Consider the following 40,719-nt stretch of genomic DNA (forward strand, 5'->3'; position numbering starts at 1 on the left):
TTAAAAAATTAATTCAATTAATAAGAAGTCACTCATATATTATAGTATAAGAGAGGAGGAGAATGACTTGAAAAAAACATATGTGTTAGATACTAACGTTATATTATATTCATCAGGAGCATTATTATCTTTTGGTAATAATGATGTAGTAATACCAGAGGTGGTATTAGAGGAGCTGGATGATTTTAAAAAAAATAAAACTGACCTTGGATTAAATGCTAGACAGGCATCGAGAATTATAGATGGATTAAGAAAGTTAGGAAATTTGAATGAAGGAGTACCTCTTCCTGGTGGTGGTAAACTAAGAATAGAGACTAATTGCTTAAATGCAGAAGTTCCAAAGTTTTGGGATAGAAATAAAGCTGATAACAGGATACTCCAAGTATGTAAGGCGTTAAAAGATGCTGGGGAAGATGTTATATTAATTACAAAGGATACCTTTGAAAGAATAAAAGCAGATATTGTTAATGTAAAAAGTGAAGATTTTTATGAGAAGGTAGTTCCAGCTGGAGATGAGCAGTATACTGGTAGAATGGAAGTCTATGTTTCACAAGATAAGCTTTCAGAATTCTATTCTAAAAAGGTTATATCTAAAAATGACGTAGTATGTTATCAAGAAGAAAATGATGAGTATTATACTCCTACCCTTTATACAAATCAATTTTTAGTTATGCATTCCTTAGAAAATAAAAAACAAAGTGCATTAGGCAGATTTGATGGAGAAAATATAGTACATTTGCATTATAAGGATAGCAAACCCCTTGGATTAAGTGCTAGAAATGTAGGACAAAGATTCATGTTAGAGTGTCTATTTACGTCATCTAATATGGCTCCTTTAAGTATAGTAAAAGGTCCAGCAGGAACAGCCAAAACATTATTTTCTTTAGCAGTAGGATTACAGAAAATCATAGAAGAAGAAACTGGTGAATATAGAAAGATATTAGTATGTAGACCTAATGTAACTATGGATGAAGAAATAGGTTTTTTACCAGGTACTGAAGAACAAAAAATATCTCCATTTATGAGACCTATTTTTGATAATTTAGAAGTTCTAGTAGATTCAGATGAAAAAGAAAGATATAAAAATGAAAAAGAGTTACAAGATAAGGTAAATGAATTATTTGATAGAAGGATTATAACCACTGAAGCCATAGCATATTTAAGAGGTAGATCAATAATAAGACAGTGGGTAATAATTGATGAGGCTCAAAATCTCTCTCCAAAGCAAGTAAAGGCAATTACAACTAGGGTAGGTATTGGAACAAAACTTATACTTATTGGAGATCCGGACCAAATAGACCACCCATTTATGGATTCTAGGTCTAATGGGTTATGTTATGCATCTGAAAGAATGAAAGGTAGTAAATTGTGTTACCAAGTAACTTTGAAATATGATGAATGTGAAAGATCACCATTATCCTTTGAAGCTGCTCAACGTTTGTAGTATAAATCACAAATTTATTAGTATATAATAATTTTTATAGTATTTATATAATAGTAAAGAATCGATAAGTATTTAATAATATTTATTGGTTCTTTTTTTTGGCTCTGTAGTTAATTAAAGTGATAAATGTTACAAATGCTCCAATATTATATTTAAGAAAAGTTATTAATACATGGAGTGAGCATAGCTAAAATTGCACCTATTTAAAATGTTACATATTTAACTAGTTAAATATATAAATATATAACTAGTTAAATAGTTGTTTTATCCATGGGGGGTTCAGCAGTTTTTGTATTTTAATAGTGTAACAAAGTCTATAGTAAAGGTATAATACAAATATTTTTTATTAAATTAAGTAGTTGAAAAAATAATAAAAATTTTATATTAATAAAAGAATTAAAAAGAGTGATAAAAATATGATATACTAGGAGTATTGCAGAAGGAGTGAAAAGGATGAACAATAATTATTTATTGGGAAGAATCTTAGTGATACCAGCAATTTTAGTTGCATTTACATTTAAGGGATATGTTCAATCTAAAATTGCTATAAAACTTGGTGATGATACCCCAAAAGAGTATGGGAGAAATACTTTAAATCCTTTGAAGCACATCAGTGTATTTGGGTTTATATTTATGCTTATAATAGGTTTTGGATGGATAAAACCTGTAGAAATTAATAAATCAAATTTTAAAAATCTTTATAAAGATGATTTTAAAATAAGACTTGGAGGACTTCTAACTACTTTGACTATAGGATTTATAGCTACAATAGCTCTAGCTTTATATGTCAAGTTTATACCAGGAAATAGTGATATTAAGTATATAATATATTTAATTATCCAACAAACAGCTATCGTAAATTGTTCTTGGTTTATATTAAATTTATTACCTATACCAGGTTTTGATGGATTTAGCATAATAGTAGATATATTAGGAGATAAATCTAATAGATTTCAAACTATAATGTATAAAAACAACATGTTAATATTTATTATATTAGTTCTACCTATTATAGGTGGATTTTCAATTTTAGATTTTGTAGTTGGAGTACCAGGACAGTATATATATAATATTTTTGCAGCTATGGCTACATATTTATTTTTATAAAATTTATTAAGACAAAAATAAATATATGATATAATTTAACAAACTAATATCGAGGAGAGTAATATATGAGACTTAGAAAAAAGCATTGGGCAAGACCAGAATTAGAAGCTAGTGATATTGTAATATATGATAAATACGGTCATTGCGGAAAATGGAGAGAAGAATTTGAAAATAATAATCCTATTCATTTAGAGTTAGGTTGTGGTATGGGAGGACATATTAGTCAACGTGCAATTAAAGATAGAAATGTAAACTTTATAGGAATAGATTTAAAAGATGAAGTTGTAGTATATGCATTAAGGAAAGTTATGGCATCATTTGAAGGAATAGAAAGAGCAAAAGATATAAATGCAAGACTCATAGTTCTTAATATAATGCTTATAGACAACGTATTTGGTAAAGATGAGATAGATAGAATATATATAAACTTCTGTAATCCTTGGCCGAAAAAAAGTCATAACAAGAGAAGACTTACATATACGAAATTTTTACAGTCATATAAAAAGTTTTTAAAACCAAATGGAGAGATATGGTTTAAAACCGATGATGTAGATTTATTCAATGATTCTCAAGAATACTTTAAAGAAGCAGGATTTTCTATAGAATTTATAACCTATGATTTACATAATAGTGGATTTGAAGGTAATGTAGTTACAGAGTATGAAAGCAAATTTACAGCTATGGGAATGAAAACTATGTTCTTGGTGGCAAGATTAAAATAAAAACAAGAGACAAGATTTAGCTTTATATTGATGTTGAATCTTGTTTTTTTATTTTTATAATGTATTTAATCTATAGATATTTCAAATAGAAAATAAGAAAACTATAAGTATATTTAATAAATTTTGACTATAAATAGTGCCTTTGCTATATTTATGTAGGTATATAAAATAGTAAAACCATATGGGGGGGAATTAATATGAGAAAAAAGGCATTATTATTAGCTATGAGCTTAATGTTAACTACTACTATTTCCTTGGTTGGTTGTGGTAAAAAAGAAGAAGTAAAACCAGAAGCAAATTCTTCAAAAGGAGCTCAAGTTGAAGAAAAGGTTAGTTTTAAAGGTAAGTACATAGTAGATGTTTCATATGTAAAAGAAAGTTTAGAAAAAGAAAATCTACTTCTCATTGATGCAAGGGGTGAAGAAACTGCAAAAAAAGGAACTATTCAAGGAGCAATGGCTATGGCATGGCAGTCTATTGCTAAAGTTGAAGATAGCAAAGCTGGAGATGAGATGTGGGGTACTATTCTAGAACCAGAAGAGTTAAGTAAAAAGCTAAGTAACCTTGGTATTGATAAAGATAAAGAGATTATTATTTTTGCAGCGGCTAAAAATGGATGGGGCGATGACGGAAGAATTTTATGGGAGCTTGTAGCAGCAGGCTATGATAATGTTAAAATGGTTGATGGTGGATACGATGCTATGGTATCAGCAGGGTTACCAGTAGTAAAGGAGATTGCTACACCGGAGCTAGCAGATGTAAAAATTGAGGCTATTGATGATACTCATTTAATTAACACTGATGCTTTAAAAAAAGAATATGAAAATGTAAAGGTAGTAGATGTTCGTGCTGATGAAGAGTATGAAGGAAAGACCTTGTATGGTGAGGCAAAAGGTGGTCATTTACCAGGGGCAATACACATTAAATATACAGATTTATTTAATGAACAAGGAAATTTAAAGTCAAATGATGATTTAACAAAAATATTTGAAACATCAGGATTATCAAAAAGTGATAAGATAGTAACCTATTGCACAGCAGGTATTCGTTCTGCATATATGCAGTTAATTCTTGAAATGTGTGGATTTGAAAATTCTCTAAATTATGATGAATCATACTATAGATGGTGTGCGGTAGAGGAAGTTGAAAACTAATATCATAAAGTTAATATTATAAAATAAAGTATTCTTTGATATCAAAGAATACTTTATTACAATAGAAAAACATTATATCTAATACAAGAAATAATACAAATTACTGAATAGCTTGGATATTATATATGATACAAAAAAGATAATAAGTAAATATGATTTTCTATGGATAAATATACATAGTTAAAGTAAGGAGTATGTTATGGAAAAGAAATTAACACACAAAAAAAGAAATTTAGGAAAAATCTTAATATTAATTATAGTATCACTAGGTTTAGCATATTTTTTCATACCAACTTTCAATTCAAAAGTAAATGGCATCTTTATGTTATTCCGCTCTATGAGTATTGAGTCTGTGGCTGGATATATAAGATCCTTTGGAATATATGCAGTATTAGTTTCATTTTTACTAATGGTGTTTCAATCAGTGGCAGCACCCTTGCCGGCATTTCTAATAACCTTTGCCAATGCTGCTATTTTTGGATGGTGGAAGGGTGCTCTATTATCATGGATTAGTTCTATGACAGGAGCAGCTTTGTGTTTTTATATTGGAAGAATTCTTGGACGAGATGCTGTTGAAAAACTTACTAGTAAATATGCAATGGCAAGTGTGGATGGGTTCTTTGAAAAGTATGGTAAACATACAATTTTAGTATGTAGATTATTGCCTTTTGTATCCTTTGACTTTATATCCTATGCAGCAGGACTAACATCTATGGGATTTTTAGAATTTATAGTGGCTACAGGGATTGGACAATTACCAGCAACTGTTGTTTATTCCTATATAGGTGGTATGTTAACTGGTGGAGCTCAAATGATTGTTACGGCGTTATTAATACTTTTTGCAATAACTGTATTAGTATTTATGTTTAAACAGATATATAATGAGAGACAAAAGAAAAGTAAAAAATAAAATGCAGAGTTAAAATTCACTCTGCATTTTATAATAAAAGTTATTTTTCTAATAATTCATCATATGGCCAACCTTTTTGGCCTTTTTCTAATATAAACATTCTCTTTGCATCCACACCTTTAGTTGTTAAGTAATCAATAGTGTTTTTAGCACCACCGCCACCACCTGGGCAAATAACTATTATTGGCTTATCTGTTTTATTAATTTCATCTAAGGTAACATCTATTTTAGATCTTAAATCATCAGTATCTGCTGGATAAGCATAAGTTGGAACAGTACCAACAATATGATGTGCATCGTAATCTTCTTTTGGCTGTATATCTATTAAATAAATATCATCTTTATTTTCAATAGCAGTTTTTAATTGTTCAGCTGTATAATATTGATATTGTTTTTCTTCGCCTTCTTTTGAAGTATCCTTTGATTTACTACATCCCATAAGCATAGTTGAGATAATTAAGCAAAGAGCAAGTAGAAGAGTAAGTTTCTTTTTCATTTTATATCCCTCCGTAAGTAAATTAATATATTTATTATATTGGTTTCTATTACCAAAGTTATTATATATAAAGGATACATTAAAATCAAATAGGGAAATTAAATTGAAAGTAATAGGTGTATTAGAGATAGCTATACTTATTGACAATAATTATTATTAAAGCTATACTTTTTTTGTTGAAATAAAAGGATATGAAATAGGGGTCAATAGTACCTCTTATTTTTATGCATAGAAAGGTAGTGTTATAAGAGGATGGTTAAGGGGAAAATAAGCATAAAAACTCATCAACTTCTTAGTTTTAGTTCACTATTTATTGAGCTTTCACCAGGAGAAAATGTATTTTGGCCAGGGTGTGCTATTTTATCTATGGGAGAAGAAATAGTGATGAAAACCTATGAACTTTTAAAAACACAGATACCTGATTTAAAATTAAGTACTATGTGCTGTGGAAAACCATCACTTCATATAGATGGGGGAAAACCTTATGAGAAAAGAAAACAGTTTTTAAATAAGGCTTTTGAGAAAAATGGAGTAAAGAAAATTTATACTTTATGTCCTAATTGCCAAAATACTTTGGTTGAAAATAGCAATTGTGAAATAATATCAGCATGGACAGTTTTAGATGAGATAATCCCCAAAAATAAATATAATATATATAAAGGAAGAAAATTATCCTTACATGATCCTTGTCCAATAAGAGGTTATTTAGAGAATGCTGTTGCTGCAAGAAATATATTAAATAAACTAGGAGTAGATATATTAGAGTTCCCTAATAATAGGGATAGAACAATTTGTTGTGGGAAAAAAGATATGATTATGACTTTATATCCAGAAAAAGGTCAAAAGCTATTTGAAATTCGTGCAAAACAAGCACCATCCAAAGAAATAGTGACATACTGCAGTTCTTGTGTAGATACTTTTAGAAAAAATAGTTTTGAAGCATATCATATTTTAGAGTTATTATGGGAAACAAAGGCTAATGGGTCTTGGAAGAATAGGTATAATTCTGTAAGGAAGAGTAAGAGGTAAGATTGATAATGTTAGATACAAGGGGAAGAAAATATTTTGATAGAATATTTGATAAAATCGGAAGAAGTTTTCTTAAAATCGGTTTCATGCCAACACATATAACTTTTATTGCCGCTATGGTTGGAATCGTAGGAGCTGTTTCATTTTCCTTTGATAAGTTTATTTTATCAATAATTTTATTATGGATTTCTGGATTTTTAGATGCTGTAGATGGTTCTATGGCAAGACAAAGCGGTAAGGTTTCAGAGGTAGGTACATTATTAGATATATGGCTTGATAGATTAGTTGAAATTTCATATATAATATCCTTTGCTATAGTATGTAATGAGGCAACCTTTACCTTAATGATATTAGCTTGCACTATAATTTTATCTATGACGGTATTTTTGACTAGTGGAATGCTCTTAGAAAATACAGGTATTAAAAGTTTTCATTATCAAGCTGGATTAATGGAAAGAACTGAAGGGTTTATAATGTTTACCTTTATGATAATCTTTTATCCTCATATGAAAATATTAGCATTTATTTATGCCGTGTTAATTTTATATACAGCAGTACAAAGACTATATATGGCAATTAAAGTATTAGGAGGTAACAATGAAAAATAAGAAATTAAAATCAAAACTTTTGATAATTCTTTCCATAATACTTGTTTTTGGACTTGTAGCCTGTGGTAAGAAAAATGATAAAGCTGAAGTGGTAAACTTATATGGATGGGGTGGAGATGAAAGAGTTAACACTTGGATTGATAAGGAATTGGCAGTTTATGTAAAAGAGAACTACAATATTACTTTAAATCGTATTCCTATGAATATTGATGAAATTTTACTGAAACTTACTAATGAAAAAAGCTCTACAGAAAAAGGGACTATTGATATTATATGGATAAATGGTGAAAATTTTCATTATGCTAAGGAAAATGAGCTTTTGTATGGACCTTTTTTAGATAAATTAGAAAATGCACAAGGGTATATAGACTTAGAAGGTGATGCTGCAAATAAGGATTTTGGGTATCCTACAGAAGGATATGAAGCGCCTTGGGGAACAGCTCAATTTGTATTAAATTATGATAGCGATAAGATAAATATACCACCAACTAATGCAGAAAAGTTAAAAGAGTATGTAACAAAGAATCCTGGTAGATTTACATATCCTCAGGCTAGTGATTTTACTGGCTCAGCCTTTGTTAGAACAGTACTTTATGATATTATTGGATATGATAAATTAAAGGACTTACCAGCAGATTATGATGAAGTTAAAGAAGCTATGACACCTGCATTAGAATACCTTAAAGGGATTGAGCCTTATCTATGGAAAAAAGGGGAGGTTTACCCTACAGATTCCGCTCAACTAGATGGTTTATATCAAGATGGTGAAGTTGATATTGCCATGGATTACAATGCTAATAAAGCTTTAAGTAAAGTAATGGATAAAAGTTGGCCTGTGTCTACTAAATCCTTTGTATGGGATAAAGGAACTCCATTTAATACACATTATTTAGCCATTGCAGCTAATGCATCTAATGTAGATGGTGCACTAAAGGTAATTAATGCTGCCTTATCAGCTGAAATGCAAATATCTAAAGCAGACTTAAGGGGATGGGCTGATCTACCATCTGTTGAATATAATAAGTTAAATCAAGAACAACAGAAGGAGCTTGATATAAAGCTTACTCCAGATAAAGAGTATGAACATACAATTCTAAACTATGAAGAACTTTCAAAGCATCAACAAGCAGAATTAAGATCAGACTTAGTGGTAATTATAGAAAAGGTATGGGAGGACGTGATTCTTTTTGATAAATAATAAGCAGAGACAAAAGGTTATAGGTGGATTAATGATTATTCCATCTTTATCTGTGATAGTTGTAATTACTATGTTTGTTATTATCAATACCTTTATGGAAAGCTTAGGATATATTCCTGAGCTTTCCTTTAATAATTTTACATTTAAATATTATAAAGAGTTATTTTCAGATCCTGTTTTTTTAAATAGTTTATACTATAGTTTTAAAATATCCTTAGTATCTTCAGTAATTGCTACAGTTTTAGGTAGTTACCTAGGATATTACATATCAAAATCAAGGAATAAATTTATAAATGTTTTATATAGATTGCCAATTCTACTCTCCTATGTGGCAGCGGCAGTTCTTATATATACAACTTATAGTGATAAGGGCTTACTATTTCACATAATATCATTATTAGGATTTTCTAATATAAATATAAATTTAATTTTTAACTCCAAGGGAATAGCAGTAATACTTTTAAATATTTTTAAAGGTATGCCTTTCATAGCATTTAGTGTTGTTCCTATTTTTATGAAAGTAAATAAAAATTATAGGTTTATAGCACAGAACTTAGGATGTACAAGATTTCAGTATATAATAAAAATTCTTTTACCTTTAGCTAAGAGAGCTATATTTACTTCATTTTTAGTAATATTTAATTTTAATATGTTTACTTATGAAGGTTTTTACTATCTAGGACCATCAAACCCAATTTCTATAGGGGTTTATGCTTATAAAACCTACCTAAATGCAGATTTATCCAATAGAATATATGGAATGGCTATAAATATGATAATGATCATAATATCTTTAATATTATGTGTGCTTTATTATAAAATGATAAAGGATAATAGACAAGAGGAGGTAAGGGAGTGAGAAGGTGGATTAAAAGTGTATTCATATTTTCTATACTTATATTTTTAGTACTTCCTATAATATCTATGATAGTTTGGGCCTTTTTTAAAAGTTGGAAAGCAACGGATATTTTACCTAATACTTTTACACTAGATGGTTTTAAATACTTTTTTACATCAGGAGATTGGTTTATTGGAATAAAGTCTATTTTCTTTTCTATAGAAGTAGCATTAATATCTTTAGTTTTAAGTATCATGGCTGCAAGATTTTTTATAACTACCCATATAAAGTATAAAGTCACATTGGAAAGCATTTTTTATTTACCTATGTTATTACCAGTAATAAGTATATGTTTAGGAAGTCATAAATTATTTCTAAACTATTTTACTTCTTGTAGTATTGCTGTTTTAGTGTTACATATTTATTTTTCCTTACCCTATGCATTTAAATTAATATATTCATATTATACTGTTTGGGGTATAGGAGATGAGCTTACAGCTCGAGGATTGGGTGCATCTTTTTGGCAAGCGTTTAAATATGTGAATATACCACTGTATGCTCAAGGGTATACATCAAGTTTTTTTTATGGCATTTATTATATCTTACTCTCAGTATTTCATAAATATGTTTATTGGAGATAATAGCCATGTTAACTTTTCTATGATTATGACGCCGTATATAGGAAATTCTAACAGAAATATAGCTTCGGTATATACATTAATGTATATACTCCATGGAGTAATAGTAATGATAATGAGTTCATATATAACAAAGAAGTGCAGTAAGGCATCTGAAAATAAATAACAAGTCAAAGATGGGAAGTATATTTTGAGTTAGACAAGGAAACAGGTTCCGCAGATAGTAGCACTATCTAAGGGTTCTGTTGACGCAGTATAACACAAAATAAACGAGCATTCTGACTTATTTATTTTTTGAAGATGCCTAATGATAAATATAGGGAGATGGGTTAAATATGAGTAAGATAGAGCTTAAAAACATATATTTTTCTATTGGTAATAAGGAAATTCTAAAAAATATTAATTTAACTATTGAAGATGGAGAGTTTTTCTCTATATTAGGTCCTAGTGGGGCAGGCAAGTCTACAATTTTTAAGACTATTACAGGGGCTATATTACCTAATGAGGGAGAGCTTAGATTAGATGGTGAGATTATTAACTATTTACCTATGGAAAAAAGAAATGTAGTAATGGTACACCAAGGAAATCAACTTTTTCCACATATGACGGTAAGAGAAAATGTAGAGTTTGGATTAAAAATGAGAAAGTTTCCAAGGAAATATATTGATGATAAGGTCAAATTTCTTGTTGAGTTTTTTAACATGAGTGAACATATGAAAAAGTACCCCCATCAACTTTCTGGGGGACAACAACAGTTAATATCATTAATGAGAGCTTTAGCTATAGACCCTAAGGTGCTTTTGCTTGATGAGCCCTTTACAGGGTTAGATAATAATTTAAAGCATTATATAAAAGACTATATAATGAAGATACAAAGACAGTTTAGAATTACTACCATTATGATCACTCATGAAAAGGAAGATGCTTTTTCTATGAGTAGTAGTATAGCTTTTTTATTTAAAGGAAGTATAGCTTTAGTAGATAAAACAGAAAACCTAAATAGATTAACTAATATACCTTGTATTGATGAATACTTAGGTGAAATTACTACTTTAGGGGATGGAAGGATTATTTTTTCTGATAGAATTATAAAGATAAAAAATAAGGAGTCAATTATTTAATTGATATCCTTATTTTTTATATTATATAGTTAAATGTTATGGGGAATTTCATATGAGGTTTATTTTAAGAATTGGTTTTTCCTATCCTTTTTCCAAGAATTAAAGAGAAAATCGTCAGCAATATTAGAAGTATAATTGATACCATAAATGCTGGGTTATGGATATTCAAAGCTTGATTTCCAATGTTCAAAAATACTAATGTACCTGGAAGAATTCCAAGGATAGTAGCTAACATATAGGAACTGAACTTTATTGATGTTAATCCAGCACCATAATTAATTAAATTGTATGGCATGGCTGGTATTAACCTTAGAATAAATATAATTCCAAAGCCTTTTTTTTCATCTAAATTAAATAAGAAGCTGCTCCAGTTTTCAGGAAGCTTTCTTTGGAGTAAATTAGTAACAGCATCCTTTGCTAGGACTTTAGCCATTAAAAACATTATGGCACTATTTAAAACTGCTCCAATTAAGGTATATATGGTGCCAGGAAGAAATCCAAATAGAAGTCCTGCAGCAAGGGCTAAGATAGGTACAGGGAAAAAAGCGATTGGAAGCATAGTAAAACATAATATATAAATAAATGGTGCTAAGTAGCCAAAACCACCTATGTAATTTCTTAAAATCTCTGGAGTTAATCCTCTGAAAAATGCAAAATAGGTGATAACAAGTATTAAAAGGGTTATCATTGAAATTGTAAGTTTTTTATTTTTTTTTCACAGTGTTGCCTCCTTATAGTGACTATATCTCCATAACATATAGTATATAAATTAACAGTGTAAGTCAATATATTGAAATTAGTATAGAGAATTTCTATAAGTAAAATGTAATGATTACTAAAATGTAGTAATTTAACTTTAATTTTAGTATAATTTAACTAACTGGTTGATATTTAAAGAAGAATATGATAATATACAACAAAATAGAAAGGGGTATGAGTTATGGACTTTAAAGCATTGCCAAAAATAGAATTACATTGTCACTTAGATGGAAGTGTTAGACCCAAAACTATATTAGATATAGCTACAAAAGAAAATATAGAAATACCAACTTATGATTTAGAACAATTGAGGAAATTATTAGAAGCTCCATTAGAGTGTAAATCACTAGTGGAATATTTAGATAGATTTAATATTCCAATAAAGATAATGCAAAGTAAAGAAAGTTTAAGAAGGATTACCTATGAACTTTTAGAAGATGCAGCTGAAGAAAATGTAAAGTATTTAGAAATTAGGTATGCACCGACTTTACATACAGAAAAGGGATTAACATTAGAAGAAGTTATTGAAAGTGTATTAGAGGGAATTAGACAAGGTGAAAAAGACTTTAATATAAAGGCTAATTTAATCTTATCTTGCTTAAGACATAATGGTGCAAATAGTGCATCTACAGTGGTGGAAGCTGGAAAGAAATTCTTAGGTGAAGGGGTAGTTGCTGTAGATCTTGCCGGAGCTGAAAATGAAGGTTTTGCTAAGGAGTTTGTAGATGTAATAAAGGTAGCTAGAGAATATGGCTACAGAGTTACTATACATGCAGGAGAAACCGGTATAGGAGTAAATGTGGTAGATGCAATCAAATTACTTCATGCAGAGAGAATAGGTCATGGAGTAGCTATAAGAGACCTTAAGGAAGCCTATGACTTAGTTAAAGAAAATAATGTAACCTTAGAAATGTGCCCAACTAGTAATATGCAGACAAAGGCTGTTAAAAGTTATGAAGAACATCCATTATTTAAATTTTATAAAGAGGGCATAAGGGTTTCTTTTAATACTGACAATAGAACTGTTTCTGCTACTAATGTAACTGGTGAGTGTGAAAGTATAGGTAAGGTTGTAAATATGACCTATGAAGACTATAAAAAGATATACATGGATTCTGTAGATGCTGCATTTACTACAGAAGAAATTAAAGGATATTTAAAAACATTAATATAAACAGAGTTCTTTGCTTCAGAGGGAGTTTTTACTCCCTCTGAAGGTTACTAACAGAATTCTTAGTATCAGTATTTTCGATACTTAGAATTCGTTGTCCTTTAGGGGAAATCGTTATCCAGGGACATAGTAGCTCTTTACCCACCACTTTGAAAAAGATGGGAGTATTAGAGCAGGTAGTCATCGGATAAATCGGTTAGATTTATAATTATTATATTAAATAGCTATAATCTTAATTTTTTAAGATTATAGCTATTTATATTTTAATTTCTAGATTTAAAAGTAGATTTAAATATAATAATTACTATTAATATAACAACAGAGGTTAAGGCTATAGTACCTCCAGGAGCACAATTTAGTATATATGAAAAAATAAGACCTAATATTATATCTATAAACCCAAAAAGGATAGACAGTAATAGAGTGGGTTTAAAGCCTTTATCTAGTTGAAGAGCTGTAGCTACAGGTAGTGCAATCATTGATGACATTACAAGGATACCCATTATACGTATAGAGACAGAAATGGTAGCTCCAACAAGTAAAGAAAATATATAGTTTACTGCTTTTACATTTATACCAGAAATCTTAGCACCTTCTTCATCAAAGGTAGTATAAAGAAGCTTATCATATAAAAAGTATATAACTACAATAGATATACAACTAAGAATAACCATAATAATTAAGTCTGCTTTAGTAACGGTTAGTATGCTTCCAAATAAATAGCTATTCACGTTTCCAGAAGCCTTTCCGGTGCTTATAAGGGTAATTCCTATACCAACACTAAAGGTCAAAACTATAGAAAGAATAAGTTCTGCATATTTTTTGTAGTAGTCTCTAAGAAATTCTATGGATAAACCACATATGGTTGTAAATATAAATGCACATATTATTGGATTAAATCCCATTACTAGTCCAATAGCAACACCAGCAAAGGCAGAGTGAGCCAAGGTATCACCCATCATAGAATGTCTTTTAAGCACTAAAAATACTCCTACCATAGGACATAGTATGGATATGAATATGGCTGCTAAAAAGGCATTTTGCATAAATTCATATTGAAACATTAGAAATCCTCCTTATGTACTCTTCAGATGTATATAGAGTTCCAAAGCCATTCTCCATGGTAAGGATATGGGATGAATTTTGAAGAGCTGTTTCTAAGTTATGCTCTACAGATATAACGGTAACTCCATTCTTTTTATTTAAAGAGGCTATAAGCCCATAAATTTCTTTCATGCTTTTACTATCAACTCCAGTGGAAGGTTCATCTAGAATTAATATATCTTCATTTGCTAATATAGCCCTTGCAATAAAAATCTTTTGTTTTTGACCTCCAGATAAATTTCCAATAAGAGAATTTTTATACTCAAGCATATCCACTTTCTTTAGGGCTTCAGTGATTGACTCTTTATCTTTAATTTTAAGAACATTTCTATGGGCATTAAGCATTTCCCAAACAGTTATAGGAAAAGAACTATTAAAACTTTCGACAATCTGAGGAACATACCCAATTTTTTTAGAGGTTAAATTAATACTTCCCTTTTGAGGAGTAAGTAGATTTAAAATCAACTTTATTAAGGTGCTTTTACAGCTACCATTAGCACCAATTATGGATACATAACTTTCTTTATCTATGTTTAGTGAAAGATTATCAATAATATAGGGCTTAGAATTATTATATGAAAAACATAGGTCTTTAATTTTGATCATTAGTGTTGCTCCTTTCTACAATTATAAGTCTAGCCATAATTTTACATATTATAGCTATAGTTTAAATAAATTATAATAAAAATTATCTATGAGTGAATGATTTTTCATTAATATGACAATATTTTAAAATGTAATATATGTAAATTATTAACACTGACCTAGTACATAATAGTTGTAGGTCAGTGTTGATAATAAAATCGAATATGATATAATTATACTACTTATGAAAATCATTTTCAATTGAAGGAGAGAAAATTATGAAGAAATTAAAGGTTTTAGGAGCATTAACTTTGATAGTAGTTATGTTAACAGCATGTTCTAATAGAGAGTCAAAGAATAATGAAGAAAAGGATAACACAATAAATATTGTTACTTCCTTTTACGGTATGAAGGCTTTAACTGAGGAGATAGGGGGAGATAAGATTAGCATAGAAAGTGTTATACCAGAAGGTAGTGAACCCCATGACTTTGACATTAAGGCTAAGGATATGAAGGCCATAGAAGAGGCTGATATATTTATTTATAATGGAGCTGGCATGGAATCGTGGATTGAGGATGTAGAAGCAGCTATCAGTGGAAAAGAACTAATAGTTGTAGAAGCTAGCAAAGGTGTGGAACTTATAAATGCTGATGAAGAAGATGAAGAAGATGGAGAACATGAAGGACATAATCATTCAGGCAAGGATCCTCATACTTGGCTTGGATTAAGTGAAGCAAAGATTCAAGGTGAAAATATTAAAAATGCTTTGGTAGAAAAGGATGCTAAAAATAAAGAGTATTATGAAGAAAACCTTAAGAAGTTTAATGAAAAAATAGATAGCATAATTAAGGAGTATAATCCAAAATTCAAAGAACTAACTAATAAAAATTTTGTTACAGGTCATGCAACCTTTGGGTATTTATGTAGAGATTTTGGTCTTATACAAAAGAGTATAGAGGGGGTTTTTGCAGAAGGAGAACCATCACCAAAGGAATTACAAAATCTTATGGAATATTGTAAAGGGAATAATATAAAAACTATTTTTGTTGAAGAATTAATTAGTACTCAGCTTTCGGATACTTTAGCTAAAGAAGTGGGAGCGCAGACTAAACAAATATACACTCTACATAGTAACGAGGACGGAAAATCTTTTTCCGATGTTTTAAAATACAATGTAGAAACTATATACAGTGCTATGAATAATAAATAATTATATAATGCAAAATAAGGCGTGTACTTTATAGTATGCGCCTCTAATTTTCCATGAAAATAAACTTTAATGATGGTTGTAAATAAAGAACTATAGTATATAATAATTATATAATTTGCGAATAAAGGTTGAAAGGATTAAAAAACTATGGGAAAGAAAATTAGTACATGTAAATGTAATGAGGGACAGGAAAAATTAGTAGATGAATTAAAAAAAGTTATTAGTGATGAGAATAAGATAACAGAAAATATGTGTATAGGTGCATGTAATTTGTGTAGTCACAAATACATTGCCAGGGTAGATGGAGTACTTGTGGAGAATGAGAGTTTAGAAGAGGTTTTAAATTCTATTAAGGAAGAAGTCCATAGAATTTAATTTTAAAAATAAATTATCAATAAAAAATAATTAAATTTAATAAAATTGCATATAATATTATCACTTCTGATATATCACTATTGATAATGTACTCATTACTGATATATAATAATAATAGAACAGATATAGGAGTGATAAATATGGAAAAAATAGCTTTAATTACTGACAGTGCTAGTGACATTACTAAGGATATAGTTGATAAGTATAATGTAAAGGTATTACCTTTTAAAATAATATATAGGGATAAGGAGTATAGTGATGGAGTAGATATTACATCTAAATATGTATATGATACTTTAGAAACTAATGCACCAACCACTTCATTACCATCCATGAGAGATATGGAGGAAATGTATGATGAATTAAAAAAAGAAGGATATACTCACGCAATAGTAGTAACAATTTCTTCAAAATTATCAGGGTTTAATAATGCAATTAAACTAATATCAGAGGATCATCCTGAGATTAAGACCTATGTTCATGATTCTAAGTCTATATCTAAGGGTGAAACTATACTTATTGAAGAGTCAGCAGAAATGATTAAACAAGGAAAAAGTTTTGATGAAATAGTATCAGAACTTCCTAAAATAACTGATAGAATAAATATATACTTTGTTATAGGAACCTTAGAATATCTTATAAGAGGGGGAAGAATTGGAAAGGTAGCTGGAACTATAGCTCAATTTTTAAATCTTAAACCAATTGTAAGTGTAGATAAGGAAGGTGAGTATTATACTTATGCAAAGGTTAGAGGAAGAAAACAATCTTTAAATAAAATTTATGATGTTGTAGTATCAAAATTAAATGATAAAAAATATGATATTCATATAATGCATGGTGAAGCAGAGGCTGAGGCTATGACATTGCTAGATAAATTTAAAGATCATAAAAATGCTAACTTCGTAAACTTCGGAGGTTATCTAAGTCCAGTATCAGGTGTTCATTCAGGACCAGGATTCATAGGAGTACTTATCTATGAAAAGGAGTAGGTTGATATGGTGGAGGATGAATTAGGGAGAGATCTAAATGATATAAAAGCTGAAGAAAAGAAACTTTATGAAGAATATAAAAGAAAATTACAAGAGCTTAGAAAGGTAAAAACAGAAAATGAAGCAGTAGGCCAAGTGTTTACTAAAGGATTATTGCCAATATACACATTATATATATTGGTTCAGGGGCCTACTAATGGAAATGATATATCTCATCAAATAGGAAAGCGTACTAATGGATTTTGGATACCTAGTACAGGAGGAATATATCCATTGCTTAAAAAACTGGAGAAACAAGGATTTATTGAAGGTAGTTGGGATGAAGAAAAAAAATCCCAGAAGATATATAGGATTACAAATAAAGGAATTGAAGAGTTTGAACATAAAAAAGAGTTATTAAAATCAAAGATAGAAGAGGCATTAGAAGTTTTTAAAATAATTAAAGAAGACTTATATGATTAAAGAAATTCCATAAGTAATTTACTTATGGAATTTTTTGCATAAAAAACTAACATAAGTAATTCTATGAGAAAAAGCTTTTTGGTTACAAGTAAAAATATTGAAATAAAAGGTAATTTCTTGTATCATATAAATGTAGTAGAAAATTAATTATTTCTAAAATCATAGGGGAGATTTATAATCAAGGGGGGAAATATGGATAAAATTAAAGAACTATTAAAGTATGCAAAGCAATATAAGAAACGATATTTTATAGGGATATTTTTTCTTATACTAGTAGACTTTTTACAACTTGTTCCACCAAAAATTCTAGGTTTTTTAACAGATAGTTTTGCCTTAGGAAGTGCTAATAAAAATACTTTAGTTAAATCTATAATATATATATTAGTTATAGCATCTGTTATAGCTATTGGAAGATTTATGTGGAGAATGTATGTAAATGGTACCTCAAGAAAAATAGAGTACGATATAAGAAGTAAATTTTTTAAGCATCTACAAGGATTATCTTCTAATTTTTACAATGAAAGAAAAACTGGAGATTTAATGGCTTTAGCAACAAATGACTTGAATGCTGTAAGAATGGCACTAGGTCCCGGCGTTATTATGTTTTTTGATGCAGTTGTGTTGACTATTGCCACTATTGTTATTATGCTAACTATTAATGTACCACTTACCTTGTTATCATTAATCCCACTTCCTTTTGTAGCATTTGTATCTCAGAAATTTGGCAAAAGAATACACAGAAAATTCACAAAAGTACAAAGATGCTTTTCAAAACTTACAGATATAGTTCAAGAAAATTTTTCAGGGATTAGAATAGTTAAATCTTTTGTTCAAGAGGAAAGGGAATATGAAAAGTTCATAGAAGAGAATGATAAAAATTTTCAAGTAAATATGGAATTTATAAGAATTTGGGGAGTATTCTTTCCTTTGATAGAATTTATTTCATCCTTAAGCTTTGCATTACTAATAGTAGTGGGGGGAACTTTTGTAGTTTTGGGGAAAATATCTCTTGGGGACTTTGTGACCTTTAACATGTATCTTGGAAACTTAGTTTGGCCAATGATGGCTATAGGACAAGTAATTAATAATTTACAAAGAGGATTTGCATCCCTTGAAAGAATAGAAGAAGTCTTAAATACAAAACCTGATATAGTGGATTGTTGTACATCATATGTGGATAAATTACAAGGTGATATAGTTATAAAGGATTTAACTTTTAGCTATAATAATACAACAACACCAGCTCTTAAAAATATAAATTTAAGAGTAAAGCAAGGAGAAACTCTTGGGATTGTGGGTAAGACTGGAAGCAGTAAAAGTACTCTTATAAGTTTATTGCTTAAACTCTATAATGTGGAAGACGGAAAGATTTTTATAGGGGATAAAGATATAAATAGAATATCTTTAAATAGTCTTAGAACTAATATTGGGTTTGTATCACAGGATCCTTTTTTATTTTCCACTAGCTTAGCTGAAAATATAGGACTTGCATTTCATGAAGTAGGCATTGAAAAAATACATGATGCAACTAAAAAGGCAGATATTTATGATAATATAATAGACTTTCCAAAGCAGTTTGAAACTATGGTAGGAGAAAGAGGAACAACTCTTTCAGGAGGTCAAAAACAAAGATGTTCTATAGCTAGAGCTCTTATTAAAGATCCTGATATCCTAATTTTAGATGATTGTTTATCAGCAGTAGATGCAAAAACTGAGGCTATAATTCTTGAAAATTTAAAAGATGTAATGAAGAAGAAAACTTCTATTATAGTATCTCATAGAATTTCAGCAATTAAGGATGCTCATAATATCATAGTTCTAGAACAAGGAGAAATTGTTCAAGAAGGAACACATGAAGAGCTTAAAAATATGCCAGGAATTTATAAAGATATATATGAAAAACAACAGATTGAGCAAGAAATTATGGAAGAGGAGGAGATATAATTATGGAAAACTTTAATCAGGAAGATGAAGTATTAGATAAGCAATATGACTCCCTTTTGATGAAAAGGCTCTTAAAATTTGCATTACCATATAAAGGACTAATGGGAATAGTAGTAATTATAATGTTTTTAGTAGTGTGCTTAGATTTGTCTGTTCCCTTCATAATAAAAAATGTTATAGATAATAATATTAATCCTTTAAGTGGAAAATATTCTATTATAGAAGAAGCTGAAAATAGTTCAATAGCCATAGGGGATAAATATGTAGTAAGGGGAGAAAGAGATGGAGCAATAAGAGCTTCAATAGTATATGATGAGAATAATGAGCCCTATGTTATAGAGGGTGAACCAAGGAAAAACACAGCCTATGAAATATCAGGTGAAAAGTTTTTTCAAGATAACAATGAATTTAAAGCTCATGAAATAACTATAAAAGATATAAAAGTATTAAGAACTAACGATTTAGATTTGATAAAGTGGAATGCTATTATAATATTGCTAATTTATATAGTAATATTTATACTAAATTATATTCAAATTTATTTGTTACAGTATACTGGTCAAAAGATTGTATATAATATAAGAGCTGCAATATTTAAGCATGTAGAGAGTTTATCATTATCTTTCTTTGATAAGAGTCCAGTGGGAAGATTAGTAACTAGAATTACAAATGATGTAGAAACCTTAAATGAAATGTACACATCTGTTTTAGTATATTTAATCAAAGATTTATTTCTTGTTAGTGGCATTGTAATTGCTATGTTTCTATTAGATATAAAATTAGGAATAGTATCAATTGTAACCCTTCCATTAGTAGTTGCTTTAACCTTTATATTTAGAAAATATGATAGAGAAGCTTATAGGAAAGTAAGAACTAGATTATCTAGAATTAACTCTAATTTATCTGAAAATATAAGTGGTATGAAGACTGTGCAGATATTTGGAGTTGAAAGTAAGAAGTATAGTGAATTTGATGAAATTAATACATCATATTCCACAGCTGCAATGGAACAAATTAAAGTATTTGCTATATTTAGACCACTTATGGATATGACTTATCAATTAGCTCTATGCATATTAATTTGGGTTGGTGGTACAGCAGTTCTAAATTTAACAATAGAATTTGGAGTGTTATATGCATTTGTAATATATATACAAAAACTATTTCAACCAATATTTGATTTATCTGAGAAATTTGATATACTTCAGTCTTCTATGGCTTCCTCAGAGCGTATATTTATGTTATTAGATAATGATTCTATAATTAAAAACCCAAAGGAGCCTAAACATATAGGACGTGCCCAAGGAGATATTGAATTTAAAAATGTTTGGTTTGCCTACAATGATGAAGATTGGGTATTAAAAGATGTAAGCTTTAGAATTAGAAAAGGTGAAACGGTAGCCTTTGTTGGAGCAACGGGAGCAGGAAAAACCTCAATAATAAGTCTCATAACTAGACTTTATGATATTCAAAAGGGCGAAATCCTGATAGATGGAGTTAGTATTAAAGAAATGTCTAAGGACGAACTTAGAAAAAATGTAGCTACAGTGCTTCAAGATGTATTTCTATTTGCTGGTGATATAAAAGGAAATGTAAGATTAAATAATGAGAATATAACAGACGAAGAGATTGTAAAAGCATGTAAATATGTAAATGCAAATATATTTATTGAAAAGTTACCAGATAAATATAATGCTGAGGTTAATGAGAGAGGAACAACCTTTTCTCAAGGTGAGAGACAACTGATTGCATTTGCAAGAGCATTAGCTTTTAACCCGCCAATTTTAGTTTTAGATGAAGCTACAGCTAACATAGATACTGAAACAGAAAGTTTAATTCAAGATGCTCTAAATAAATTAACTAAAGGACGAACTACTATAGTAGTAGCACATAGATTGTCAACTATTAAAAATGCAGATAAAATTATTGTAATGCACAGGGGTAGGATACGTGAAATTGGAAGTCATTCAGAACTATTAGAGAAAAAAGGGCTTTATAGCAATTTGTATAAATTACAATATGCAGGACAATAATTAAAGTAGTTAAATAAAAATTAAACGTAAAGGCTAGCTTGTGGGCTAGCTTTTACGTTAATGTGTAAAGATTAATTAATAAAGATTTAGAGACTAAAGAAACAAAATTTATATATTTAAATAACTTATTCCATCTAAAGGAATTAACATCTGTGGTGCTGGGAAATTAGTAACTAAACCAATCAAATAAAGAGTATAGTATTTATCTGATTTTAGATTTATATTGGGAACATATAACATATCAATATCTGTATTAGCTAATTTTAATAGCATAGTATATCTACCAATAGGTAGTTCAATATAATTTCTTATGTCCTTAAAGTTTACATTTTTATAAAGTACAGTACCATTAGAAAGAACTACATCTACAGGTGGAATGTTTTCAATAAACTGAGCAATTCTAATTTTAGCTTTACCATCAGTTGTAGAGGTTAACGGAGTTTCATCCACAGGGTATAAGCTTAACATTCTTCTTTGCATGTAAGCTACAATAGTAGTTACACTTTTGGGTGCTATAAAAATATCAACATCTGCCAAGGGAAAATCAGTATTATTAGCTCTATACACCTTTATGTTATAAGTTCCAGAAGGAAGTTTAATATAGGTTGTAAAATCTCTATACTCAAGATTAGGTATTGTTAGTTTATCATTTACATAAATATCTACATCAGGGGCTCTAGCTGCAATGTGAGCAACCCTAACATAGGCTGACATATTATCTTCAGAATTCATCATGTCATCTACTCTTGTAGGAATATTAAAGGGAACATTAATATATTGCATTATATACCTCATATAAAAATATTATCAAATATAGTATATGAAATATAATTAGGGAATGTTACAAAAGGGGATTCAATATAAAATCTAGTATATAATTATCCATAAATACCTTCATAATTACATACTAGATTTCTATTGGGTTTTTATTATTTAAAACATATCTTTTTTTCTAAGATAGTAGGTAACGGCTAAAGTTATTAATCCTACAATTATACACATATACAGAAATCCATCAGAGGCATTGAAAAAAGGTATTCCACCTACATTCATACCTAAAAGACCTGATATTAAAGTTGGAATAGAAATAACTATAGTTACAGATGTTAAGTATTTCATAACTTGGTTTTGATTATTAGAAATTATAGAAGCAAACACATCCATAGTACCAGTGAGGACATCGCTATATATACTACACATTTCTATAGCTTGACGATTTTCTATCATCACATCATCTAAAATATCTCTATCCTCATCATATTTTGTAAGGATTTCCTGCTTTAAAAGTTTTTCTAAGGTTAAATCATTAGATTTCAAAGATGTAGAGAAATATACTAAGGATTTTTGAAGAGCAAATAATTGAATTAATTCTCTGTTTTTTAAAGATTTATAAAGGGTTTTTTCAACCAAAAGACTCTTTCTATTTATTTGTCTTAGGTATAATAAATAGTAATTTGATGCTCTATATAATATTTGAAGCATAAATCTGACCTTCTTAAAAGTATAAAATGAAGAGATTTTTTCAATGGTAAAATCTGATAATACAGGACTATTTTTAAGACATACAGTTATAATTACGCTTTCAGTATATATTATTGCTAATGGATATGTATCGTAAGTTAATGAATTATCATCCATTTCAGTGAATGGAATATCTATAATTACAAGAGTAGCATTATTCTCAAATTCTATTCTTGAACCTTCTTCTTCATCTAAGGCAGCTCTTATAAAATCTTGAGGAATGTTAAGTTTTTGTGTAATCAGAAGAACTTCTTCATCGGATGGATTAATCATACTAATCCAAGAGCCATGTTCTATAGAATCGATTTCTGTGAGACGGCCCGAGGTATCACTTTTAAATATTGTAATCAATGTTATCACCTCATATAATAAAACTCATGAATATATTTTAACACTATATTTCTAATTGACAACTGTATATTTAAAAGTAATAATTATTATAGTACATATAATTTAATTTATAATCATAATTTTGATAAGTTAGAATTATAATATTAATATTAATGTTGTTATTGAAAATATAAATTTATGATAATATTAAATTATTGTATTTGTAGGAGGTCTTTTATGGCAATAGAAGAATTGCTATTCATAGCCTTAGCAGTTTCATTAGACGCTTTTGGTATTGCAATAGCTATTGGATTAAATAGAGGGGCTAAGGCAAGACAAAAGTTTTCTTTTGCAATTTCTTTTGGTTTTTTCCAATTTTTGTTTTCTATTTTAGGAGGATTTGGTGGTAAAATATTTACAGAGAACATTGCTTCCGTCCCTGCAGTTATGGGGGGAATAGTAATTGCAATAGTTGGTATACTTATGATAAAGGAAGGTATGATAGAAAAAGAAGAAAGTATTGTCATAACCTTTAAAATGTACTTCATTTTAGGGATATCTGTGAGCATTGATGCAATAGTAATTGGATTTATTGCTTTCTCAAGGATAGAAAGTATGGTAACCTTAACACTCTTTACTGCTATTGTTGGTATGATAACATTTTTTATGAGCATATTAGCATTTATAATAGCAAAGTATCTAAGAAAAATCCATATATTAAGAAAATATGCTGATTATATAGGAGGCATAATTTTGATATTATTTGGATTAAAGATGATTTTCTTTTAGGAAAGGATGATTAAAATGATAGAAACATTAAAAAACTTAAAAAGCTTTGAGGCAATCAAATTTTTTAAAGAGATGAATGAAATACCAAGAGGTTCAGGAAATGAAAAGGCTGTTAGCGATTGGTTAGTTAAGTTTGCCAAGGACAGAAATTTAGAAGTTAAACAAGATGAAGCACTAAATGTTATTATTAAGAAGCCAGCTACTAGTGGTTATGAAAATGCTCCAATAGTGATTTTACAAGGGCATATGGATATGGTTTGTGAAAAAAATCAAGGAACTGAACATGACTTTGAAAAGGATCCAATAGAATTTATTATAGACGGTGACTTTATAAAGGCTAATGGAACTACATTAGGAGCGGATAATGGTATTGCTGTAGCTTATGCGCTTGCAATTCTTGATAATAAAACAATAGCTCACCCTCCTATAGAAGTATTAATTACTACTGAAGAAGAAACAGGAATGGGTGGAGCTACAAATTTAAATCCAGACCATTTAAATGGAAGAATATTAATAAATATAGACTCTGAAGAAGAAGGAGTACTGTTAGTAAGTTGTGCAGGAGGAGTTAGACTTAAATTCTCTGTACCAACAAATTATGAGAATATAGAAGGAAACTATAGTTCATTAGCTATTAAAATAAGAGGACTTAAAGGCGGACACTCTGGTATGGAAATTAAGAAAGAAAGAGGAAATGCCAATAAAATGATGGGTAGATTCTTAATGGATCTTAATTCAGTTGTAGACTTTAAACTAGCATCTTTAAATGGAGGAGCTAAAATGAATGCTATTCCAAGAGAAGCAGATGCTATTATAGCTGTAAGACCAGAAGATGTACTAAAAGTTGAAGGAAAAGTGAAAGAATGGTCATCTATATTTATAAATGAATTACAAGGTATAGATGATGATTTGAAATTAACCTATGAAGTTACTAAGTCTGTAGATAAAGTATTCTGCGATGATACTAGACAGAAAGTTCTAAGAACATTATTCTTATTACCAAATGGAGTTCAAACTATGAGTATGGCAATACCAGGGTTAGTACAGAGTTCTACCAATGTAGGTGTGGTAACTACTACTAGTGAAGCTGTAGAATTTGACAATGCAGTTAGAAGTTCAGTAGCTTCTTTAAAAAAATCAATTGTAGATCGAATGACAGTACTTGCTGAAATAATGAATTGTGTTATAGAACTTGAATCAGATTATCCTGAGTGGCAGTATAATCCAGAATCTAAAATTAGAACTGTATTTGAACAAGTTTACGAAAATAAATTTGGTAATAAAGCAGAGATATCTGCAATTCATGCAGGACTTGAATGCGGATTAATTGGAGATAAATTTAATGGGAATATAGATCAGATTTCCTTTGGGCCAAATATTTTTGATGTTCACACACCAGATGAGCATGTAAGTATTTCTTCACTAGATAGAATGTATGATTACTTATTAAGTGTATTAGCAGAAATAAGATAGGAAGAACAAATGCTCCCCTTAAGGTAACAATAAATATTATCTTAAGGGGAGTTGTTTATTGTTGTATATTTATGGCTACTAAGGTATACTAAAATAGTTGTGTTTTTGGGAAAAATCAATTGTTATTAGGAGATATTTCAGATAGTTTCCATTTGCCAGATTTATGTTTTACTAAGTGAAGATTATACGTTGTGGTTTTATATGGGCTTTTTCCTTCTATGCCATTTACTTCTGCTATACATATATTACCATCTGAAAACTTAATGTTAAAGTCTTCTAGGGAATATAATTTATATTTATTAAAAATACCAGAAGTGGAATATTTTTTTATAGCATAATCTAAGTTTTTACATTTAAAGTTAGTGTAGCTAAAAACAATTATATAAGTAGTAATTATAATAATTAAAGATATGAGGGAAAGAGTTTTGAATTTTTTAAGATTTTTTATAAGATTCATAATTCACACTCCTTTAAGAATATAATCAATTATAGCATTTAAAGTAATTTATGTAAATAAATTACAAAGATATTAGGAGGGTATGATAATGGATTTTTCTGCTATTGTATTAATGGAAAAGGATAAAGAGACAAAATTTTTTACAAGAGAGCTTGGAAGCTATGAGGTTAACGAAGGTGCAGAATATATTACTAAACTATTTTATGATGGTGAAAAGGTAAATTTATATTTTGATACTAATAAAGATGTAGAGGAGTGGGAATTTTCAGCCATATATGATTTGTTCGATGATGAAAGTTTAACTGATTTGGTTGATTCTATAGAAATTTATGATGAGGAATTTAATCCTACTTGGATTGTTACTTTTGATTACGATGAAGATCATAATGTGCTAAATAATAGATTAAACAATGTATGTACAAGAATTAAGGAAGCTTTAGAAAAAGTTTTTATTGATATAGAAGGAAAATGTGAGGAATATCAATAGTACATAATTGGGGGAGAATCATGAGATTAGAACATATATGTAGAGTTAATGAATCAGATATACTTGGTAAACATGTATATGGAGATGATGGAAGAATATTATTAAAAGCTGGTATGAGTCTTAGCAGTGCATACATAAAAAGACTTGAAGAGTTAGGAGTATATTATGTTTATGTTGAGGATGAACGATTAGAGGATATAGACATAGTAGATGAAAAACTAATAGTACTAAAACAAGCCACTATGAAAAGTTTAAAGAACATATCAAGGGGTATAGGAAGTATAGTCGGTTCATGTGGAGATGAATATTTAGAAAATATGGATCAGTTATTGAATTATATAATGGAAATTGAAGATGTGAATAAATGTTTAAATGATGTAAAAACTCATGATAACTACACTTTTTTGCATAGTATAAATACTGGAATTATGTCAGTGTTTTTAGGAATGAGCCTTGGAATGAAAAAGTGGGCAGTACGAGAATTGGGTATATGTGGAATGCTACATGATGTAGGAAAAATAAAAGTGCCTGCAGGTATAATTAATAAAAATGGGAAGCTTTCTGATGAGGAGTTTGAAGTCATGAAGAAACATCCAATTTATGGTGTGGAAATATTGAGTAAAAATTATAAAATTCCAGCTAGTGCAATTGAAGGAGTAGAGCAGCATCATGAAAAAATTAATGGAAAAGGATATCCTTATGGATTGCAAGGGGATGAAATTTCAAGATTTGGTAAGATCGTAGGAATATGCGATGTATATGATGCAGTAACTAGTGATAGAAGCTATAGAAAAAGGTTTGAGCCTAATCAAGCTTATGAGCTTATACTTTCTGGATCAGGAAGTCAGTTTGATGAAAAATTAGTACGCACATTTAAAGAAACGTTTTCAGTGTATCCATTAGGATGTTGTGTTAAACTTTCTAATGGAGTAGAAGGATATGTTATAAGTCAGAACAAAGGGTTCCCCGATAGGCCTATAATAAGAGTACTATATGATCATGAAACTAGAAAACCAGTAAGATTTTATGAAATTAATTTGTTGGAAAAAATTAATTTAATTATTCAATGTGTAATTTAATAAATATATGGATTGAGGGATGTACTGTTTTTAATTATGCTGTATAATTGAGGTATGTCCTTTTGGTTTTGATATAGAAATTTGGCGTATTTATAAACATATTTTACCATGTGACTACCGGCTCTAATACTTCCATCTTCTTCAAAGTGGGAGTAAAGAGTTGCTACGTCTTGGATAACGATTTCTATTCAGATGGTGTAAAAACTCCATCTGAAACAAAGAACTCTGTTTCTATTATGATTAAAGTACAATTGGAGGTAAAGTAAAATGAAGATATCTAATATAAAGATTTCAATAACAGAAAAAGATTTATACAGTATAATTGTAGATGTATTAAGAGACTATGTACCCGTTGAAGGACTTAAAATTGACAAAATATTAGTAGATAAAAATATTAATGTAGTTGGAAGTTATAAGCATAAAGTATCTATTCCTTTTTCTGTTGATATATCTATAAACAAAGTTGAAAATAATAAACTGTATTTAAGTATAGATAAAATTAATGTAAAGAGTCTTAAAATATTTAAAGGCATTGTAAATGTAGCATTAAAAGTAATTAGCTCAAAAGTGGTTAATTTTGGTATAGAATTTACTGATAATATGATAATTGTAGATTTATACAGGTTATGTAAAGTTATACCGATGGTTGATTTTAAATTAGAAGATTTATCTATAATCCCATATGGTCTTGAAGCAGAGGTTAGTAATTTTAATTTTAAAAATGAAAATGATAAAAGTGAAGAAAAACATGAAGAAGAGGTGCCAATTTCCAATGTAGAATCTAATAAAAAAAATTTAGATAATCATAAAGAGTATACTTATAGAAGGTTTAGAAAAGAATTTAAAGAAAAATTTTCTGTAAAATATGAAAAGATGTATCCCTATGTAGTGATGATACCAGATATAATTGCTTTATTTATGAGGTTATATAAGGATAAAAGAGTAGCAAAAGAGGTAAAGTTTAATATATCTATTGCTTTAGGATATCTTTTGTTTCCTTTAGATATATTGCCAGATACAGTACCTATTATAGGTAAAATTGATGATTTAGCAGTTACATTTTTTATACTTCAAAAAGTGCTTTGTGATATTCCGGAAGAAATAATTCTCGATAATTGGGAAGGGCAGGGCAATATTATAGAGGTTTCTAGAGAAGCTATGACTTTACTAAATGACAAGTTTGGAGCAAAAGAAATAAGAAAAATGGTAGATGTAGTAAGAATATCTATAAAAAAGACTATAGTATTTTTTACTAAATAAATCTACGTTTAAGGTAGGGGTTATTATGGCAACTAAATATTATGCAATAAAAAAAGGAAGAGATTTTAATAATAATATAGACGTTAATAATATTATTGTTAAAAGTTGGAGTGAGTGTCTTTCCTATGTAAAAGGAGCGAAAGGTGCTATATATAAGAGTTTTTTAACAGAAAAAGAGGCAAAAGATTATTTAGATAATAGTTCAGAATTAAAGAAAGGTGTGGACAACTATCCTTTAGATGTGCCTCATATATATGTTGATGGTAGCTATAACATATCTACAGAAGAGTTTGGATATGGGGTACTTGTAATTGAAAAGGATATAATTACATATGTCAACTATGGTGGAGGCAAGAATAATCAGTGCAATCAAAGGCAAGTAAATGGAGAGCTGAAAGCTGCTATAAATGGTGTAAAATATGCATTAGATAATAACTATAGAGAAATAGTATTATTTTATGATTATGCTGGAGTCTGTCAACATGCAACAGGTGCATGGGAGAGAAATACAGTTTTATCAAAGGAATACTATGAAGTTATTAACAAGTTAAAAAAAGAAGGTAATATAAACATTATATTTGTTAAGGTAGATAGTCATACTAATGATTTATATAACGATATTGCAGATGAGTTGGCAAAAAGTGGTGCTGGGGTAGAATTTGATTCTGTAGTAGATAAAGCTGTTGAAAATAATACTTTAAGGGTTGCTACTAGTGACGTTAAAAATAAACTTTCTAAAATTATTAAGAAAAATATTAGTAACGTTATGTCTCTAGATGTTCATAGTACTATAGGAATTGAAGATAAATATAACATTGCCAGAATAGTAGAACACTTAAATAGTATAGATATAAATGAGAGAGAAAAATATTTAAAATGTGTACCTATAGAGGTTAAGGATAAAATTATATTAGAATTAATTCAAAACTTAAAATAAATTAATTATAGGCATATAAATTAGAAATATGTGCATCCTATAAACATACTTAAGATCTACTAATTATGAATAAGTAAATATTATTGTAACCTAAAATATTTATTTATATGGAAAATTCTATGGAATTTTAGGTAGATAAGTATACAATGAGAAGGGATGTGTATTTTATGAAAATGTTATTAAAGATTATGGTGTTGATAGCAAGTTTAGCCTTAGCTGTTAATTACGTAATGCCTTCAATGGATGGAAGAACTAAAAGAAAATTAAGGAAAAAGGCTAAGAGATTTCAACATAGAGCTGAAGATATGTTTAATAAAGCAATGGTTCCTTTAAGATAGCTAGAGCAGATTTTCTGCTCTAGCTATCTTTATTTTAAATAAAGTTTAATATAATACAATAAAACTGATTAAATTAACTCACATTTAATAAAAATTTAAGACATTTATTTTTGTGTATTTTGTTTGTTTATGATACAATATAGGGGTATAATTATCTGAAGTAATTAGGAAGCATTTGCTAAGAGAAGAGGATGAATTTATGGAAATTTTATCTTTAGGAGAAAAAATAAAAAAAAAGGAGAAAGGAGCTTGATTTAACTCTGAAAAATCTGGCTGGAGATAGAATAACTGCTGGTCAAATAAGTTTAATTGAATCAGGTAAATCTAATCCTAGCATGGACTTGTTAGAATATTTAGCAGGTGCATTAAAAGTTTCGGTAGAACACCTTATGGAGACTGAAGAAACGCAAGCAAGCAAGATTTGTATATACTATCAAAATATCGCGGAATCTAATATATTAAATAATAATTTGGAGATAGCTTGGAAGGCATTAGAAGATTCATTTTTATATATTGAAAAATATGGTCTTGAATTAAATATGGCAACTAATTTGTATTTAAAAGCCTTAATACATGAAAAGAAAAAAGAATATGATGAAGCTCAGGAGTTACTACTTTCAGCTAATAATATATATATTAAATATAATTGTAGTGACGAAATTATTAAAGTATTTATGCTTCTAGGCAAAATTACTCTTGAACTTGATGCATATCATTCTGCATATAGCTATTTTCAACAAGCAGAGAAGGTGTTTGAAGAAAGTGATGTATATAATGAAGTTGCTATGGGTAAGGTTTATTATTACATAAGCAAAACTCTTAATAAAATGGGAATTGATAAAGAAGCAATAGAGTATATGAAATATGCTGAAGAAAAACTTTTAAAACTAAAGGATTCGAGAAACTATGGAGAATCATTTATGAAGATTGGACAAGTAAGGTTTAAAGAGGGTAACTTAAACCAGGCTATTGCATACACTGAAAAAAGTTTGAATCTCTTTAGAACTAGACAACAAAGTATTTTAATTACAGATTTAATGTCAGGGTTAGGAGAAATGTTTTCAGAATATGGATATGTAGACAGGTCCTTTGAATATCTTTTAGATGCTAAAGCTATTAAAGAAAGGCTTTCTGAGGAGTCTACTGTTAATACTTTAATGTTGATTTGTAATAACTATATAAAATTAAAAGATGAAATAAATGCAAAAAAGGTACTAGAACAGATAGTATCTAATATGCAAAATTTAAGTGTAACAGATTGTACTTTAATGTATAAGTACCATATTCTTAAATATAAAATTGAGTTACTAGAGAAGAAGTATGAAGAAGCTGAAAGAACTTTAATAGATGCTTTAAACTATACAGAAAAAATGAATTATCATAAGGAAAGTGCTGAGATTGCTATTGCCTTAGGAAAATTCTACATGGACTTAGGAAGAGAAGAAGAAGCTAGAAAATATTTAGATGAAGGGGTTAGGATTCTTGAAGAAACAAAATGCTTAACGGATTTTTAAAAATGGGGGATAACTATGGAAATATTATCGGCTGGAGAAAAAATAAAGAGGACCAGAATATATAAAGGTCTAACTTTAAAAGATATATGTGAAGATAAAATTTCCGTTTCTAAAATGAGTTGTATAGAAAACAATAAGGTTGATCCAGAAGATTGGATTCTAGAAATTATTGTAGATAAGCTTGGATTAGATATGGAGTATTTAAAACATGGTGTAAGAGAACAGATAGAAGCAAATATTGAAAAATTTAATTCTATGACGCCATTAATTTCTTTAGAAGATGTACTATACAATGTAGATTATGCAGAAAAGTATCACTATTATGATTTGAGTTGTAAACTATTTCAAATACTATTTGAATACTATTTGAATCACGGTATGTCAGCGGAATTAAGCACTACTATACCTAGATATTATAATTCTTGTCAAAAGTCTAAAGATGAAATTTTACATATTAATTATTATATGTATATAGCAAAATATTTATATACTAATGGTGAATGTTCTCAAGCAGGTAGTTATATATCAACAGTAAGGAAGAAACTTATTGAATTAGATAAAAAAGACTCAGTAGAATATATAAAGGCAACTTATAATCAAGTAGTAATCTATATAATGTGTAATAATATAATTAAAGCAAAAAAAGTTAGTGAAGATTTAAAGGAAATACTTTCATTTAATAAAAATGAGTATGTAAATGCAGAAATATATAAAGTACTAGCTATTATAGAAATTTATTTAGGTGGCGATGAAGTTAAATACTATGAAGAACAAGCTTTAAAAAGATATGATAACTTGCTAGATAAAAAAGCAAGAGCATATTATGATCTTGCAAAAGCTATGTTTGAAAATGGAATTAAAGACGAGGCTTTAGACTATGTAGAAAGAGCATTGAGTGAATATCCAAGAAGTGATAAAGAGCAGTTATGTGAATTTTTAATTGATGGGGTTAAAAGTTTGATAGAGTATGGTTACTACGATTTAGTGTTAAACTATATAGAAGAAGTCCTAGATTTATCTATTGAACTAGAGCTTGTTCCAATAATGGAAAAAGCATACTACTATAAAGCCATGATATTCGAAAGGAAGAAGAATTATATAATGGCTGAAACGTATATGATGCTCTCTTTAGATGCTCTGATGAAATATGGAACTAAGAGTGAAATATATAAAAGGTATATGAAGATAGGTACCATGTATCATGATATGGGAAATGTTAATGATTCAATAAAATATTTTAGTTTGGCATTTAAGATGGATAAAAGTTTTTATTAGTTAGTGAGTTTATTTATCAGGTTTTAATATGAAAATAGGTTATTGCAAAATGATTTTTAATCACTTTGCAATAACCTATATTTATTTTATAAATCTTTTTATAATATGATCTTTAGCTTTAATTTCGAAGGAATCATTTAGAGGGGAAAGTTCAACTTCACCATACTTATTTTTTATGGCTAAAGATAAAAGTCTATCTGTAAGCTCGGGATTTTTAGATAGTAAGCTTCCATGAAAATAAGTGCAGAAAGTATTTTTATAAACACAACCTTCTTTTTTATCCTCACCATTGTTACCGAATCCGTATTTTACTATACCAAGAGGATTTAAATTACCAATGTAAGTTTTACCTGAATGATTTTCAAATCCTACGTAGGTTTCATTAAAGAATTCATTATATATAATTGAATTGCCTATTAATCTTTCATTAGAAGCTTTGGTATAAATATCTAATACACCCAATCCTTCTAAAATCTCACCTGTAGAAGTTTCGTAGGTTTTTCCTAAAAGTTGATATCCTCCACATATGCATATAAATACTTTTCCAGATTCTATATAATCGGTAATCCCTTGTTTCTTAGTTTCTACTAAGTCTTTAGAAACTATGGACTGTTCATAATCTTGACCACCTCCGAAGAATACTATATCAAAATCTTCAGGGTTAAATGCATCACCTATTGATACGTTTCTTATTATAACATTTATTCCTCTTTTCTCAGCCCTATGTTTAAGAATTAGAATATTTCCAATATCACCATAAACATTCAATAAATCAGGATATAAATGACATATATTAATTTCCATAAACTCACCTTAACCTTACCAAATTTTATTTATATAGCCTTTACTGTGCAATAACTTTCTAAGATGTAACATAGCAGTATATGTAACAAGTACATATGTGGTTTCTGCTTCAGCACTTATTATATTATTTATAAGCTCATCATCGGATTCGCAGATTTTAAAGTTTTCTTCTTTAAGATTAGCAATCTTAAGTCTTACAGCCATATCATAAAGACGTATACCAGAGATTATAATATCATTTATTTCTAGTGAATTTAATTTTTCAAAATCTACATCCCATATCCATGAAACATCTGTACCATCGGCATAATTATCATTTAACATCAATGCTAAATTTATAGGTTTATTATTAAGAAGCAAAGTGTTTATAGCTTGGTTAAAACCAGCAGGATTTTTTACAAGAATTATTTTTACTTCTTTTCCATTTATATTTAGACTCTCTTGCCTTCCAAAAGTGCTCTTTTGATTTTGTAAAGATGCTTTAATTGAAGTTGATTCTATACCCAATTCTAGTGTTACAGATAATGCACAAATAGCATTATATATGTTATATTCTCCAGATTGATTTATAAAGTAACTTTCTTCATTAACAACAACTTCTGAGCCTTCGGTAGTTAAAGCTGTTATTTCATCAATATGATATTTAAGTTCAGGTCTTTCATACCCACAGTTTGCACAAAAGTATTTTCCTAGATGGTTGTAAGTAATAAATTCGTAACTATAAGGAGTCTTACAGAATTTACAGAACTTGCTGTCTGCATTTACATTTAAAACTATATTTTCTTTAATAGGAACATTAAAGCCATAATAAACTACAGGATTATTGGCATCAATTTTACCTAGTAGAGACTCATCACCATTTAGAACAAGTAGAGATTGAGGAGATTTATGTATTCCTTCTAAAATTTTGTTATAAGTAGTATGTACCTCTCCATATCTATCTAACTGATCTCTAAATAGATTAGTTACAGTAATTATTTCAGGTTTTATATATTCTGTTATGAATTTAAGGTAAGCCTCATCTACTTCGATAACTGCGTACATATCTTTATTCTTATCAGAAAATTTGAAATTAGAAATGAAAGACGCAACTATTCCAGTATTCATATTAGCTCCAGTATTATTTGTTATAGCATTTTTACCCGCTTTATTAAGAATATTATAAATCATGCTAGTGGTTGTAGTTTTACCGTTAGTACCTGTGATTAAAATTACTTTATAACCTTTAGCAACTGTTGATAATATACTTCTGTCTAAGGCTAAAGCGACTTTGCCAGGAAAGTTTGAACCTCCTTTAAATAATTTGGTACTTAATTTTAATATAATTTTTGAAGTGACTATAGCTATAAATGAATTTATTTTAATTTTTCACACATCCTTTAAATATTTCTCAGAGTTATTTTAATAAATTAATTTAAGTATTTATAAGTATATCAATTTTATATTATAACATATATCTACATTAATGACATCATTCTAAATTGAAAATGAAAGGATGATTTAAAATATTAATTTAGATTTAAAAAAATATTAAAAGTTAGCAAAATTCGATAAAAGTGATGTACTATATACTATTATAATATTTAAAATGCAGTATAATGAAGTTCGACTTGCAATAATTCTGAATAAAATATGATTTAATAAAGAAAAATAAAATATTTGTTGCATTTTTATAAAAAAGTAGTATTATAATATTAGGAAATTAAAAAATGTGTTACATTAATTCCTAGAAGATATTTGGGGGTAGTAAAATGGATTTTAACTTAAATAATTTAAAAATTAATACTAATAAGGAAATTTATAGAAATTTAAGCTATGCAGAGTTAGTTTCTCATGCTATTAAAAATGAAGAAGGAATTCTTGCTAATAGTGGAGCTTTTGTTGTAAAAACAGGAAAATATACAGGAAGATCTCCTAAAGATAGATTTATCGTAAGACAAGAAAGTGTAAATGATTTAATTAATTGGGGAGAGGTTAACTTACCTATAGAAGAAGAAATTTTCAATAATTTATATTCACAAGTTATAGATTATTTATCTGCTAAGAATTTATATGTATTTGATGGTTATGTTGGAGCAATGAAAGAGTATAGCATGAATATAAGAGTTGTCAATGAATTGGCATCACAAGCTTTAATGTCTAATCAATTATTTAGAAGATATGAAAAAGAACAATTAGAAAGTTTTAAACCTGAGTTTAATGTAATTGTAGCACCTGGTTTTAAAGCTAAAGGAAAAGAGGATGGAGTAAACTCTGAAGCCTTTATAATAATTAATTTTGAAAAGAAGATTGTTTTAATTGGTGGAAGTCAATATTCTGGAGAGATTAAGAAATCAATATTCTCTATAATGAACTTCTTATTACCTAAAAAGGGTGTATTCCCTATGCACTGTTCAGCTAATATTGGAGAAGATGGTGATACTGCTGTATTTTTTGGACTTTCTGGAACTGGAAAAACGACTTTATCTGCAGATCCAGATAGAAAATTAATTGGTGATGATGAACATGGTTGGTGTAATGAAGGAGTATTTAACTTTGAGGGTGGATGCTATGCGAAAACTATCAAGCTAGATAAAGAAAAGGAAAGAGAAATTTATAATGCTTTAAAATTTGGAGCATTACTAGAAAATGTAATTTTAGATGAAAATAATAGACCAATGTTTGATGATGATTCTTTAACTGAAAATACAAGAGGCGCATATCCTATAGATTTTATTGAAAATGTTGAAATAAGTGGAGTTGGTGGAAATCCTAATACAGTAGTATTTTTAACTGCAGATGCTTTTGGTGTAATACCACCAATATCTAAATTAACTAAAGAAGCTGCTATGTATCACTTTATGTCAGGATATACTAGTAAGCTAGCTGGTACAGAAAGAGGAATAACTAAACCAAAAGCTACATTCTCTGCTTGTTTTGGTGAGCCTTTTATGCTTATGAAACCAGAAGTATATGCTAAACTATTAGGAGAAAGAATTATAAAAAATAATACAGAAGTATATCTTGTTAACACTGGATGGTCTGGTGGAGAATATGGTGTAGGTAAAAGAATGAATTTATCTTATACTAGAGCTATGGTTAAGGCTGCTATAGAAGGCAATTTAAGAAATGCTGAATTCGAAAAGGATGAAAACTTTAATGTCCTTATTCCTAAAGAGGTTCCAAATGTACCATCTGAAATATTAAAACCTAAAAATACTTGGGAAGATAAAAAAGAGTATGATAAGAAAGTGTACGAGCTTGTTAAACAGTTCCGTGAAAACTTTAAAAAATTTGATAGCGTAAGTGAAGATATATTGAATGCAGCACCTGGATATAATAAATAATAATTATAAAGAAGAGAAACTCAGATTAAAATGAGTTTCTTTTCTTTATATAGAGATAGAATAATATAAATAACGAAAATTTGTCATGAAGTATAGAAAACTTTTATTTTATTGGAAAAAAGTTTATAATAAAATATAAATATAACAATATGCAGATGTAAAGGGGAGTAATGGGTTGAAAGCTAGAAAAAGAAAAAATATAGGATTAGGTGTTTTGGTTATAATATTAAGTGTTGTGGGATTTTGGATGTTTAGTCAAAGAGATAAAGAACATGATTATACTACTAAAGTAGAAAAATGGGATAATTTATATTCAGGAAATAATATAAAGTTTTATTACATTGATAGTTCTGTAGCGGAAATAGCTACACTGAAAAGTAAATATAAAGTTGAGACTTTAGTTAAAGAAAATACTAGTGAAATTATGAAATGTGTAGATATAAACAAATGGTTAGATGAAAAAGGAGAAATAACTCTTTCTGATATGGATACTAACAAAGATGGAGAAGAGCTTTTAAAAATTCTAATGTCGGGAAAAAAGGTTTCACAAAAGGATTATAATACAGTGCTTCAAGAATTGTTATCTTCAATAGGTATAAAGGTTAGAGTTGGGGAATATAGATTAAATGGAAACTACTCTGTATTAGAAGTATGGGATTCTAATTTTAATAAGTGGGTAATGTTTGATGTGGTCACAGGTGGATATTTTAAAGAGGGTGATGAACCTTTAAGTGCCATTGAGGTTCTAAAGAAAGATTTATCGAAACTTAAGGTTAGTAGTAATGAAGGTAGAGTTTTAGATAAAAAGTCTATAAAGCTATTAAATAATCATCTAGGTACTTACAGTATAAGAATTGATAACAGTAAATATGAGGGATCCATAATAAACTCATATATAACATATGTAAAAGATGTTATGGATGCTCAATTGGAAACTTCTAAAGGTTATATTCCACCAACTATATTTGTAGATAATGATTCTTTATTTAACATTAATCCTTATGAAGAAAAAGTGAATAATGAGGTAGATAAAATTCCTACTATTATATTTGCGAAAACCAATGTAAAGGAAGATGATGATAACTATATAAAATTTACTTTAGGAGCATTTATGAATAGTTTAATGCTTGAGGAGTTTTATGTTAGAGTAAATAATGGGGATTTTATTAAGGTTGACACCTATTATAATTTATCTATAGAAAAAGGTGTTACAACTATAGAGATTTCATTAGACGGTACTAATCCCTTACGACAGGTGGTTATAAAGAAATAGAAGAAAGGGGAAAAGAGAAAACTAGGGACGTAGATGACATTATCTTTCCGCAAGCTTTGTGTGCAGGAATATAATTGTTAATTTTTACAATTTTGAGGTAATAGTTACTTAACTTATATATATATATAAATAAAATAAATAAGTTAAGTATTTGTAAATATAAGACGCGTAAATGAATAATAAAGTGATTATATAAATGTGTAATACGTATTTATATATTACAATTAAAATACTACAGCATAAAAGTGCTGTATATTAACTCATTTAGTATGAACAATAAAGTGATATAATCTAAAAAGTATATCACTTTATTGATTTTTTACAATAGTCAGAAATTTGACATAATATATAAAGAAAATTATAATATAGCTAGTTATAAATTGATATTACCATTTGGCATGTGGAGGGTATGTATGAAAGAAATCAAACGTTATTTAGAGACAAGAGAAGGGGAATATAGTTTTTATTTTGCAGATTTAAAAAGCGATTATACTTATGGGTTTAATGAAGATCTTAAAATGGTAGCTGCTGGTTGTATTAAACTTCCTATTGCTATGGCAGTAATGAAAGAAGTGGAATCTACTAATATATTTTTAGATCAATTAGTAACAATAACAAATGAGGATAAGGTTTCTGGTTCTTTTGGTATTATACATGAATTAGAAGGAAGACAATATAGTATTAAAGAATTAATAGTTGCAATGCTTATTCAAAGTGATAATACAGCAGCATGCAAACTTATAAACACTATAGGCAAAGATAGGATAAATAGTATCATTCATGATATGGGGTTAACATCTACATTTATAAAAAAATATCCATCAGGTAAAAAAGAAGATTTTGATAATGAAAATATAACTACAAGCTATGATTTATGTAAAGGTTTAGCATTATTAAGCAAGGGGAAAGTGTTAAATGAAAAACATAGTAAATTTATTTTAGAAGTTATTAGAAGAAATCAATTAACCACAGGGATATCATTTTATTGGCCTAAAGATTTTAAAGTTAAAACGGCACATAAAGCAGGAAGTTTAGAAGGAATAGAAAATGATATTGTGTTATTAAATTTGGAAAAAGGTGATTTTGTATTTGTTGTTATGTCAAGAAATTTACCATCTAATGTTTATGGAGTTAGTTCTTTAACAAGAGTTGGGAAAATGATGTTTGATATTATTGATAAGGATTGGAATTAATATAATATCTCTAAGTTAAAGAGTGTGGATTTTGTCCACGCTCTTTAATTTAATATTAAATTATTAAAATTTCGCGATGTAATTTTAAAGAAAAAGGTAAAGTATAGTTTGATTTTTAAACTTATAATCATTAGAAAGTAAGGAATACTGAAATTGTTGGTAACAATATTGCCTGGTGTATCAGTAATAGAATTATATAGCTATTATAAGGAAATTAAAGAAATATCTATTTATTTTGATACAATGCAGTTATTATAAAAGAACAAGCTATCATATCATGATAAGATAAGTCTTGTCGCTGAGAGATGCGGCAGAAAACAACAAGAAATTAAGAAAAAAACTTCTTAAAAAAATGTTGACAGATAAGAGATTATCTAGTAGAATAGTAAGAGTCGTCGGAAGTAATCGATGATAATGAAAACCAAATGGTCTTTGAAAATTAAACAGAGAAAAAGGTAAAACCAGTTAATTCCGATAGAGAAATCTATCAAATAAATGACTTAACAAGTCAGCGAAAAAAAGAGCATAGCTCAAACTTTTTAAATTGAGAGTTTGATCCTGGCTCAGGACGAACGCTGGCGGCGTGCCTAACACATGCAAGTCGAGCGATGAAGCCCTTCGGGGTGGATTAGCGGCGGACGGGTGAGTAACACGTGGGTAACCTGCCTTATAGAGGGGGATAGCCTTCCGAAAGGAAGATTAATACCGCATGAAATGTTTTTATCGCATGGTAGAAACATCAAAGGAGTAATCCGCTATAAGATG

At 28.7% G+C, this 40,719-nt stretch carries 39 protein-coding genes and 1 rRNA gene; 31 read left to right on the top strand and 9 right to left on the bottom strand.

The genetic code is table 11. The annotated features are described in order from the left end of the window. The first annotated feature begins 67 nt into the window (after positions 1-67). The 5 genes from IO99_RS16915 (at position 68) to IO99_RS16935 (ending at position 5,337) form a co-directional block, all read left to right on the top strand. Entirely contained in the window at positions 68-1,444 is a 1,377-nt protein-coding gene (locus IO99_RS16915) for a PhoH family protein (RefSeq protein WP_035135555.1), read from the top strand. A gap of 453 nt (positions 1,445-1,897) precedes the next feature. Next, entirely contained in the window at positions 1,898-2,551 is a 654-nt protein-coding gene (locus IO99_RS16920; protein ID WP_035135556.1) for a site-2 protease family protein, read from the top strand. A gap of 65 nt (positions 2,552-2,616) precedes the next feature. Beyond that, positions 2,617-3,273 (top strand): tRNA (guanosine(46)-N7)-methyltransferase TrmB, encoded by a 657-nt coding sequence (trmB, locus tag IO99_RS16925; RefSeq protein ID WP_035135558.1) that lies wholly within the window; start codon positions 2,617-2,619, stop codon positions 3,271-3,273. A 197-nt stretch (positions 3,274-3,470) separates the two neighbouring features. Next, positions 3,471-4,427, top strand: coding sequence for a sulfurtransferase (locus tag IO99_RS16930; protein ID WP_084178224.1), 957 nt, complete (start codon positions 3,471-3,473; stop codon positions 4,425-4,427). Positions 4,428-4,626: 199 nt separating this feature from the next. Then, positions 4,627-5,337 (top strand): TVP38/TMEM64 family protein, encoded by a 711-nt coding sequence (locus tag IO99_RS16935; RefSeq protein ID WP_035135561.1) that lies wholly within the window; start codon positions 4,627-4,629, stop codon positions 5,335-5,337. A gap of 40 nt (positions 5,338-5,377) precedes the next feature. On the opposite strand, the gene IO99_RS16940 is transcribed toward IO99_RS16935, so the two are convergent. Further along, positions 5,378-5,833 carry a rhodanese-like domain-containing protein gene (locus IO99_RS16940; RefSeq protein WP_035135563.1) on the bottom strand — a complete coding sequence of 152 codons (456 nt, stop codon included), beginning with the start codon at positions 5,831-5,833 and terminating at the stop codon, positions 5,378-5,380. Positions 5,834-6,085: 252 nt separating this feature from the next. Between IO99_RS16940 and IO99_RS16945 the strand changes: the two genes are divergently transcribed. The 6 genes from IO99_RS16945 (at position 6,086) to IO99_RS16970 (ending at position 11,265) form a co-directional block, all read left to right on the top strand. Next, a complete protein-coding gene (locus IO99_RS16945; RefSeq protein WP_035135565.1) occupies positions 6,086-6,862 on the top strand; it encodes a heterodisulfide reductase-related iron-sulfur binding cluster in 777 nt (258 codons plus the stop codon). Between the two features lie 8 nt (positions 6,863-6,870). Continuing rightward, positions 6,871-7,470, top strand: a complete 600-nt coding sequence (locus IO99_RS16950) for a CDP-alcohol phosphatidyltransferase family protein (protein ID WP_035135567.1) — start codon at positions 6,871-6,873, stop codon at positions 7,468-7,470. After that, positions 7,460-8,668, top strand: coding sequence for an ABC transporter substrate-binding protein (locus IO99_RS16955; RefSeq protein WP_035135569.1), 1,209 nt, complete (start codon positions 7,460-7,462; stop codon positions 8,666-8,668). Before IO99_RS16950 ends, IO99_RS16955 begins: the two co-directional genes overlap by 11 nt. Beyond that, complete coding sequence (locus tag IO99_RS16960; protein ID WP_035135570.1) at positions 8,658-9,527, top strand: ABC transporter permease; 870 nt, start codon at positions 8,658-8,660, stop codon at positions 9,525-9,527. Before IO99_RS16955 ends, IO99_RS16960 begins: the two co-directional genes overlap by 11 nt. Continuing rightward, positions 9,524-10,147: an ABC transporter permease gene (locus IO99_RS16965; RefSeq protein WP_035135571.1), complete on the top strand. Its 624-nt coding sequence runs from the start codon at positions 9,524-9,526 to the stop codon at positions 10,145-10,147. The genes IO99_RS16960 and IO99_RS16965 overlap by 4 nt, the downstream gene beginning before the upstream one ends. A 332-nt stretch (positions 10,148-10,479) precedes the next feature. Beyond that, positions 10,480-11,265, top strand: coding sequence for an ABC transporter ATP-binding protein (locus IO99_RS16970; RefSeq protein WP_051824276.1), 786 nt, complete (start codon positions 10,480-10,482; stop codon positions 11,263-11,265). A 64-nt stretch (positions 11,266-11,329) separates the two neighbouring features. On the opposite strand, the gene IO99_RS16975 is transcribed toward IO99_RS16970, so the two are convergent. After that, on the bottom strand, positions 11,330-11,953 hold the full coding sequence (locus tag IO99_RS16975; protein WP_035135572.1) for a TVP38/TMEM64 family protein: 624 nt from the start codon (positions 11,951-11,953) through the stop codon (positions 11,330-11,332). A 252-nt stretch (positions 11,954-12,205) separates the two neighbouring features. Here IO99_RS16975 and add point away from each other — a divergent pair, with 252 nt between their 5' ends. Further along, entirely contained in the window at positions 12,206-13,198 is a 993-nt protein-coding gene (gene add / locus IO99_RS16980; protein ID WP_035135573.1) for an adenosine deaminase, read from the top strand. Between the two features lie 260 nt (positions 13,199-13,458). Here the strand turns inward: add and IO99_RS16985 are convergent, their stop codons facing one another. Together IO99_RS16985 and IO99_RS16990 are read right to left on the bottom strand one after the other, a co-directional pair. Further along, on the bottom strand, positions 13,459-14,259 hold the full coding sequence (locus IO99_RS16985) for a metal ABC transporter permease (protein ID WP_035135574.1): 801 nt from the start codon (positions 14,257-14,259) through the stop codon (positions 13,459-13,461). Continuing rightward, the gene (locus IO99_RS16990) at positions 14,246-14,905 is read right to left on the bottom strand and encodes a metal ABC transporter ATP-binding protein (RefSeq protein WP_035135576.1); all 660 of its coding nucleotides are present in this window, start codon (positions 14,903-14,905) and stop codon (positions 14,246-14,248) included. Before IO99_RS16990 ends, IO99_RS16985 begins: the two co-directional genes overlap by 14 nt. A 257-nt stretch (positions 14,906-15,162) precedes the next feature. On the opposite strand from IO99_RS16990, the gene IO99_RS16995 reads away from it, so the two are divergent. The 6 genes from IO99_RS16995 (at position 15,163) to IO99_RS17020 (ending at position 21,898) form a co-directional block, all read left to right on the top strand. Continuing rightward, complete coding sequence (locus IO99_RS16995) at positions 15,163-16,095, top strand: metal ABC transporter solute-binding protein, Zn/Mn family (RefSeq protein ID WP_035135578.1); 933 nt, start codon at positions 15,163-15,165, stop codon at positions 16,093-16,095. A 147-nt stretch (positions 16,096-16,242) separates the two neighbouring features. Next, positions 16,243-16,470: a DUF1450 domain-containing protein gene (locus IO99_RS17000; protein ID WP_035135580.1), complete on the top strand. Its 228-nt coding sequence runs from the start codon at positions 16,243-16,245 to the stop codon at positions 16,468-16,470. A gap of 140 nt (positions 16,471-16,610) precedes the next feature. Continuing rightward, positions 16,611-17,459 carry a DegV family protein gene (locus IO99_RS17005; protein ID WP_035135582.1) on the top strand — a complete coding sequence of 283 codons (849 nt, stop codon included), beginning with the start codon at positions 16,611-16,613 and terminating at the stop codon, positions 17,457-17,459. Between the two features lie 6 nt (positions 17,460-17,465). Further along, positions 17,466-17,921: a PadR family transcriptional regulator gene (locus tag IO99_RS17010; protein ID WP_035135584.1), complete on the top strand. Its 456-nt coding sequence runs from the start codon at positions 17,466-17,468 to the stop codon at positions 17,919-17,921. A gap of 192 nt (positions 17,922-18,113) precedes the next feature. Beyond that, positions 18,114-19,865 (top strand): ABC transporter ATP-binding protein, encoded by a 1,752-nt coding sequence (locus tag IO99_RS17015; RefSeq protein ID WP_035135586.1) that lies wholly within the window; start codon positions 18,114-18,116, stop codon positions 19,863-19,865. A 2-nt stretch (positions 19,866-19,867) separates the two neighbouring features. Beyond that, the gene (locus IO99_RS17020; protein WP_035135588.1) at positions 19,868-21,898 is read left to right on the top strand and encodes an ABC transporter ATP-binding protein; all 2,031 of its coding nucleotides are present in this window, start codon (positions 19,868-19,870) and stop codon (positions 21,896-21,898) included. Between the two features lie 108 nt (positions 21,899-22,006). Here the strand turns inward: IO99_RS17020 and IO99_RS17025 are convergent, their stop codons facing one another. Then, the gene (locus tag IO99_RS17025) at positions 22,007-22,681 is read right to left on the bottom strand and encodes a DUF4397 domain-containing protein (protein ID WP_051824277.1); all 675 of its coding nucleotides are present in this window, start codon (positions 22,679-22,681) and stop codon (positions 22,007-22,009) included. A 150-nt stretch (positions 22,682-22,831) separates the two neighbouring features. Beyond that, a complete protein-coding gene (locus tag IO99_RS17030; protein WP_035135590.1) occupies positions 22,832-23,770 on the bottom strand; it encodes a magnesium transporter CorA family protein in 939 nt (312 codons plus the stop codon). Between the two features lie 216 nt (positions 23,771-23,986). Between IO99_RS17030 and IO99_RS17035 the strand changes: the two genes are divergently transcribed. Next, entirely contained in the window at positions 23,987-24,538 is a 552-nt protein-coding gene (locus tag IO99_RS17035) for a manganese efflux pump MntP (protein ID WP_035135592.1), read from the top strand. 18 nt (positions 24,539-24,556) lie between these two features. Then, entirely contained in the window at positions 24,557-26,011 is a 1,455-nt protein-coding gene (locus tag IO99_RS17040; protein ID WP_423219435.1) for an aminoacyl-histidine dipeptidase, read from the top strand. A 115-nt stretch (positions 26,012-26,126) separates the two neighbouring features. Here IO99_RS17040 and IO99_RS17045 read toward each other — a convergent pair whose 3' ends face one another. Next, entirely contained in the window at positions 26,127-26,468 is a 342-nt protein-coding gene (locus IO99_RS17045; protein ID WP_035135596.1) for a hypothetical protein, read from the bottom strand. An 88-nt stretch (positions 26,469-26,556) separates the two neighbouring features. Between IO99_RS17045 and IO99_RS17050 the strand changes: the two genes are divergently transcribed. From IO99_RS17050 to IO99_RS17075, 7 genes are all read left to right on the top strand, one after another. Next, entirely contained in the window at positions 26,557-26,955 is a 399-nt protein-coding gene (locus tag IO99_RS17050; protein WP_035135598.1) for a DUF6762 family protein, read from the top strand. 20 nt (positions 26,956-26,975) lie between these two features. Then, on the top strand, positions 26,976-28,034 hold the full coding sequence (locus IO99_RS17055) for an HD-GYP domain-containing protein (protein ID WP_035135601.1): 1,059 nt from the start codon (positions 26,976-26,978) through the stop codon (positions 28,032-28,034). Positions 28,035-28,301: 267 nt separating this feature from the next. After that, positions 28,302-29,294: a YkvA family protein gene (locus IO99_RS17060; protein WP_035135603.1), complete on the top strand. Its 993-nt coding sequence runs from the start codon at positions 28,302-28,304 to the stop codon at positions 29,292-29,294. 25 nt (positions 29,295-29,319) lie between these two features. Further along, positions 29,320-30,231, top strand: coding sequence for a ribonuclease H1 domain-containing protein (locus tag IO99_RS17065; RefSeq protein ID WP_035135605.1), 912 nt, complete (start codon positions 29,320-29,322; stop codon positions 30,229-30,231). A 167-nt stretch (positions 30,232-30,398) separates the two neighbouring features. Continuing rightward, on the top strand, positions 30,399-30,569 hold the full coding sequence (locus IO99_RS19205) for a hypothetical protein (RefSeq protein WP_156964390.1): 171 nt from the start codon (positions 30,399-30,401) through the stop codon (positions 30,567-30,569). Between the two features lie 389 nt (positions 30,570-30,958). Beyond that, a complete protein-coding gene (locus IO99_RS17070) occupies positions 30,959-32,083 on the top strand; it encodes a tetratricopeptide repeat protein (protein WP_242844147.1) in 1,125 nt (374 codons plus the stop codon). 15 nt (positions 32,084-32,098) lie between these two features. Then, positions 32,099-33,358 (top strand): helix-turn-helix domain-containing protein, encoded by a 1,260-nt coding sequence (locus tag IO99_RS17075; protein WP_035135607.1) that lies wholly within the window; start codon positions 32,099-32,101, stop codon positions 33,356-33,358. A gap of 81 nt (positions 33,359-33,439) precedes the next feature. Here the strand turns inward: IO99_RS17075 and IO99_RS17080 are convergent, their stop codons facing one another. Both IO99_RS17080 and IO99_RS17085 read right to left on the bottom strand, forming a co-directional pair. Continuing rightward, on the bottom strand, positions 33,440-34,162 hold the full coding sequence (locus tag IO99_RS17080; RefSeq protein ID WP_035135609.1) for a type 1 glutamine amidotransferase: 723 nt from the start codon (positions 34,160-34,162) through the stop codon (positions 33,440-33,442). Positions 34,163-34,177: 15 nt separating this feature from the next. Next, positions 34,178-35,527: a Mur ligase family protein gene (locus IO99_RS17085; protein WP_035135612.1), complete on the bottom strand. Its 1,350-nt coding sequence runs from the start codon at positions 35,525-35,527 to the stop codon at positions 34,178-34,180. A gap of 386 nt (positions 35,528-35,913) precedes the next feature. Between IO99_RS17085 and pckA the strand changes: the two genes are divergently transcribed. From pckA to IO99_RS17105, 4 genes are all read left to right on the top strand, one after another. After that, positions 35,914-37,488: a phosphoenolpyruvate carboxykinase (ATP) gene (gene pckA / locus IO99_RS17090; protein ID WP_035135614.1), complete on the top strand. Its 1,575-nt coding sequence runs from the start codon at positions 35,914-35,916 to the stop codon at positions 37,486-37,488. Positions 37,489-37,663: 175 nt separating this feature from the next. Next, positions 37,664-38,761, top strand: coding sequence for a hypothetical protein (locus tag IO99_RS17095; protein WP_035135616.1), 1,098 nt, complete (start codon positions 37,664-37,666; stop codon positions 38,759-38,761). Between the two features lie 413 nt (positions 38,762-39,174). Then, positions 39,175-39,954, top strand: coding sequence for a serine hydrolase (locus tag IO99_RS17100; protein ID WP_035135618.1), 780 nt, complete (start codon positions 39,175-39,177; stop codon positions 39,952-39,954). Between the two features lie 540 nt (positions 39,955-40,494). After that, a 16S ribosomal RNA gene (locus tag IO99_RS17105) occupies positions 40,495-40,719 on the top strand; the annotation flags it as partial.

The organism is Clostridium sulfidigenes (genome assembly GCF_000732635.1).
Classification (GTDB): Bacteria; Bacillota; Clostridia; order Clostridiales; family Clostridiaceae; genus Clostridium_J; species Clostridium_J sulfidigenes.

Coding starts and splice junctions, on each gene's coding strand:
- IO99_RS16920 (WP_035135556.1), top strand. CDS start 1,898: ATGAACAATAATTATTTATTGGGAAGAATCTTAGTGATACCAGCAATT.
- trmB (WP_035135558.1), top strand. CDS start 2,617: ATGAGACTTAGAAAAAAGCATTGGGCAAGACCAGAATTAGAAGCTAGT.
- IO99_RS16930 (WP_084178224.1), top strand. CDS start 3,471: ATGAGAAAAAAGGCATTATTATTAGCTATGAGCTTAATGTTAACTACT.
- IO99_RS16935 (WP_035135561.1), top strand. CDS start 4,627: ATGGAAAAGAAATTAACACACAAAAAAAGAAATTTAGGAAAAATCTTA.
- IO99_RS16940 (WP_035135563.1), bottom strand. CDS start 5,833: ATGAAAAAGAAACTTACTCTTCTACTTGCTCTTTGCTTAATTATCTCA.
- IO99_RS16945 (WP_035135565.1), top strand. CDS start 6,086: ATGGTTAAGGGGAAAATAAGCATAAAAACTCATCAACTTCTTAGTTTT.
- IO99_RS16950 (WP_035135567.1), top strand. CDS start 6,871: ATGTTAGATACAAGGGGAAGAAAATATTTTGATAGAATATTTGATAAA.
- IO99_RS16955 (WP_035135569.1), top strand. CDS start 7,460: ATGAAAAATAAGAAATTAAAATCAAAACTTTTGATAATTCTTTCCATA.
- IO99_RS16970 (WP_051824276.1), top strand. CDS start 10,480: ATGAGTAAGATAGAGCTTAAAAACATATATTTTTCTATTGGTAATAAG.
- IO99_RS16975 (WP_035135572.1), bottom strand. CDS start 11,953: ATGATAACCCTTTTAATACTTGTTATCACCTATTTTGCATTTTTCAGA.
- add (WP_035135573.1), top strand. CDS start 12,206: ATGGACTTTAAAGCATTGCCAAAAATAGAATTACATTGTCACTTAGAT.
- IO99_RS16985 (WP_035135574.1), bottom strand. CDS start 14,259: ATGTTTCAATATGAATTTATGCAAAATGCCTTTTTAGCAGCCATATTC.
- IO99_RS16990 (WP_035135576.1), bottom strand. CDS start 14,905: ATGATCAAAATTAAAGACCTATGTTTTTCATATAATAATTCTAAGCCC.
- IO99_RS16995 (WP_035135578.1), top strand. CDS start 15,163: ATGAAGAAATTAAAGGTTTTAGGAGCATTAACTTTGATAGTAGTTATG.
- IO99_RS17000 (WP_035135580.1), top strand. CDS start 16,243: ATGGGAAAGAAAATTAGTACATGTAAATGTAATGAGGGACAGGAAAAA.
- IO99_RS17005 (WP_035135582.1), top strand. CDS start 16,611: ATGGAAAAAATAGCTTTAATTACTGACAGTGCTAGTGACATTACTAAG.
- IO99_RS17010 (WP_035135584.1), top strand. CDS start 17,466: ATGGTGGAGGATGAATTAGGGAGAGATCTAAATGATATAAAAGCTGAA.
- IO99_RS17015 (WP_035135586.1), top strand. CDS start 18,114: ATGGATAAAATTAAAGAACTATTAAAGTATGCAAAGCAATATAAGAAA.
- IO99_RS17020 (WP_035135588.1), top strand. CDS start 19,868: ATGGAAAACTTTAATCAGGAAGATGAAGTATTAGATAAGCAATATGAC.
- IO99_RS17025 (WP_051824277.1), bottom strand. CDS start 22,681: ATGCAATATATTAATGTTCCCTTTAATATTCCTACAAGAGTAGATGAC.
- IO99_RS17035 (WP_035135592.1), top strand. CDS start 23,987: ATGGCAATAGAAGAATTGCTATTCATAGCCTTAGCAGTTTCATTAGAC.
- IO99_RS17045 (WP_035135596.1), bottom strand. CDS start 26,468: ATGAATCTTATAAAAAATCTTAAAAAATTCAAAACTCTTTCCCTCATA.
- IO99_RS17050 (WP_035135598.1), top strand. CDS start 26,557: ATGGATTTTTCTGCTATTGTATTAATGGAAAAGGATAAAGAGACAAAA.
- IO99_RS17055 (WP_035135601.1), top strand. CDS start 26,976: ATGAGATTAGAACATATATGTAGAGTTAATGAATCAGATATACTTGGT.
- IO99_RS17060 (WP_035135603.1), top strand. CDS start 28,302: ATGAAGATATCTAATATAAAGATTTCAATAACAGAAAAAGATTTATAC.
- IO99_RS17065 (WP_035135605.1), top strand. CDS start 29,320: ATGGCAACTAAATATTATGCAATAAAAAAAGGAAGAGATTTTAATAAT.
- IO99_RS19205 (WP_156964390.1), top strand. CDS start 30,399: ATGAAAATGTTATTAAAGATTATGGTGTTGATAGCAAGTTTAGCCTTA.
- IO99_RS17070 (WP_242844147.1), top strand. CDS start 30,959: ATGGAGACTGAAGAAACGCAAGCAAGCAAGATTTGTATATACTATCAA.
- IO99_RS17075 (WP_035135607.1), top strand. CDS start 32,099: ATGGAAATATTATCGGCTGGAGAAAAAATAAAGAGGACCAGAATATAT.
- IO99_RS17080 (WP_035135609.1), bottom strand. CDS start 34,162: ATGGAAATTAATATATGTCATTTATATCCTGATTTATTGAATGTTTAT.
- pckA (WP_035135614.1), top strand. CDS start 35,914: ATGGATTTTAACTTAAATAATTTAAAAATTAATACTAATAAGGAAATT.
- IO99_RS17100 (WP_035135618.1), top strand. CDS start 39,175: ATGAAAGAAATCAAACGTTATTTAGAGACAAGAGAAGGGGAATATAGT.